This window comes from Gemmatimonadota bacterium, from assembly GCA_041390125.1.
GTDB lineage: Bacteria > Gemmatimonadota > Gemmatimonadetes > Longimicrobiales > Gaopeijiaceae > JAGQIF01.
The window spans coordinates 1-57,671 of record JAWKQN010000023.1; the positions used below are offsets into that span (position 1 = coordinate 1).

Below are 57,671 nucleotides of genomic sequence, written 5' to 3' on the forward strand. Positions count from 1 at the left end.
GGACACGGTGGGAGAGGCCATCGATCGCGTGCGCCCGTGGGGGGTGGACGTGTCGAGCGGGGTCGAGACGAAAGGACGGAAGGACCCGGGACGGATCCGGGCCTTCCTGGAGGCCGTACGCGAAGCCGAACGGGAGCTGCAGCCATGAACGAGATCGCGGCGCCGGGTCTGGACGCGCTGCTGGACGGAACGCTACCCGACGCCCGCGGCCGCTTCGGCCGCTTCGGCGGGCGGTTCGTGCCCGAGACCTTGATGGTGGCGCTCGGTCGCCTCGAGGCCGGTGCCACGGAGGCGCTCGCCGACCCGGCGTTCCAGGACGCCCTGCGCGCCGAGCTCACCGATTGGGTGGGGCGGCCGACCCCGCTGACCCATGCGGCCCGTCTGTCGGCGGCCTGGGGCGCCTCGGTCTGGCTCAAGCGCGAGGACCTGACGCACACCGGCGCCCACAAGATCAACAACGCCATCGGGCAGGCCCTGTTGGCCCGCCGGCTGGGGGCGCGTCGCATCGTGGCCGAGACCGGTGCGGGCCAGCACGGCGTGGCCACCGCCGCGGCCTGTGCCCGCCTGGGCCTGCCCTGCCGGGTCTACATGGGCGAGGTGGATGCGGCCCGCCAGGCCCCCAACGTGCTGCGCATGCACACCCTCGGGGCCGAGGTGGTGCGCGTCCGGACCGGGGACCGGACCCTGCGGGCCGCCATCGACGAGGCGATCCGCGAGTGGGTCTCCGATCCGGAGAACACCTACTACCTCATCGGGTCGGTCGTGGGCCCCCACCCCTATCCCTGGCTGGTGCGGGAGCTCCAGACCGTGATCGGTCGGGAGGCGCGGGCCCAGCTCCTCGAGCGCACGGGCGCCCTCCCGGACGCCGTGGCGGCCTGCGTGGGCGGCGGCTCCAACGCCATCGGGCTCTTCCACGGCTTCCTGGCCGACCGATCGGTCGAGATCCTGGGGCTCGAAGCCGGCGGGCACGGCACCACCCTCGGGACCAACGCGGCCACGGTGGCCTATGGCCGCCCCGGCGTGCTCCATGGCGCCCATACCCTGCTCATCCAGGATCCCCACGGGCAGATCGTGGACACCGAGTCCATCTCGGCCGGGCTCGACTATCCGGGCGTGGGGCCCGAGCACGCCTTCCTGCACGACATCGGTCGGGTGCGCTACGCGCCCGTCTCGGACGCCGAGGCGCTGGAGGCCGTGAAGGCCTGCTGTGCGCTGGAGGGCATCCTGCCCGCGCTCGAGTCCGCGCACGCCCTGGCGGGAGCGCGCCGGTGGGCGGGCGACCACCCGGGGAAGACCATCCTGGTCGGGCTGTCCGGCCGAGGGGACAAGGACCTCGAGACCCTGGCCCGGCTCCTGGGCGAGGAGGGCGCGTGAGCGCGGATCTCCGGTTGGACGGAGGGGCGCGGCTGGAGGCGGCCATCGCGGTCGCCCGCCAGCACGGGCGTCCCGCCCTGGTGGGGTACGTGACGGGCGGCTTCCCCGACCCCGACGCCTTCGTGGACTTGCTGCCCGGCGTGGCCGCCGAGGTCGACATCCTCGAGGTGGGCGTGCCTTTCTCCGATCCGATGGCGGATGGGGTCACCATCCAGCGGGCCTCCGAGCGCGCCCTGGCGGCGGGGACCACCCTGGCGGGCCTGCTGGACGGGCTCGAGCGCGTGGGCCTGGAGCGGCCGGTGGTCTTGATGAGCTACCTGAATCCCGTGCTCCAGATGGGGTTCGACGCCTTCGCGGCGCGGGCGGCGGCGGTAGGGGTGGCGGGGTTGATCGTGCCGGACGTGCCCTGGGAGGAGTCGGAGGAGCTGCGCGCCGCGCTGGACCCGGCCGGAGTCGCCCTCGTCCAGCTGGTCACGCCCCTCACTCCGCCGGAGCGGCTGGCCCGGCTGTGTGCGGCCAGCCAGGGCTTCGTCTACGCCGTCACCATGACCGGCACCACCGGGCGGGCCGTGGCCGACCAGCGGGCGGAGGTCGGAGCCTACCTGGACCGGGTGCGGGCCACCTCGCCCCGGCCGGTGCTGGCGGGATTCGGGATCCGGACCCCGGAGGACGTGCGGGCCTTGGGCGAGCACGCCGATGGTGTGATCGTCGGGAGCGCGGTGGTGGAGGCCATCGAGCGCGGAGACGACGCACCGGCGTTGCTCCGGTCACTTCGGGGAGGACGGGCATGATCGCGGTGCTGGACAAGGGGTGCTCGCTGAAGCAGAAAGCGGATATCCTGCGATTCGTCGAGAACGCCGGCTTCCGCGTGCAGATCAGCGAGCTGGACACGGAGAGCCTGATCGGCGTGATCGGCCCCGGTGCCACCGCCATCGCGGGGGATCTGGCCGCGCTGCCGGGCGTGCGCGAGATCCGACCCGTGGCCCCGCCCTATCCCCTGGTGTCCCGCGCCGCCCACGGCGGGCCCGGTCGCGTGCGCGTGGGCGACGTGACGTTCGGCGAGAAGGCGGTGGTGGTCATCGCCGGACCCTGCGCCGTCGAGTCGCGCGAGCAGATCCTGGAAGCGGCCCGAAGCCTCAAGCGCTCGGGCGCGATGCTCCTGCGTGGCGGTGCCTTCAAGCCACGCAGCTCGCCGTACAGCTTCCAGGGGTTGGGACAGGAGGGGCTCGACCTGCTGGCGGAGGCGCGGGCGGAGACCGGTCTGGGCATCGTCACGGAGGTGGTGGCGCCGGAGGACCTCGCGCAGGTGGCCGATACGGCCGACATGCTGCAGATCGGCGCGCGCAACATGCAGAACTTCCGCCTGTTGTCGGCGGTAGGCGAGCTGCGCACGCCGGTGCTGCTCAAGCGCGGCATGATGGCCACCACGGACGAGCTGCTGCTCGCGGCCGAGTATGTCGTGGCCGCCGGCAACTCCCGCGTGGTGCTGTGCGAGCGCGGCATCCGCACGTATGAGACGGCCACCCGCAACACGCTCGACCTGGCCGCCGTACCCGTGCTCAAGGAGCGCACCCACCTGCCCGTGATCGTCGACCCCAGCCATGCGGCCGGACGCCGCGAATGGGTGGGCGCGCTGTCGCGCGCGGCTGTGGCGGCCGGCGCGGACGGGCTGATCATCGAGGTGCATCCACGCCCGGAGGAGGCGCTCTCCGACGGGCGGCAATCGCTCACGTTGGACGCGTTCGCCGACCTGATGGGCGAGCTGGAGCAGATCTCACGCGCGGTCGGGCGGGAATTGGCGCGTTGAGAGGAGCCGCGTCGCTGGGCGTTGCGCTCGCCGCGGGCGCGCTCGCCTGCGCCGCGGGCAGCGCTACGATGCGGGGCAGGGGAGAGGGGGAGTCCGTGCGCGTGCTCGTCTACAACATCCACGCGGGCAAGGACGCCGGGGGCGCGGAGAACCTCGCGCGCATCGGCGCCCTCCTCCGCGAGCGCGCACCCGACCTGGTGTTGCTCCAGGAGGTGGACCGCGGCACGGTGCGCTCCGGCCACGTCGACCAGCTCGCCGTGCTCGCGCGCGAGAGCGGTCTCCACGCCGTCTTCGGACGCACGCTGGACTACGACGGTGGCGCCTACGGCATCGCGGTGCTGTCGCGCTGGCCCGTGCTCGCGGACACCGTGCGGACGCTGCCGGTCGACCCGCCGCAGGCGCGTGCCGGTGGATCCTACGAGCCGCGGGGCATCCTCGAAGTACGGGTGGAGGCGCCCGGAGGTGCGCTCACGGTGCTCAACACGCACCTGGACGCGTCGGTGGACGACGCCTACCGCTGGCAGGAGGTGCAGGCCGTCCTCGCCGTCGCACAGGCCGCGGCCGAGGAGACCGGCGGGCGTGTGCTGCTCGGAGGCGACTTCAACGCGGAGCCGGGCAGCCGGGTGGTGGCGGCACCGGGAGCAGCGGGATTCGTGGACGCCTTCGGCGACTGCGGCCGCGGCAGCCCGCTCACCTACCCTGCGCGCCAGCCCACGAAGCGCATCGACTATCTGTGGTTGGGAAGCGCCTTCCGGTGCATCGGCGCCGAGGTGCTGGGTTCCGAGGCCTCCGACCATCGGCCCGTGCTCTTCGACCTCGTGCCGGTGGCGCGCTGATGGCTCGACCGGTGGACGTGGGCCAGGTGGCGCTGGCCCCCGACGACCTCGACGCCGACTGGGACGTGATCGTGGTCGGGTCGGGGCCGGCGGGCTCCACCGCGGCCTGCTGGCTGGCCCGGGCGGGTGCCCGCGTCCTGGTGCTGGAGCGCGCCGCCTTCCCGCGCGACAAGGCCTGTGGCGACCTGCTGATCCCGGACGCGCTGGCGGCCCTGGACCGCCTGGGCGTGCGGTCCCGGGTCACCCGGGTCGGGCACGCCGTTCCACGGCTTCGGGTCTCGAGCGCGCGGGGGGTCACGTTCGACGTGCCGTCCGACCTGGTGGGGCTGCCCCGACTGCAGCTGGACGCGCTGTTGGCCGCCGAGGCCGTGGCGTCCGGAGCGCGGGTGGCGCGGGGGCGGGTGGAGCGCGTGCGCGCACACGAACGCGGGGTGGAGGTCCACGTCGCGCCCGCTCCCGGGGCCGACCCCGTGCGGCTGGGCGCGCGCTTCGTCCTGCTGGCCACCGGGGCCGATACCATGCTCGCCGAACAGGTGGGCATGATCGAGCGGCCGGCGCCGTCCGCGGTGGCGCTGCGCAAGTACGTCACGGCGGACGTGGACCTGCCGGATCCCATCATCTCGTTCGACCGCGCCGTGTTGCCCGGCTACGCCTGGATCTTCCCGCTCGGGGCGCGGCGCTTCAACGTGGGCGTGGGCCTCTTCTTCGACGAGCGGCGCAAGCACGACGTGGCGGGCCGGGCGTCGGAGCTGCGGGCGGTGCTGGGCCGGTTCCTGGCGGAGAACCCGGAGGGCCGCCGGCTGGCGGCGGCCACGCGGGAGGAGAGCCCGGTGCGGGGCGCCCGGCTGCGCACGGGACTGACGGGCACGCAGCCGCTCGACCGTAGCGGAAGGATCCTCGCCGTGGGGGAGACGGTCGGCACCACCTACCCCTTCACGGGGGAGGGGATCGGCAAGGCGATGGAGTCGGCCGAGCTGGCGGCGGAGGTCGTACAGGCGGCCCTGGCGGACGGTGCAGCCCGGACGGCGACCTACCCCGGCACGCTGAACGCGACGTTGCGGGCCCGCTACGACGGGTACCGGACCGCGGAGCGGTGGTTGGGGCGCGCCTGGGTGGGGGACCTGGTCTCGTGGCGCGTGCGCCGCAGCGGGCGCCTGCGCCGGGCGGCCGAGGACGTCCTCGCGGAGCGCACCGACCCCGGGACCATCTTCTCCCCATGGACGCTGGTGCGTTCGCTCTTCGGATGACGCCCGCGACCCACCCCCGTCCACGAGGGTGCGGTGCCGTTCCGTAATGCTACGGAGGCCCGCCCCGTAGAGAGGACGTCGGCGCGAGCGGCGGGCTCGGGAAGGGGCCGATGGGAGAGTCTCCCACATCCGAATCAGGCAAACTCTTCCCTTTCTCTCGGCCGCCGCTGCGTCGATATTGTGACGCTGTAGTCCCGTTCCAGGGCACTCGTCCGTTTCACTCCCAGACCTTGGGGTGCGGGCGATCGGGGACCGAAGCCAGACGGTTCGGTCCCGGGCCAACCGGGTGCCCCCGGGAGTGCGTTTTCCACCCTCTATCTTCTCTTCGGAGGCGTCATGGACACACGCCTTGTCCGTGTGCTCGTGCGTCTGTGCGTGCTGGTCGCGGGTCTCGCGTTCGCGGGTACTTCGGCGATCGAAGCGCAGCAGGCCATGGGCAACATTCGAGGCCAGGTCACCGACGCGGTGACCATGCGCCCGCTGTCGGGTGCGCAGGTCCTCGTGGTCGGCACCGGCCGCGGGGGTCTGGCCAACAGCAGCGGTCAGTATCTGATCCTCAACGTTCCCACGGGCTCGCACGTGGTGCGGGTCGAGCTCATCGGCTACGGCCTCGTCGAGCAGCAGGTGACGGTGGCCGCGGGCCAGACGGTGGCGCTCGACTTCACCATGGGCCAGCAGGCGCTCGAGCTCGACGAGATCGTCGTGACGGGCACGGCCGGTCAGACACAGCGACGCGCCATCGGCAACTCCGTGCAGAAGGTGGAGGCCGCGGCAGTCACCGAGTCCGTGCCGGTCGCCAACGTGCAGGAGCTGCTCCAGGCCCGCACGCCCGGTCTCACGCTCATCGCCGACGGCGGCGCCGCCGGGTCGGGCTCGCAGATCCGCCTGCGCGGGTCGGGCTCCCTGTCGGGGCAGACGCAGCCCGTGGTCTTCGTGGACGGCGTCCGCATCGAGAGCGGGAACCAGAGCGGTCAGTGCAACAACGTGGTGCAGTGCACCAACGCGCTGGACTTCCTCAACCCGAACGACATCGAGTCGATCGAGGTGATCAAGGGGCCCGCCGCGTCGACGCTGTACGGCGCGCAGGCCGCCTCCGGCGTGATCCAGATCATCACCAAGAAGGGCCGTGCCGGGACGGGCATCCAGTGGAACGCCAGCATGGACGCCGGCACCTCCGACTGGAATCTGGACCGGCCCATCACCTACTGGCAGTGCACGCAGGCCAACGTCAACGACGCGGTCCGGTACCCGGGCTGTCAGGGCCTGGCGGCCGGGACGGTGCTGACGGACGATCCCATGACGCGCAATCCCAACGCGGTGCGCGGCAACGAGGGGTCGAGCGACCCGAACGGCCCCGGCCAGTACGCGTTCAACGTGTCGGCCCGGGGGGGTGGTGAGCTGTTCAACTACTTCATCTCGGCCGAGAAGGGCGACGAGCAGGGCATCTTCCTGAACAACTTCGCCCGCCGGACCGGTGGCCGCGCCAACTTCGGGTTCACGCCGACGGAGAAGCTCAACTTCAACGTCAACGTGGGCTATGTGCGCCAGCACATCCGCTCGCCGCTGTCCAACAACTCGTCCAACTCCGTGCTCCGGAACGCGTACCGTGGGCAGACCCTGGCGGTCAGCCACACGTGGGAGCCGGGCTTCCGTGGCTTCGGGCCCGAGCTGGCCAACCAGTACGACCTGCAGAACCGCGGTGAGCGCTTCACCATGGGTGCCACGGTCAACTACGAGCCGTTCCCGTGGCTGTCCAACCGGCTGGTGCTGGGCATGGACCGGAACGACCGCGAGGTCACCGAGTTCTATCCCATCGACGGGACCGGCCTGGCTCCGTGGGGCGCGACCAATGCGACCGGCGTCATCGACATCTTCCTGCCGGACGTGCACACCTGGACGGTCGACTACTCGGGCACCGTCAATCTCGACCTGAGCGACGATTACAGCTCCGCCTTCAGCGCGGGCATGCAGCTCAACTCGCGCAAGTTCGAGTCCTACACCACCATCGGTGAAGGCCTCGTGGCCAGCCAGATCAACCTGGTGGGCTCGGCGGCCAACACACGGGCACAGCAGGACCTGGAGCAGCAGACCTCCCTGGGCTTCTTCGTCCAGGAGCAGGTGGGCTGGCGGAACCGACTGTTCGCCACTGCGGCCGTGCGCGTCGACGACAACTCGGCGTTCGGGAAGGACTTCTCGCTGGTGGTCTACCCCAAGGCCCAGCTCTCCTACGTCGTCTCCGACGAGGACTTCTTCCAGGTCGACTGGATCGACCAGCTGAAGCTGCGCGGTGCCTGGGGTCAGGCGGGCAGCCCGCCGGAGCCGTTCGTGGCCGACCGCACCTATGACGCGGGCGTGACCACGCTGGCCGATCAGGCCGTGAACCTGCTGCGGCCGTCTTCGTACGGGAACCCGGACCTGAAGGCCGAGACCGGCTCCGAGCTGGAGCTGGGCTTCGAGGCGTCGTTCCTGGACGGGCGCCTGGGCCTGGATTTCACGTACTACAACCAGAAGACGCGCGACGCCCTCATCGAGGTGCCGGATCCGCCGTCGTCGGGCTTCAGCGACACGCACTTCACCAACGTGGGTGAGATCGCCAACAGCGGGATCGAGATGCTGCTGACGGCGACGCCGGTGTACACCCGCAACCTGCAGTGGGACGCGACGGTCGCGTTCTCCACCAACAGCAACGAGCTGGTCACGTTCGGTGACGCGCCGCTCACGCAGATCGAGTTCGGCGAGTTCGCCACGGTGCAGCGTCACATCCCGGGCTACCCGATGGGCGGCATGTGGAGCACCGACGTGGTCCGCGACGCTTCCGGTCAGCCGGTGCTGACGTCCAGCGGCGGCGTGACGGTTGCGACGGAGAAGGAGTACGTGGGACCGTCGCTGCCCACGCGCGAGATCGCGCTGACCAACACGTTCACGCTGTTCGAGAACGTCCGGCTCTTCGCGAACCTGGACTACAAGGGCGGCCACTATCAGTGGTGCGCCATCTGCTCGGTCCGGAGCCGCGTGGACCTGAACACGAAGCTGATCAACGATCCCAACTCGGATCCGGTGGACGTCGCCATCGCGCGCAGCCTCCAGACCAAGACCTGGATCAAGGAAGCGGACTTCATCAAGCTGCGTGAGATCTCGGCGACCTATCAGCTCCCCGGTGGTGTGGTGGAGCGCGCCGGCCTGAACTCCGCGGCGCTGACGCTGTCGGCCCGCAATCTGTGGATGTGGACGAAGTACAAGTTCGACCAGGAAGGGCTGGGCTCGCCCGACCCCGAGGTCAACTTCAGCTCGCTGACGACCTTCAACCGCACCGACTACGCATCGATCCCCATGCTCCGCACGTTCGCGCTCAGCGTGCGCGTGGCGTTCTGACGGATCGAAAAGGAAACCACAACTATGAGTCGTTCTCTCGTAACCAAGGGGGCCCTGGCGACCGCGGTCGCCCTGTCGGCCCTGGTCGGGACGGCCTGCTCGGTCGACGAGCTTCTCAAGGTCAACAACCCGGCCGAGCTCAATGAGGAGCTGTTGCAGGACTCGACGCTCGCGAAGGTGCTGCTGAACGGCGTGATCGGTGACTTCCAGTTCGCCTACTCCGATCCGTTCGTGTGGCGTGGCAGCATGTTCAGCGACGAGCAGATCACCGGCATCAACTGGGAGCAGACCGCGCGCCTGAGTCAGCGCATCGTGCAGTACGACGAGGGTGACGCGGACCTCATGTTCTCGGACCTGAGCCGGGCGCGGGCGCAGGCGGACAGCGTGTCGGGTCGGTTCCGCACGCTGCTCGCCAACCCGTCGACGGACGCGCGACTCGCCACCACGCTCGCCTACGCAGGGTACAGCTACATCCTGCTGGCGGACGCGATGTGTGAGGCCACGGTGAACGTGGGCTCGGAGATCTACGAGCCCCTCGAGCTGTACCAGTTCGCCGTGGATCGTCTGGAGGAGGCGCTGTCGATCGCTCAGGCGGCCAACAACAGCGACATCGCCAACATGGCTCGCGTGGGACTGACCCGCGCGCATCTGAACCTGGGCAACAACGCGCAGGTGATCACGTATGCGCAGCAGGTTCCGGTGGACTACCGCAAGTGGATCGAGTACTCGGCGAGCGACCCTCGCCTCTACAACGTGCTCGAGGCCCGGGTGACCGGTGCCAACCACGCGCTGGGCGTCGCCCCGCACTTCATCGCGGGTGGCCCGTCCAACTTCGGGCAGCAGAACCTGGAGGCGTTCCTGACCGATCCGCGGGTGCAGCACCTGCCCATCTGGCGGCTCGGGCACAACCGGCTGACGCAGCTCTACACGCCCAAGCAGGGTCTGATGTTCTCCGAGTACAACGGAGAGACCTATGCGAACGGCGGCTCGCCGCCGGACTACGGGCAGGGCACGGACATCACGTTCGCGTCCGGCCTGGAAGCGCAGCACAACATGTACGAGGCCATGGGGCCCGGTCAGGCGACGTTGGATTTCGTCAACGACCGCCGTGCCGTCGGCAACCAGGCTCCGGTCAACCTGACCGGGGACGCGCTCATGATGGAGCTCCGCGACCAGCGTGGTCGTGACTTCTTCATGAACGGGACGCGCCTGGGTGACCTGCGCCGCTGGCTCCGCCAGGGAGACGACATGTTCCCGAGCGGAACCCACCCGAACGAGCAGTGGGGCGCGTACGGCACGGCCACGTGCTACCCGATGCCGCTCGAGGAGTACGAGGGCAACCCGAACATCAACAACCCGCGCTGACGCGGGAGGTCGACCGAGGGTGACATCACCGGGGGTGGGGCCGCTGGCCCCACCCCCGGTTCTCGTTCAGGGACGTCGGGAGAGGGGCAGCACCGTCGGTGCGGTGGGCTCAGAGCGTGCCCAGGAAGCGGAGCACGGCCTCCTGGGTCACCCGATCGAGCGCGGCGAACGCCGTGCGGGCCGCCTCCGCCTCTCCGCCGTGCGCGAGGATCGCATCCCGGACGCGGGTGGCCCGACCGTCGTGGAGGAACCGGCGGCGGTAGCGCAGCCCGATGAGCGGCTCGGTCCGGTGCTCCGTAGCCGTGGCGCCGGCGGTGCACGCGCTCTCCAGATCCGGCCCCATGTCATGGAGGAGCAGGTCGGAGTACAGCGCGAAAGTGCGCCCCGCGAGGGGAGGTGGAGCGCTGGCTGCGGTCCGCTGCTGCGGCGTATGGCAACGGGCACACCCCAGCCCCTCGAACAGCGCCTCCCCCTGCCGCACGGCCTCCTCGTCGGCCGGCGAGGCGGTCCCGGGCGCCGGCGGAGCCAGCCAGCGCACGAAGTCGGTCACCAGCGAGGCCGTGCCCTCATCCACCTCGGGCTCTCCGGTCGGATCGGCCCCCTCGGGGAGGCCGGGCCGGTCGCCGGCCTGGGCTTCGTCCGGGACCATCGCGGTGGTGAGGCCCATCTCGAACCGGAAGGCCTCGTCCACGAACCCCGCCAGGGTGGCCGTGCCCGACTTGCGTCCGAAGCGGGCGGGGCGTCCCTGCCCGTCCTGACCCAACCGCCCGGAGATACCGTCCCCGTCCCGGTCGTCGGGGTCGGCCCGCGCCTCCAGGTCCGCCAGGGGGATCAGGTCCATGAGGCCGACCCCGAACAGGAACGGGGTGTTGATCCGCCCGCGGGTGTTGGCCTCCGCGGGCGTCCCGGCCGGAGCGGCGCCCAGGGCGGCCGCCCGCGGGGTGACCTTGGCCCGCACGTTCTCTCCGCCCTGGGCGGCCAGCACGTCACATGTGCCGTCCGCGGCCTGATGGGCGGCCTTCACCACCAACTGCTCCCCCGTCCCCCCGTCCGCCGGATCCGTGTGGCAGGCGTTGCAGGCGTTCTCGTTGAAGCGGGGCCCGAGGCCGTCCGCTTCGGTGAAGATCCGACCGAAGAGCGCCTGGCCGGCCCGGAAGCGCTCCAGTTGCGAGGCGTCGAGGCCGGGCACCGGTTCCCCGATGGGGGCATGCAGGGGACTGGGCGCCGGTTCCGGGGTACAGGCAGCAAGCAGCAACACGGCGCCGCTGAGCCAGCGAGCGCCCGGGAACGGGGAACCAGGAGCGAGTGTGGGCATGAACGAACGTAGGCGTTCGAGCCGGCTTCCGGCAGTCGTGCGGGGCGGTGCGGGACTGGTGGCCTTCGCGGTGCTGGGTGGGTGCAATGTCTTCGACACCGACGACAACCGGCCGGAGCGCGCGCGCGTCCAGGTGGAGGTCTCGTCCGCGCCGTCGCCACTGCGGTTGATCGTGTCGACGGACTTCGTCGAGCTCGTGGACCAGGATACGGGCACCATCCTGGCGGCGCTGAACGAAGCCGACACGTTCGCGTTGGCCGCGGGAGACTCCTTCGACCAGACGTTCTCGCTGGAGGAGCTCGGGAGCGTGCTGGCGCGGCTCACGGAGACGGAGGACGAAGAGGCCACCGTGCGCATGCGGGTCTACCTCGACGGAGGCCTCGAATACGACCGCACGGGCACACTGCAGGACGCCACGATCGAATACCGCTTCGTCTACTCCAACTTCTTCTGAGCGCGGCTGCGCTCAACGGGGGTCGATCGCCTCGGCGCCGCGCAGCTTGCGGAAGAGGCGATCGGCCCCTGTGACGATCGTGGGGACCACGGCGAACAGCAGTCCGTAGCCGAGCGCGTTGGCGAAGTCCGCCTCGCCGGCTCCCTCCGTCGACAGCGCGAAGGCGTAGCCCGGGATCAGCGCCACGGCGGCACCCAGCGCCGCGGGGCCGAAGCGGCCCACGGACCGCTCGGTTCCTCCACTCCAGCGGGCGGAGAGGGCGGCGGCCACGGTGGGGATCAGCACCGCCGTGGTGACGGCCAGGGCGGTGCCGCCCGTCCCGCACTCGGTGACGATCTCCTCCTTGGCGTCGATGCCCACGCACTGGCCGGCCACGATCGCCCCGGCTGCCACGCCCGCCGCGTTCCCGAGCGCCGTGCCGAGGAAGGCGCGCCGGGTGTGATGCCCCTCCGGATCCTGGGACCAGTCGAAGTGGCTCTCGGACGGGCTCCGGAGCGGCATCGGCGGTCCGAGATCCGTGCCGCCCGCCGGTCGCTCCAGACCGGGCGTCTGCGTGCTGATGAGGATCACGCCGTAGAGCGAGCCCGTCCCGTAGCGGGCGCCGGCCTCCCCGGGCGGGATGACCTCGAGCTGCTCGATGGTGTTGAGCGCCAGCATGCCGTAGAGGAAGTTCGGGTTGGAGATGGGCACACCGTCCAGGTAGACGGCCGGATGCTGACAGCCGCGATCCAGCAGCGAGATGCTCTGGGCCGAGCGGAACTCCAGGCACACGTCCGTGCCGCTCAGGTTGTTGGCCTGGCGCACGCGGATGCCCGGGACGGTCTGGCGCAGCAGATCGCCCAGGTGCCGGCTGGTGCCGATCGCGCGCTGGATCATCTCCTCGTCCACGACGTGCTGGCTCGACCCCCGGGCCAGCCGCTGCCGCCGTTCGGGGGTCATGACCTCGACCACCACGGGCTCGATGGCGATCGCTTCGCGGGAGATCCGGATCTCGAGCTCGAGGGCGGACGTCCCGACGTCGACGACCTGCTGATGGGAGCCGTAGGCCAGGTGCTCCAGGACCAGCAGCCGCTCCCCGGCCGGCAAACCCCTGAGGAGGAAGCGGCCGTCCGCGTCGGTGAGGGCCTCGGCTCGCGTGCCCGCGGCCCGCAGGAGCACGTCGGCCACGCCGTCGCCGCTTTCCATGTCCACGACCCGACCGCGAAGGTCGAGCGCCTGGGCCCGGAGCGCGCTGGGGGCGACCAGCGCCGCGAGGAGGGCCAGAAGGGCCCGGAAGCGAAGGGGTCGGGAGGAAGCCATGGCGATCCGGATGGGGAGCAGGTGAAGCGGGAGCCGTGCGGGTCCCGTTTCTAGTACGCCGGGGCGGGCGTCCGGTGTCCGTGGCGCCCCCGATCCTGAATGTGCGACGGGGTCGGCGCCCCCGCGAGGGCGCCGACCCCGGTCCTCGGACGGCCGGGCTTCAGCGCGCGGAGCCGGGCCGCTGGCGGCCCGGCCGGCCGGGGACGCCATTCCCCGGGCCGGGCCGCCCGTCCCGCAGGCGGGGACGGTCACCCCGGTCGCCCCGACGGCCCTCGGCCCGGTCGGCACGACGCTGCTGCCGCAGCTCCTGCAGCCTGGTCTGCTGCGTCTCGGTCAGGAGTCCCTGCATCTCCACGCGCAAGGCATCCCGCCGTTCGTGCGCGCGATCCCGCGCCTGGTGCAGCGCGTCGCGGGCCTCCGCCGCCGTACGCTCCCCGGCGGCCACGTCCGAACGGATCCGCGCCCGCTCCGCCTGGTCCGCCTGTGCAGCCTGCAGGTGCTCGAGGCGCAGCGTGTTCAAGCGCGCCACCTGCTGGTCGGTCAGCTCGAGGGCTTCGCGTTGTCGCAGGAGCGCCTCGACCCCTGCACCCCGCGGTCCGACGAACGCAGCGCGCGCACCGTCGCCTCCCGGGCCCTGCGCCCGCGGCGCACGTTGCGCCGCCAGGGGCGCGGCCACCAAACCCGCACCGGCCACCACGGCCACCATCACCTTCGCTCTAGCCTTCATGACGACCTCCGTTGTCGATGTCCTGTGGGATAGACACACGGAGCGCCGGTTTCGTTAGGTGCTGCACGCCTGGCCGGAGTGCGCGGCGGCACCTCCGAACGATCAGAGGGGCAGCGAAACCAGCGTGCGGTCGGGCGCGACCGCGGAGAGGACCACGCGCACCGGCTCCACCACGCCCGCCGCGCGGAAGGACTCCGCCCGCACCACGAAGCTGGGCGTGATGACATATCCGCGGGGAGCGACGAGAGCGCCGTCGCGGGTACGCAGATCTTCGGCGAGCGCTGCGCCGATGGGGACCTCGGAGAACGGAAGCTCGCGGATCTCCTGGCGCGCCAGCGCCGCACCGCGTGCGCGGGCGAACGTCGCGAGCAGGTCGCGGTCGTACAGGGTCCGGCCGCGCATGGTGTCGAGGGCCTCCTGCTCATCGATGCCGCGAGCTTGCAGGAGGTCGAAGTCCACGGCGATGCGTAGCATGTGACCACCCGGCGTCGCCGGTGCGATCCCGTCCAGCACCGACCGGTAGAAGTCCTCCACGACGTGCGCCACGGGCTCCAACCGCGGGATGTCGTCGATGATGGCCCGTAGTAGCGCGGGGATCCGAGCCATCTCGTCCAGCTCGGTCTCCGTCAGGCTCTGCCCGTGGTACATCTTGGCAGTGGTCCCCGGCGAGAGCGCGACGCTGCCGATCTGCGACATCATCGCCGCGACTTCGATGAACCAGCTGCGCCCCACGCCCAGGTCGCGACAGAGCTCCCGCACCATCTCCCGCACCCGCACGGCCCGTCCGAACGCCTCGGGGTTGGCGAGGGCCAACATGTCCACGAGCGCCTGGACGCTGCCGCGCAGCGTCGACTCCAGCAGCTCGCGTTCGGCCACCTGCAGCTGGTGGTATTCGACCGCGCCTTCGAAGGCGGTCACGAGCTGTTCGGTCGGGCACGGCTTGGTGAGGAACCGGAAGAGCTGGCCCTCGTTGACCGCCCGGATGGCCGAGTCCAGGTCGGTCTGCCCCGTGAGCAGCATCCGGGTGATCTCGGGGCGCTCGCTGCGCACGCGCGCGAGGAGATCGGCGCCGGTCATGCCGGGCATGCGCATGTCGGACAGGATCGCCGCGACCGAGTCCTCTCCCGCCAGGATCTCGAGTGCCTCTTCCCCGCTCGTGGCGGTCAGCACGCGGAACTTGCGCCGCAGGTTGAGCTCGATGCCTTCCAGCACCTTGGGCTCGTCGTCGACGCACAGGACCAGAGGCTTGAAGCGGACTGCGCTCATCGCCCGACTCCGGGTAGCACGCTCTCGGCCAGTTCCACCGCCGCCCACTCCCACGCCTCGATGCGGTCGGCCACGCCCGCAGCGGCGAGATAGTCCATGTCCAGAGGGTCCGGACGCAGGGCCGTCCCGTCCATCGGACCGAAGCTCGAGCCCACGATGCGCTCGGCGAGGGCGGCCGCGACGTGGACCGCGCCGGCCGGCCCGAATCCCGCTTCGCCCGCCAGCGCGGGACGGTGATGATGCTGCACGCTGCGGGTGACGCGGGCCGGCAGGTTCCAGCGGTCCAGCAGCCAGGCACCGATGTCGGCATGGGTGGCGCCGAAGATCCTGCGCTCCGCCTCGTGCAGAGGGATCTCCGAGACGCGTGCCAGATTGCGTGCCTGGCGGAAGCGACCGGGCAGATACACCGCCATGATGAACTGCCCCAGATCGTGCAGCAGCGCCGCCGACGAGGCGGCGGCCGCGGCGCCCGGATCATCCAGGAGGCGGCGGGCCAGGCGCGAGGCCAGATCACTCCTGCGGTCCAACGTCTCGACCGAGAAGCCGTCCACCTGCAGACCGGGGGCCATGGCGTCGAACAGGCCGTTCGAGATCACGAGCCCGCGCCAGGCTTCGATGCCCAGACAGCCGAGCGCATCCTCGACCGTGACGATGCCGCTGCCCGCCGCGGCGGCGTTGCCGACCTGGAGGATGCGCGCGGTGGCAAACACGTCGTGGCTGACGGCGGCCGCGACCTGCTGCGTGGTGACCTCCGCATCGCGCAGAAGGTCCAGCAGGGCGCGATGCACGTCGGGCGGGATGGGCAGGGCGTCGAGGCCGCCCACGATCTCCTCGATCTCGGGGTCCGGGATCGAGCGGCGGAGGTCGTGCCCGTGCGCGATGGCGCCCTCCAGCGTCTCGGCGTCGCACGGCTTGAGCAGGATCCGGTGTGCGGCCGGAAGGGCGCGCAGGAGTTGCTGCTTCTCCGCGTGCCCCGTCAACAGGATGCGCACCACCTGGGGCTGATGCGTGCGGGCCCACTCCAGGAGCTGGTTCCCGTCCATCTCCGGCATGCGCATGTCCGTGATGAGCACATCGAACGATTCCCGCTCCAGGAGGTCCACCGCCTCGCGCGCCCGGTCGAGGAACACCATGTCCCAGCGCTTCCGGTGCCGGCGGAGGCTGTTCTCGAGGCCCTCGAGGACGGCGGGTTCGTCGTCGACGAACAGGACACGGATCATGAAAGGCTCGTCCCGGGGTCCTGGATGGGCAGGCGGACGAAGAACGTGGTGCCTTCGCCCGGAGTGGTCTCGAAGCGCAGGGAGCCGCCGTGCTTCTCCACCACCACCGCGTAGGAGATGGCCAGCCCCTGTCCCGTGCCCTTGCCGACGGGCTTGGTCGTGAAGAAGGGCTCGAAGAGGCGGTGGTGGATCGCTTCGGGGATCCCGGTGCCGGTGTCCGACACCGACACCACCACGAACTCCCCGTCCCGCCAGGATCGCAGCGTGAGAGCGCCGCGCTCCTCGCGGCCGACGTTGCGCTCCTCGATCGCTTGCGCTGCGTTGAGGACCAGATTCAGGAAGACCTGGTTCATGTCGCCGGCATAGCAGGGCACGAGGGGGATGTCCCCGAAGTCGGTCACCACGTCCGCGACGTACTTGTACTCGTTGCGGGCGACCGTGAGGGTGGTCTGCAGCGCCAGGTTGATGTCCGTGGCCACCTTGTCGTGCCCGGGGTGGGCGAACGCCTTCATGGCGGACACGATGGTGCTCACGCGGTCCACGCCTTCCAGCGTGCGGGCGAACGCCTGCGGCACGCGCTGCTGCAGGAACTCCAGGTCCACCTCGTCCTCGAGCTCGGCGATGCGGGTCCTGGGCCCGGAGGCCAACTCCACCGTGGCCAGCGTGTCCCGATACAGGTCCACCAGCGACAGCAGGTCGGTGAAGCTGCCCTGCAGGAAGCGGGCGTTGTCGCCGATGAACTGCATGGGTGTGTTGATCTCGTGCGCGATGCCGGCGGCGAGCTGGCCCACGGACTCCAGCTTCTGCGCGTGCCGCAGCTCCAGCTCGAGCTGCCGCCGCTCGCGTTGATCGGCCGCCGCCACCACGTGGATGGGCTGCCCGACCTTGGGGGAGGCCGTCGCGATGGAGAGCACCACGGGGATGGGGCCGCCCACGCCCTGCCATTCATCCTCGAATTCGTCCACCCGGGCGTCGTCGCCGGAGCTGACCAGCCACTCCCAGAGCCGGGCCGAGATCGATTCCACAGGGCGCCCCACCAGCTCGTCGGCCGGAACGCCCAGGAGCTCCACGGTCGCATCGTTCACATCGCGGATGGAGCCGTCGAACCGGACCACCAGCAGGGACTCCGGTAGGATGGAATACAGCTCCGTCAGGTAGGCATTGGCGCGCTGCAGCCGCTCGTTGGAGAGGAAGAGGTCCCGGGTGCGGTCCTCGATCATCCGCTCCAGGATGGCGACACGCTTCTCGGCGCGTTCCAACCTGCGGCTCCCGACGACGGTGGTCATCCCTGCGCCGCGGTTCCTGCGATGGACGTGGGGAGGGCGTGCTGCACGTGCACCACCAGGTCGTACTCGCAGGAGGCCGCGCCCTGGTGCATGCAGGAGTGCTTGGTGAACTCGACGTCCGTGCCGAAGTGTCGTCCCGCCCCCACCAACAGCCCCTCCATGAAGCCACACAGCCGCCGCTCGGAGTGGTAGGCCAGCCGCGCCGTGTCGGGGCCGGTGCGGTCCACGAGGAAGGTGGGCGTGACGGCCTGCGGCATGAGCTTGCGGACCTCCACGTGCAGCACCGAGTCGATGCTCTGCAGGAAGGAGATCAGATCCGAGTGGCTGTCGACCAGCATGGGGACCTTGGCCGCGAGCTGCGGGAAGCAGTACTCCCCGAAGGCGCGCAGGACCGCGCCCAGCGGCAGGTCGAGCATGAGGGCGGCGTTGCTGGCCAGCGCCACCAGGTCGGAGTCGGGATACGTGCCCGGTCCCACGAAGGGCTCCTGGGTCTCCAGCTCGGTCCGCTCGAGCAGCGCCTCGTAGACCTCGTCCCCCCACCCCTCGCAGACGAACGCTTCCAGCAGGTTGAAGACCACGCCCTTCATGTCGCTTCCCGCTCCCCGTCGGATGGGCGGACGGGCTCCGGGCGGAGCCCCCCTTCGCCCCTAGTGTCGGTCGGGGCGGAGCGGGGGTTGAGGCGCTGGGGCGCCGTCGGAGGGGGCCTTCCTCAGCCCCCGCCGGGTGGGGCCTGGATTCCCGGGCCGGTCGGCGGCGTCCATCCCCGCGGCGTGAGCACACCGAGCGACATGATGGTCTTCACGGCGTCTTCCACGGTCCAGTCCAGGCGCACGGTGGACTCCGCCGGCACCACCTGGAGGAAGCCCGTCGTCGGATTGGGTGTCGTCGGGATGAACACGGTGCACCAGGGCCGGCCGTCCTCGTCCTGGATGGTGTTGGTCAGGAAGCCCACCGCGCGCATGCCGGGGCGAGGGAACTCCACCATCACCACCGTCTGGAAGTCGGCGCGCGGGGCGCCGAAGGCCTCGACGACCTGCTTGGCGGCCTGGTAGATGATGCGCACGATCGGGATGCGCAGCACCAGCTGCTCGAACATCTGGATGAGCCGGCGCCCGACCACGTTGGTGGCGACCTGCCCAACCAGCAGGAGGATCGCGAACAGCAGCGCGATCGACAGCAGCGCGCGCGCCCACCCCGGCAGGTGCCCGAGCACCGGATCGAGGAAGGGGAGGAGCAGCCCCGTGGCCGCGGTGAACAGGAAGCGCAGGGCGAAGATCGTGATGCCCAGCGGAATCAGGACGACCAGCCCCGTGACCACCCGCTTGCGGATGTGGTGACTCGCCACCCTTCGGTGCTCCTTGACGGACGTGGTGCGGTGGGACAACCCGGTTGCCGCGCCCTGATTCTAGAAAGCCCGGACGGGCGGTCAACGGAGGGGGCGGACGGAACGAGCGGCCGGGGCCCCTCCCGCGGTGCCGCTCGGGGCGCGGCGGGGGCCGCGGCGTGGGATCCTGCCGCTGCCGCCCCTTCCGCCGCCCCTACCGGAAGGTGGTCGTCAGGCTGAGGACGACCTCGCCGTCGTTGTTGGAGCGGGCGCCCCGGTCACGGGCCCCGGAATCGAACGAGTCCACGAACGAGAGCTTCAGGTGCATGGTCTCCGAGACCCGGAACGCCGCGGAGCTGATGGACTTGACCGTGTAGTCCTCGAAGCGGCCGACCCTGGGACCGTAACTGGTGGTGCTGGCGAGGCGCACGCGGTCGTCGTCCAGCTTGCGCGCCAGGTTGAGCTCCATGGCGCCGCGCGCGACGGTCCGCACGTCCTCCTGCTCCGGCTGGGCCAGACGGGGATCGGTGCGTTCGGCGAGGACCGAGAGCCGCAGACCCACCTTGGTGCGATCGTCGTCGGTCACCTGGATACGGGCGCCGATGCCGGTCCGCACGCGGAGATCGATCCGCTTCTCGTAGCTGCCCTCGACCTGGGTGTGCACGAAGGAGGAGACCAGATCGTGGTGGCGGTAGTCGAGCGTCGTCTCCGCAGCCCAGGAACGCCGGCTCACGTCGCGGCCGCCTTCGTCCTGCGCGGCCTCGCCGTACTGGAAGGATGCGTCCGTGGCGAACGTGAAGCGCTCCGCCTCCGCGGAGGTGCCGGTACGCGTCAGGATCAGGGCCTGGGCGGTGTTGCCGAAGAACAGGCTGGCCCCGAGCTCCGCTTCCGACGTCCAGTCGATCGGCGGGGGGACCGGTTCGGCGGGTGGTCGAGTGGCCGCCCCGCCGTTCCCCGTGGGGGAGGCGTTCTGGGCCGACAGACCGTCCGCGCCGCCCGAGGCGGCGAGGAGTGCAGCAGCGAGAAGGGGGACGAGGGCGCGGTGGAGTCGGTCCATTCCTCTCGTGGCAGGGTGGCGTCCGCTCGTGGGTGTGCAAGAGACACGCCGGAGCGGTGAAGGGCAAGTGGGTGGAAACCCCTTGCATTCGTGGGGTTCCGTGCGCGTGCGCTGCGGCGTATGGGGAACGGAGGGACGCGTGTGCGGCACGGAGGGACCTGCGGTCGAATGGAGCGTGACGCCCTCGGGAGCCGCCTGACCAGAGCCGCCATCCACGACTGGACAGGTCATCCCGAGATGACCATTATGGTCTCATGACCGTCTCCGTGTCCCATCTGAAGGCCCACCTGAGCGAGATCCTCCGCGCCGTCCAGGCCGGTGAGGAAGTGGTCGTGACGGATCGAGGCCGGCCCGTGGCGCGTCTGGCTCCGTTGGTCGGGGCGGACGCCTGGGAAGCGCAGGTGGATACCCTGGTGGCGGCCGGTGCGGTGCGGCCCGGCCGCGGGCTCCTGCCCCCATCCTTCGCGACCCGGGAGCGGCCGGCGGACCGGAAGGGAGCGCTCCTCGCGGCGCTCCTCGAGGAACGGGCCGCCGGGCGATGAGGTTCTGGGACAGTTCGGCGCTGGTGCCTCTCCTGGTGGAACAGCGGGAGACGGGGCCCATGCTCGAGCTCCTCGCGCAGGACCGGGCCGGGGCGTTCTGGTGGGGGACGCCCACCGAGTGCGCGTCCGCCCTGGCTCGCCTCCGCCGCGAGGACGTCCTCGATGCGGACGCCGTCGCCACGGCGCGTCAGCGCCTGGACGACATCGCCGCGCACTGGATGGAGGTGCTGCCCGGGGACGAGGTCCGCCGCACCACAGACCTCCTGCTCCGGCGCCATCCGCTGCGCGCCGCCGACGCGCTCCAACTGGCTGCCGCCCTGTTCTTCTTCGCGGGGGTGGGCGGGATCTTCGTCACCCTGGACGCCCGCCTGGCCGAGGCGGCCGAGAAGGAGGGGCTGACCCCCCGGCCGTGAGGTGGGGTGGGGGAACGGGAGCGGTCGGCCGGACCGGGCGTGATCGGGGAGGGCCTCCGCGGTCGTGGCCGGGGGGCCGGAGCGGGCGTGACCGGGGAGGGCCTCCGCGGTCGTGGCCGGGGGGCCGCAGCGGGTTGAACCCCCTCCCCGGTCGGCTTATCCTTTCATGCTCTGCGGCCGCCCCGTGGGGCGGCATCTTTTTCGGCAGGTGCAGGGCCTGTAGCTCAGGTGGTTAGAGCGCACGCCTGATAAGCGTGAGGTCGGAGGTTCAACTCCTCCCAGGCCCATTGCAGGACCTCGAAGCCCCGCGCGGTCGACCCGGCCGGCGGGGTTTCGCATGGAGGAGCGCGTGAACAGGCACCGGGAACCGGCTATATTGGCCGTCTGACTGGAGGTGCCATGGAGCGCGTGGTAAACAAGGCGGCCAGCCACAAAGAGGCGCGGCGTTGGGACATCGAGCAGCAACGCGCAATGACCCCTCAGCAACGCCTGCGGGCCGCGCGTGAGCTCAAGAAGCGCGCCTATCCGGCAGACGCGAAGGACGTGCGCGCGTGGCACCGGTCCGCCTAGACCCCTCCCACTTCTCTCCTGACACGTGCGCGTTCCTCGAGGCCCTGGCAGCCCGGGACGTGCGGTATCTCATCGTCGGCGGGGAGGCAGTGGTCCTGCACGGTCACGTCCGGCTGACCGGGGATGTCGACTTCTTTTTCGCCAGGGATCGGCAGAACCTCGAACGGCTCTTCAGCGCGCTGCAGGAGTTCTGGGACGGCGACGTGCCAGGAATCGAAGCGCCGGAAGAACTCGGTCCTGTCGGGCTCGTCGTGCAGTTCGGGCAGCCGCCGAATCGCATCGACCTCGTCAATGACATCGACGGGGTCAGCTTCGACGAGGCCTGGCCTGACCGCGTCGAGGCGGTGATCGGGACCGAGCAGGGGGATGTACGCCTCGCCTTCATCGGACTGGAGGCGCTGGTGAAGAACAAGAGAGCGAGCGGCCGGCCCAAGGACCTGGACGACCTGAGCTACCTGCGTCCAGAGCCCTGAGGTCTCCGGGCAGCGAAGCGCTGCCTGCCGGCGAAGCGAACCCCCGAGAGCGCCCCGGGCTACCCGTGAGCCGCCGACACCTGATCCAGGTAGAAGAGGTTCCCGTCCGCGTCCGCCATCATCGCCATGAAGCCACCCCACGGCTGCTTCGTGGGTGGCATCGTGAAGCGCACGCCCAGGCCGGACAGACGCGCGTGCTCCGCCTCCAGGTCGGCGACCTCGAATCCGACCCCGGTATGCCTCCCGACAAGCTCGGCGTGATCCGGTCCCGGCAAGGCCACCCCCAGGCGGATCGTCCCGGCGGAGAAGGACGCGTACCCGTGCTCGGGTGAGGAGAACTCCAGGGGAAGCCCCAGGGCTTCGTGGTAGAAGGCGATCGCCTGGCTCAGATCGCTGACGAACACGTTGACGTACGAGATCTGCATGGGTTGCGCTCCTGTGCCCGACGGTGGACTGCTCGCCTCCCGCGAACAGTATCCCGACGCCCTGTCCGGCCGTGCAAGTCGCCGGGAACCGGTCTTCTCCGCTGGCCTTCCGCCCGCCACCCCGCCAAGATCCCTCCATGCGGACCGACGCCTCCATCCTGCACGCGGACCTCGACGCCTTCTACGCGTCGGTCGAGCAGCGGGATGATCCCCGGCTGCGGGGCCGGCCGGTCATCGTCGGGGGCGGCGTCGTCCTGGCGGCGAGCTACGAGGCCAAGGCGCGCGGCGTCCGCACCGCGATGGGGGGAGGCCAGGCGCGCCGGCTGTGTCCCGACGCCATCGTGGTGCCCCCGCGCATGTCGGCCTACTCGGAAGCGAGCAGGGCCGTCTTCGAGGTGTTCGACGACACCACGCCGCGCGTGGAGGCGTTGTCCATCGACGAAGCGTTCCTCGACGTGCGCGGGATGGAGCGCGTCGCGGGCACGCCGCTGCAGATCGCGGAGCGGCTGCGCCAGCAGGTGCGGGATCGGGTGGGCCTCCCCATCACGGTCGGGATCGCGCGCACCAAGTTCCTGGCCAAGGTCGCCAGTGGCGTGGCCAAGCCGGACGGGCTCCTCCTCGTGCGTCCCGACGCTGAGCTGGAGTTCCTCCATCCCCTTCCGGTCGGGCGCCTCTGGGGGGTGGGACCCAAAACGGCCTCGAAGCTGCACCGGGTGGGCCTCACCACCGTGGGCGAGGTGGCCGATCTGGACGAAGGCACCCTCGTTGCCCTGCTGGGTCGCGCTTCCGGCCGGCATCTGCACGCGCTGGCGCACAATCGCGATCCGCGACCTGTGCAGGTGGGACGCCGCCGCGGTTCGATGGGATCGCAGCGCGCGCTGGGCCGTCCCCGCCATTCGCACCAGGAGCTCGACTCCGTCTTGATGGCGCTGGTGGACCGGGTCACGGGTCGGCTCCGTCGTGCCCACCGATTGTGCCGGACCGTCACGCTCCGGATGCGCTTCGGGGACTTCAGCCGCGCGACGCGCTCCCACACGTTGCCCGAAGCGACCGCCCGCACGCACACCCTCCTGTCGGTGGCGCGCGGGCTGCTGTCCGACGCCATGCCCACCATCCGGCGGCAGGGCCTCACGCTGCTCGGCGTCTCCTTCGGCAACCTGGAGAGCGACACCGTGGTGCAGCTTACGCTTCCGCTGGATCGGCGGGACGCCCCGGCGCTCGACGCCGCGGTGGATCGTCTCCGCGACCGGTTCGGGTCCGGCGCGATCCAGCGAGGTGCCTTGCTGGGACGCGAGGACGGGCCTTCGGTGCCGCTACTCCCGGACTGATCCGCGCGCCTTCGGCGCCCGCTCGCTTCGGAAGCGGATGTGACTCCCGTCATGGCTCCTCGCCGCGGCATCACGTAGCGTGCTCGAACCACCAGGATCGGATCGGCCGCCCGGCGCTCGGGTCCGACTGGACGAGCCCGCCGCCGCGGGTAGTCGCCTGCGCCCTCAGGGCTGATGCCCGTGCGGGTCCGCTCCGCGGGCGATCATGAGGTGATGCATCCGATGATGATTGCCTTCCGCCAGGAATCCGAAGAACCCGAGACCACGTAGACGGTCGACCTCGTCGGGCCGCGACGTCGTCCAGGTGACGACCAGCACGTCGCCGCGGTCGGCGACGGAGGCGCTCGTCCCCTGAGCGCCCGACACCATGGCCGTATGCGCTTGGACCATCCGGCGAGCGGAGGCCATGACGTCGGTGGAGCCGGAGAGCGACATCTCGACCCCGTTCGGCAGCGGGCGCTGGCGCACCACGGCGCCCAGCGTCACGCGGTCCATGTCCACCAGGTGCTCGCGCAGCGCATCGATGTCGACCCGCGACCAGTCGGTGGCCGGATCGGCCTCGAGCAGGGACACGATCTCCGCGATGGCGGCGAAGGCCGCCTGCCCCGGCTCCTGCGGGAGCTCCTGGCCGGCGGCCGGTGCCGCTCCGAACAGAGCGAGGGTCGCGAACCGGAGGATCCATCGGCGAGCGGACATGACGGGACTCCTTGGGCTGGGGTGCGGGGTGCGCCCGATGCACCCGCTGGAGCGGAAGGTGGGGGGGGAGGCACCGGCGCGGGTAGGGTCACACCACGAGAGCCGCGGGGCGGCGCGGACCGCACCAGGTCGTCAGGAGAGGCCCGGGCGTCCACCGCGCGCTCGTCATCCCCCGATCAGACGCCGCCGGTGTGCGCGAGCTGGAGCAGGGGGTCAACACCGGACTCCCCGCTCCGACCGGTGGTGTGCGGTTGCCCTAACAGGTCCCGTCGGATCAGCGCAGGCCCAGCGCCCCTTCCGCCGCTTCATACTGGGCCCGGATCGGCTCGGTCATGCGCGCTACATAGCGTGCCTCCTCCTGGGGCCGCGCCCACCGGCGGTAGAGGTGGCCGAGGGCGCGGAGGTGCAGCTGCGTCACGCCGTCCTCGTCCCCGCGGTCTTCCTGCAGCTGCGCGTACCCCGCGAGCAGGATCGACTCAGCCCGCTCGTACCGACCCGCAGCCGCGAGCGTGGTGCCCAGCTCCCGCTCCGCGATCATCGTCATGACATGCGCCGGTCCGTACTCCCGCCGGTGGAAGGGAAGGGTCGCCTCGAAGACGGACGCGGCCTCGTCCAGTCGGCCGTGTCTGCGCAGGAAGGCGCCCAGGTCCAGCGAGCGCGACGCCCAGGCTGGGCTCTCGGCGCCAACCTCGTACTCTCGTTGCGTCGCCTCGCGGAGCAGGACCTCCGCCCGGTCGACATCGCCTGTTTGCTCCAGCACCGCCGACCGCTGGGACAGCGGGAAGCTCCACAGGTCGCCCTCGACCGCGTAGTCGTCCGTCATCAAGCGCACGCCCTCCGCCGAGAGGGTATCGGCGGCCGCGAAGTCCCTCATGTCGATCATGAGCCGGGTGAGGTCCATGAGCGCGAGGCGGAAGTCCACGCTGGACGGTGGAACGAGCGCACGGTAGGCCCCGACGCTTCGCGTGAGCAGGTCCCGGGCACGCTGCAGGTCGGCGGGATCGCCACGGATCTCCCCCCGATAGACGTAGTTCCTGCCGAGCAGGGCCATCTGCCGCACGGTTTCGCGATCCGTGAGGTCGGTGGCGGTGCCAAGCAGCGCCTCCCAACGCTGCTGCGCGCTGTCCGCAGCCTGCGGACGGCCCTGCATGTGCAGCGCGCGCATCAAGCCCTCGTAGGCCCGCAGACGGACGCCCTCGCTCGAGGCGTCGTCGGGCCCCGCGACCAGGGAACGGTAGATGGACTCCCCCTCGGTGAGGCGATTCTGGAGCGTGATGTTCTCGGCGAGCGCGAAGCGCAGCTCGTCGCGGTCGGCCGCCTCCGGAAGCTCGACACCCGGCTCGTCCGTGAGCGCCAGGAGCCGGCGGAGCAACGGCTCCGCCTCGCCCGGCAGCGACAGGTTGTTGATGCTCGAGGCGATGGCCAGGAGGACGGTGGCTTGCGTGCCCACGTCGCCCCCGAGCGTGTCCACGCGCGCCGCGCCGCGCCGGAGCAACTCCAGGGCCGTGACGTCGGGGCCCGCGTCCGATCCGGGGTCGCCGGCCTTGAAGAGCCCCACCAGGAAGTCCGTCACCGTCCGCGCGCGGTCCCGCTCGCGCTCGGCGTCGCGGGCCGCCGCCTCCGCGCGGTCGCGTGCGGCCGCGATCCGGATGTTCTGGATCTGGGAGGTTCCCAGCCATGCGATGCCCACGAGGATGCCGGCCACGAGCGGACGGTGCCGCCGCACGAACTTCAACGATCGATACGCCCATCCACCAGGTCGGGCGAGCACCGGCCGTCCGTCGAGGTATCGCTGCAGGTCCTCTGCCAGCGCACCGACCGAGGGATAGCGGCGCGCCGGTGACTTCTCCAGGCACTTCAGAACGATCCGGTCGAGGTCCCCGCGCAGTCGCCGGCGCAGCGTCCGCGGGCCATCCGGGTCGGAGCCGCCACGAGGATTCTCCGATGGAGCGCGCGGCTCCTCGTCCGTGATGAGACGCGCAGCGTCCGCTGGGCTCAGGGTGTCCACGTCGAACGGGGGGACGCCGCACAGCAGTTCGTAGAGCAACGCCCCGACCTGGTAGACATCCGTCGCAGCGGTGGGCCGGTCTCCGCGAACCTGCTCGGGAGAGGCATAGGCCGGGGTGAAGACCTGGGTGTGGCTCCCGTCGGGCCTGGCCTCGGCCACGCGCAGCAACGCGGCTACCCCGAAGTCCAGCAGCTTCGTGCGTCCCTCCGACGTGACCAGCACGTTCCCCGGCTTGATGTCGCGGTGGACGATCAGATTGGCGTGGGCGTACTCGAGGGCGTCGCACAACTCGAGCACGAGCCGGAGGCGCCGCTCGAGCGATGCGTCCTGGTCCCGGACCCAGCGGGTGATGGGGAGACCGTCGACGCGCTCCATCGCAAACCAGGAGATGCCGTCCGAGGTGACTCCGGCGTCGAGCAAGGCGGCGATGCCGGGGTGCTCCAGCCGGGCGAGGATGCGCTGCTCGGCGTCGAAGCGGCGCTCCGCCTCGAGGCTCGCGAAGGGGCTGCTGATGACCTTGAGCGCGACGCGCTTTCCCAGCCCGGCCCGCTCGGCGGCGTAGACCCGCCCCATGCCCCCGCGACCCAGCTCCTCGAGGATCGTGTAGGGCCCGACCTGCCGGGGAAGGCCGGTGGGGGAAGCAGCGACCTCTCCCTCCCGCTGGATGACCTCCTCCAGGTCCGCCCAGTCGTCGTGGTCGTGGTAGTGCGCGAGCAGCTGCAAGGCCCGCTCCAGGAGTGGAGGATCCTGCGCACAGCGCTCTCGCACGCGTGCCTCGCGCTCAGATGCGGGTAGCCCGGAGAGTTCGGCGAAGATCCGCTCCAGGCGTTGGTAGTCGTCCATCGTCGCCTTCTCCTGGCGCCGCCGCCGCGGGGCACCCCTCCTCAGAGCGCGATTTCCGTACCGATCGGTCATCCACCGGGTCCGACGTTGACCGGTCGGGCCCCGCCCGCGCGCGTCTGGCGGATAGACCCTATGTTGCCACGGAACTTCGGACGAAGGAAGCCGCACATGGGTGCCGACGCCGACATCACCGCGTTGATGGAGCAGTGGCGCGCTGGAGACCCGATGGCCGAAGAAGCCGTCTTCCGGGGCCTCTACGGGGAGCTGCGCGAGATCGCGGACCGGCTCCTTCGTGGGGAGGCCGCCGGACACACGCTGCAACCCACCGCCTTGGTCCACGAAGCCTACCTACGGCTCGGCGTCTCGGACTCGCTGCCGGTGAACGACCGGCGGCACCTCCTGGCCCTGTCGGCCCGCGTCATGCGTCAGGTCCTGATCGATTCGGCCCGGCGCAGACGGCGAGCCAAACGGGGAGGTTCCGCGCGTTGGGTGACGTTGGATCCCAGGTGGGCGGGGGCGTCTTCGGAGCCCCTGGACGTGGAGGCGTTCGAGGAGGCCCTGGCCCGGCTCGAGGCGCTCGACCCCCGGAAGGCGGAGCTCCTGCAACTCCGCCATCTGGCTGGGCTTCCGCTCGTCGAGATCGCGGCGCTCACCGGACTGTCCTCGAGCACCGTGAAACGCGACCTGCGCTGGGCGCGGGCGTGGATCATGACGGAGCTGGAGTCGGCGTGAGGGAGATCCGAGCCTGATCCGCCCCTGATCTCTCCGAGCGCAGACTCCCGTATCCTTCCTCGCGGACGTGGGGTCCGGCGGGCCACGACCGCTGGGCGGCCCTATGTTGGATGGCCCGGACCTGCGAGCAGAGGTGGACGTGCACGAGGACGAGCTGGACCGGCTCAACGCCGCATTCGATCGGGTGATCGAGGCGGCTCCCGGTGAGCGCGAGGCGCTCCTGGTGGAGCTATGTGCCGGGGACCGCCACCTGGAAGCGCGGGTGCGGGCGCTCCTGCGGCACGACGAATCCGGCTCCACGCCCCTGGACACTCCGCTCGATCAGCTCGTCGCGGTCGCGTTGGAGGATGGCGACGTCGGGGCCCGGGTAGGGCCCTACCGACTGGTGCGCGAGCTGGGTCGGGGCGGCATGGGTGCGGTGTACCTGGCCGAACGTCGGGACGGCTCCTTCGAGCAGACCGTGGCGCTCAAGCTCGTGAAGCGGGGGATGGACACGGACGAGGTGCTCCGCCGCTTCCGGGCCGAGCGCCAGATCCTCGCCGGCCTGCATCATCCCAACATCGCTCGACTCTACGATGGCGGCGTCGCGCCCGACGGGCGTCCCTACCTGGTCATGGAGTTCATCGATGGGTCGCCCATCACGCGCTGGGCCGACGCACGACGGCTCCCCGTTCAGCGTCGCCTGGCGCTGTTCCAGGATGTGTGCAGCGCGGTACGCCACGCGCATCGCAACCTGGTCGTCCATCGGGATCTGAAGCCGTCCAACATCCTGGTGATGGAGGACGGCACGGTGAAGCTGCTGGACTTCGGCATCGCGAAGCTGTTGGGCCCGGGCGCGAACGGGGACGCGACTCGCGCGGAGCACCAGATCCTCACGCCGGCGTACGCCGCTCCGGAGCAGCGAGGAGTGGACGGGGCCGTGACCACGTCCACGGACGTCTATGCGTTGGGGGTCGTGCTGCACGAGCTGCTGACCGGCCGTAGACCGGACGCCGAGCAGCGGACGCTCCCGAGTCGGACCTTCACGTCGGGGCCATCGACGGAAGCGGACGGTCCTGGCGATCCGCTGGCGATCAGCCAGCGTCGCGCCAGCACACCGGCGCAGTTGCGGACGGCGCTGCGCGGGGACCTGGACGCCATCCTGCTGAAGGCGACCGCGGAGGATCCCCAGGAGCGCTACGCCTCGGTCGATGGATTCCTGGACGACCTGGAGCGCTTTCGCGAATCGCGGCCGGTGGGGGCGCGCCTACCCACGCGAGCCTACCGGCTGCGCCGGTTCGTGCGACGCAATCGCGGGCCGCTTGCCGCTTCCGCCGCGATCGGGATCGCGCTCGTCAGCGGCCTCGGTCTCGCACTCGGGCAGCGGAATGCCGCACGCCAGGAGCGCGATGCGGCCGAGGCGGTATCGGCCTACCTCGAGGGAGTGTTCGAGTCGGTCAATCCGGTGGGTCGGACGCCCGGCGCGGACACGTTGCGGGTGGCGGACTTCCTCGATCAGGCTACGGAGTCCGCACTCCAGGACCTGGACGATCAGCCCGCGTTGCAGGCACGCATGCTTCGGGTGCTCGGCCGCGCCCACTTCTCCCTCTTCGAGTTCGAGCGGGCAACAGAGCTTTGGCAACGGGCCTCCGAGGTGCGAGCGGCGGCCGCGTTGCCCGCCGATCCCGCTCTGATCCGCGCGCTGGGAGAGGTTGCGGTCGAGCGGGCGGAGTGGACGGCGGCCGACAGCTTGCTGCAACAGGCTCTGAACGAGGCCGGTCGGGCCACGCTGGAGCGCGCGCAGGTGTTGACGCTCACGGCGCGCAGTCATCTGTACCGCGACCAGTTCGACGCGGCGGAGGCGGCGCTGCTGGAGGCGATCCCCCTTCTGCGGACGCTCGGCTCCCAGGAAGACCTGGCCAACGCACTCTACCTGCGGGCCGGTCTCGCGTACGAAAGGGGGGACCCGGCAGCGGCCGTGGCTCCGCAACGGGAGGGGCTCACCCTGTTCCGACGGTCCCGTGGCGATGACGCCCAGACGGCCGTGGGTCTCACGAACCTGGGGATCTTCCAACGCGCGCTGGGCGACCTCTCCGCTGCGGACTCCGCGTTCCAGGCCGCGCTGGCCATCCTGGGAGACGGTCTGCCGGAGCATGCGGGCCCGGTCGTGGTGGCGCTCACCGAGTACGCCAACCTGCTCGCGGCGCAGGGCGACAGTCGTCGCGCCGATTCGCTCTACGAAGTCGCGGCCTTCCGCAGCAGTGGCGACGCCCGACGCCTGTCGGTCATCCTGGCCAACCACGCGCAGCATCGACTCCGGAGTGGCAACGCCGAGGGAGCGCTCGTGCTCGCCCGCCGCTCCGTCGAGGTCGCCGAGACCGTGTACGGAGCGGCTGCCCCCGCGACCGCCGGGCTCCGCATCGGGTACGCCCGTGCCCTGGACGCGGCGGGGGACAGCGCCGCGGCGGACCGGGAGTACGAGGCGACGCTCACCCTGATCGGCCCCGAAGGTCCGCTGGGGGCCCGTGTGGCCGCAGCGCGGGGAGCCGCGCGGGCGCTGTCCCGGCGCGGCCGGCACGCCGAAGCCGTGACAGCTCTGGCCGACCTGCTGGAGGAGATGCCCGGGGAGGGGTCCGCCGGGAGCGCGCAGTTCCGCATGCGGCAGGCAACGCTGCTGGAGATGGCCGCCGCATACGAGCGTTGGGGACGGATGGAAGAGGCGGCCCGATACCGCGCGCTGCAGGAGCAGGAGGCTGCCCGAGCGGAGGGTGGCCCCTGAACGGTCTCCGCGCCGAGGCATCGCGGTCGACCGGGACGGTGGGCATCGCCCGGGACCGCAGCGCTTGCCCGATACGGGCTGGCTTCGCCAATTGGGCCACGAGTCCACTCCGACGCCGGTTCTCCAGACCGCACGTGGCCGACACCAGCCCTGACGCAATCACGCAGCTCCTCCACCGCGCCCATTCGGGCGACGATGGCGCGTTCGACCAGCTCTTCGAGGTCGTCTACGACGAGCTGAAGCGCCTGGCCCAGGCGGTCCGTCGGCCTGGCGCGGCGGAGACGATCAACACCACGGCGTTGGTGCATGAAGCCTACGTCAAGCTGACGCCGTCCCGGCAGCTCTCCTGGGCCGACCGCAGCCACTTCTTCGGCGTCGCGGCCCGGGCGATGCGTCAGGTCCTGATCGCGGCGGCGGAGAAGAAGTCCGCCAAGAAGCGCGGCAGCGGTCAGGCGCCCGTGGCCTTCGACGAACAGCTGCACGGCGCGTCGGTGCAGCCCGAGCAGCTCCTGGACCTGGAGCGGGCCCTGGCCACGCTCGAGGTCGCCAATCCACGGCAGGCCCGCGTCGTGGAGTGCCGCTTCTTCGCCGGGCTCTCGGTGGAGGAGACCGCGGAGGCGTTGGGCATCTCGGAGCCGACCGTCAAGCGCGATTGGCGTTTCGCTCGCGCCTGGCTTACGGAGGCACTCGAGACTTCGTAGGCGTCAGCGGTTGGGCACCAGGCAGTGCAGCTGGATCCCACGGATGGTCCAGTCCGCCGCGACCGTGATCCCGTTGACCAGCCCATAGTCGGGACACACGAGGTCCACCTTCTCCTGCGTGAGCAGACCCGTGACCTGCATGCCCAGCCTGGATCCGGTGCGGCCGCCCCGTCCGTCGATGCTCGTGCAGCGCATGGACAGGCCGACGAGGATGGTGGATCCATCGAGCTTGTCGAGGTGGGCGGTGACGCCCTCGACCCAGGTGTCGCCGGCACACTCCCGGTAGTCGTTGAAGAACTCGAACTTCATCGCACCTGGCGACAGCGCGCGCACGATGTCCTGCAGCGTGATGGGGGCGGGAAGCGGCGCCTTGGCATGGAAGGCGTCGTCCTCCGTGCCCCACGACGCGCTCAGCCGCGTATGGCCCGCCGTCCAATCCACGCGAAGCGTGATGTCGGTGCACGCTCCATAGAACCGTTGCACCAGGTTGCGTTCGATCATGTCCGCCGTGATGCCCTTGACCCTGCCTCCACCCGGACAGGTGGCCGGAACGGTGGGATACCCGCTGTGTCCGCCGGCCCACCCGGTCGACACCTGAGTGAAGGTCATGTGCTCCACGTCGATGGTGTCGGCCACGACGTTCGAGACGCCGGCAGGACCGCGGGCACGGAGGTAGACGACCCGGCGTCCGGGAGGATCGAAGGGGAGACCGACCGTGGTATGGGTGGGACCCCCGACGACGCAGGGCAGCCAGGGCGCTCCCGCGAAGCTCGCATGGGTCGACGCCTGACACTCGGTGAACTGCCCCTCGATGCTGTATTCGAGGAATGCCGATACCAGGTTGTCGACGCTGGGAACGATCTGCCCGATGGCCGACTCGTTGCCGGCCGGGGACATCACGCGCAAGCTCGTGACGAGGGGGTTCGACAGGGCGATCTGGGCCGCGACGATCTCGGAGGCAGCGGCCTCGGTGCGGACCTGGAAGTACACGACCTTGGGGCCATTGGACGGGCTCAGCTCATAGGTGGGGCTCTCGCGGTAGAGGCGCCATTCTGCGCCGGCCAGTTGCGGCTGCTCCCCCGCTCTGTAGTAGACCGGATTCCCCAGGACCTGGTGCTCCAGGCGCACGGTGCGCAGGCTGGTGATGTAGCCCCCGCCATTCAGGCGGAAGTCGACGATGCGCGGTGCCAGCAGCGCGGGGTCGGCGGCACCCGCAGACGTCTTGGGTTTGACCTGCGCAGCGCTCGGCTGGGCACCCGTGGCGGCGAGCACGAGAACGAGCGGGAGCCAGGCGGCCGCCACGCGGGTCGGCGACGCGCCCCCCGTGGGGCGACGGTGACATACGGGCATGGGGCTTCTCCCGAGGCGGGTGTGCGTAAGGTCCGTGATCCGGCATACCGAGGTCGGGACCGCTGGGGATCACGGCCCAACGCACCTCGGAGGGATGTGGTCTCGGGCCTCGTGCGTCCCGGGACGGACGCCACCCTCGCGGGTGGAACGGGAAGTGGCGAGGCACACCCCCTGATCCCCGCCGACGCACGGTCCGGTATGCGGGGTGGATGCACCGAATGGGTCCGGACGTCCCGGCGGTCGTGCGCACCGCCATCCACCCGCTGCCGCTCCGAGGGTACGCCATGCGCCTCATCACCCACTCTGCCCGTGCAACAGCGCTGTTTCTCGGCGTCGCGTCGATCGCGATGCGACCCCCGCCCGGGGCGGCACAACAGGCGGTCGAGCTCGGCCGACGCTACGAGGGGGGCACCGCTCTGGTGTCGCCCGCCACGGGGTTGGGATTCCGTGTCCCGCCGGGATTCACGGGGGAGGTGGATCCCTCCAGCGAGCTGTTCCTGCTCTCGGATGGCGTGCTCACCGCCGCCGTGTGGGCGTACTCCCAGGGCACGCCCGAAACCGTGGCGGATGCGGTGATCGGAGACCTCGAGGAGCTGGGGTTGATGCTGACGCCCGACCAGGTCGAGTCGGAGTCCGGCGGCATCCGGGCGTCCTTCCATGCCCTGTCCGAACGCGGGCTGGAGCGCCTCCACGGCCGGGTGGCGGCGGGCTCCACCGGAGGCTCGTACGCCTTCGCCGTATTGGGCCCGCGCGACCGGGACGCGGCTCTGGTGGCGCTGGTGGATGCGTTCGCGCGCGACGTGGTCTGGATGGCTCCCATCACCCCAGCCTGGATGGACCGCGCGGCCGGGCTCCTGCTGCGTGCAGGATCCGACACGGGCACGTCGGTGGATCAGGGAGACGGCACGGTCGGCTCCTTCGTCCGTGAATCGACGACGGAGCTCTCCCTGTGTGGCGACCGTACCTACACGTGGCGTTCGGAGGGTGTCACCTACTTCTCCAGCGACGCGGCGTCGGCCAGCAGCGAGCACTCGGACGCACACGAAGGGACGTGGACGCTCGTGTCCGATCTGCTCGGCAAGGCCTGGCTGCATCTACAGCCGTGGGACCGCGACGCGCGTGTGTATGCGGTCCAAGTGCGCGGCGACGGTGCACTCCTGGACGGTCGGGACTACACGGTCTCGGAGGCGGGGTGCTGAGGATCGAGCTGCAGGTTGCGCTGGTTCCCCTCGCGACCGCCGCGTTCGGCGCGCCGAGCGTCTACGGCGCGCCCGGCGCGCCGCCGCCTCCCGGGGATCCCCGCCGCACGTAGACGAGCGGATCCAGCTCGAGCAGGCCGTCGTCCGGTGGGCCCGGCACGTAGCGCGCGTGGTAGCGCATCGTATCGGCTTCGGGGAGCACCACCGAGCTGTAGCCCTCGATGCTTCCGCCGATCAGGACGGCGTCGTGCCACAGTCCGCCGTCCCGCCAGACGGCGGTCCCCTCATGCAGCTCGCGGGTGCCACCTGCTGTGAAGAAGCGCCATGCGCCCGTGCGCGGGTCGACGAAGTAGGAGCCCTCGTACCGGCCGAAGAGCTGCTGGTCCGCTCCGCGGAGCTCGTTGCTGACGTCCACGATCCGTCCGGGGAGCCTCCAGCGGTAGACGAGCTGGCTGGTGAAGCCGTCCCCGGTGGCCATCCACGTGCCGATCAGCGCGTCGAAGCCGGACGGCCCGGCGGGGCCGTGCTCCGCCTGCGCAGCCAGGAGGTTGGGAAAGGCGAGGCCAACCAGCAGGAGAGGGAGGAGGGCCAGGGGCCGGAGCGGTCGAGGGCGGTTCATTCGGTGGCCTCGGCGGTCAGGTGGTCCAGGTAGGCGCGAAGGTGACGGACGGACGCGTCGAACGGTGCGATGCTCCGACTCGCGCGGGCCTGCATGACGGCCCCTTCCATCACGGTCAGCACGAAGGTCGCGAGCGTCGCGTGCACGTCTGCCGGCTGCGAGGGCAACGCGGCGGCCAGGCACGCTTCCACCCGGGCGCACCACGCCCGGAAGTTTCGTTGCAACCCCTCGCGCACCTCCGGCCCCAGGTCGGAGACCTCGAGCGCCAGATTGCCGATCGGACACCCGCCCACGAATCCCGTGGCGAGAAGTGCCTCCCGATAGACGTCCAGCAGGGCCCCGATCCGCGCCAGCGGGTCCCTCGTGCGGGAGAACGCCGGCTCCACGATCACCGGGTCCAGGAGCTCGAGGTAGTGGTCCAGGACCGCGAGGAGCAGCGCCTCCTTGGACCGGAAGAAGTGGTACAGGCTGCCGCTGCCCGCCCCGGCCTCCGCCAGGATCCGGGAGATCCCCGTGGCATGGTAGCCGTGGGCCCAGAAGAGCTCCCGGGCCGTGGCGACCAAGCGCTCGCGGGTGTCGCTTTGTTGATCGATCACTAAAGAAGAGTAGCGGGCCCCTCCGCGCCACGTCAATTCGTCGGGCACGGCGGTGGCGGGGAGGGGGGAGGCGGCGGTTGGCGCCGTGGTCGCCGATGCCGCCACGGATGGCTGCCGTCGGCGCTACCCTGCGACGGTCACCACCACCTTGTGGAAGTACCAGCTCAGCGCCTGGCTCTTGGGGTTCGTCTGCATGAACGTGACCGAGTAGGAGCCCGAGTAGCCCGGGTGCGGGTCGATGACCTCCGTGAGCACCTTCGTCGAGGATCCGACCGAGATGTCCTTGTGCGACCCGGGGCTGGGGACGACGCGGAACTGATAGGTGCCCGACTGGACGCAGGTGAGGTAGAGCTCCACAAGGTGCTTCTTGCCCGGCTCGATCAGGCCGAACTCCACCTGCACGGTGGGCTGCGTGATCTGCCAGTACTTGGAGCTGAACAGGGCGAGCCCCGTCTTCGGCTTCCCGGCGCTGGACCAGCTCACCTCGCCGGCCTGCACCATCATCGGTGAGAAGAACTCGAGCGCATCATCGCCCTTCCGTGGAACCGAGGGGCTCAGCGTCAGACCGGTGGAGACGAGCCGCGGAGGCACGCCCAGGAGCTTGCCCCGCGTGGTCGCGGTCAACTCGGGGGTCTCCGAGACCTGGAGCGCGCGGGGCGTCACGCCCAGCGCACGAGCGACCTTCGTGAGGCGCTCCTGTTCGGGCGTGGAGCGTCGGGCGGTGGTGGAACGCGTACGGACGGTGGTGGCCATCGGTCTCTCCGTTCGAGGGGTCCGTGCTTCGACAGGCGCGATCCGGCGCGCGGACCGGCCAGGTGGCGGGAGTCGGTCGGTGCCGGCACAATGAGCGGCCATCCCCTTGGATCCCCGCAGGTCGGGCGCCTTTCGCGCCGGATCCAGGCGGGTAGCCCCCGTCGCCGCTCCACCGCGGAGGACCGATGATGCGTCGTGCCGGCTCTACGTCCCACGCCCGGATCCGCCGCGGCTGCAGTCTGGTCGCGGCCCTGGCCGCCGTGGCGGCCGTACCGCAGCCTACGGCCGCGGTTCACGATCCCTATCCCCGGCGCGAAGGCATCGACGTCGAGGCCTACCGCTTCGAGCTGACGCTCAGCGATACGGTCGATGCATTCACCGGCCGCGCCACCGTGACGGTCCGGTTCACGCAGGACGGGGTGGCGGCCCTGCCGTTGGACCTCACGGGCGTGCAGGCGGATGGGCGCGGGATGACGGTGACGGCGGTCACGGCGGAGGGGCGGCCGCTGACGTTCACGCACGTGGACGACGTGCTGGACATCCGGTTGGCCGAACCGTCCGTGGCCGGCTCGCGGGCGCAGATCGTCATCGACTACCACGGTACACCCACGACGGGGCTGCACATCGGGCCCAACAAGCACGGGGAGCGCACGTGGTTCAGCGACAACTGGCCGAACCGCGCGCGCGCCTGGCTGCCGACCATCGACCACGTCTCGGACAAGGCCGCCAACGAGCTCGTGGTGGTGGCGCCCGCACACTACCAGGTGGTCTCCAACGGCCTGCTGGTGGAGGAGACCGACCGGGCGGACGGCACCCGCCTCACGCATTGGAGGAACACCGTACCGATCGCGCCCTGGCTGTACGTGCTGGGTGTGGCGCGCTTCGCCGTGCAGCACCTGGACACCGTGGATGGGGTGCCCATCCAGACCTGGGTCTACGCCCGCGACCGTGACGCGGGCTTTTATGACTTCGCGGTGCCCACGCGCGCAGCGATGCAGTACTACCAGTCCTACGTGGGGCCGTACGCCTACGAGAAGCTGGCGAACATCACGTCGCCCGTGACCGGGGGAGGCATGGAGGCCGCCTCCGCCATCATGTACCACGAGGACGCCGTGACGGGTGAGCGCACCACCCGCTGGCGCAACGTCATCATCCACGAGATCGCCCACCAGTGGTTCGGCAACGCGGTCACGGAGTCCGACTGGGACGACGTCTGGCTGTCCGAGGGGTTCGCCACCTACTTCACGCTGCTGTTCATCGAACATGCGTACGGTCGCGATGAATTCGTGGATGGACTTCGCAGCGCGGCCGAGCGCGTCTGGGCCTGGTACGACGAGAACCCGGACTACCGCATCGTCCACGACAACCTGGACGACATGGGTCGGGTGACCAGCATCGCCACCTACCAGAAGGGCGCCTGGGTGCTGCACATGCTGAGGAAGCGTCTGGGAGACGAAGCGTTCCATGAGGGCATCCGGCGCTACTACGCCCGCTTCTACAATGCCAACGCGACCACGCTCGACTTCCGGCAGACGATCGAGGAGGCGTCGGGTCAGGACCTGGAGGTGTTCTTCGAGCAGTGGCTCTACCGCGGTGGGAACCCACGGCTGGAAGGCGCGTGGTGGTACGATGCCGCGCGGCGCGCGGTCGTTGTGGAGCTGCGCCAGACGCAGGCGGGAGCGCCGTTCCACCTGCCGTTGGAGGTCGGGATCTACTCCGGGGGCCAGCGCACGCCCGTGCGCCTCGAGACCGTGGAGCTGACCGGCCGGGAGCATCGGTTCGAGCTGCCGGTGGACGCCGAGCCCGCGGACGTGCGGCTCGATCCGGGCGCGTGGGCCTTGTTCCGCGGTGGCATGGAACGGAGCCGGTAGCGGGCGTGCGCGCGGCCGTCCGCACCGGGTACGGTGGACCCGATGTCCTCCACCTGGCCGAGCTTCCGACTCCGGAGCCCGGTCCGGGCGAGGTCCGGGTGCGCGTCCGGGCCACCTCCGTCACCTACGGAGATCTGACCGCCCGTGACTTCCCCGGCGTGGGCCCGGACCGGTTCAACATGCCGGCGCCGCTGTTCTACGCAGCGCGCCTGCAGTTCGGGTGGTCGCGTCCCCGCAATCCGGTCCTGGGAAGCGAGTACGCGGGCGAAGTGGACGCCGTAGGGACCGGGGTGACGGCGTTCGCGCCGGGGGACCGCGTGCTCGGATACCGCGGCCCGCGCATGGGCGCCTACGCCGAGTACCTCGTCGAGAAGGCGGACGGCATGATCGCGCGCCTCGCCGACGGGATCGCGTTCGAAGACGCGGCCGTGCTTCCCTATGGCGGCACGACCGCGCTCGCGCTCCTGGACGCGGTGGACCTGCGCGCGGGGGAGCACGTCCTGATCGTGGGCGCTTCGGGCTCCATCGGCATGGCTGCGGTGCAGATCGCCAGCGACCGCGGTGCCCACGTCGTCGGCGTGGCCGGACCGCGCAATCAAGCGTGGGTGCGTGCGCTCGGCGCCGAGGAGGTGCTGGATCACACCCGGGACGACCCCAGCGCGGGGGGGCCGCGCTACGAGCTGGTCTTCGACGTGCGCGGCCGCCTGGGCTTCGCGCGCGCCCGACGTGTGCTCACCCCGCACGGGCGCTACCTACCCGTGAGCTTCAAGCTGCCGCTCCTGGTGGACGCGCTGCGCACGCGCCGCGCGCAGGGGCCGCGTGTGCGGATCGTGCTGGCGCCGGAGCGGCCGGACGACATGCGCACGGTCGCCCGGATGATCGCGGAGGGGAGCCTGCGCGCGCACCGCGACCGCACCTGGGAGCTGGCGGAGGCCGCCGAGGCGCACCGGTATGCGGAGAGCGGCGCGAAGTCGGGGCAGGTGGCGCTGAGGGTGTAAGCGGGAGGGAAGCTAGGCCACCCAGTGCTCCACGGGCTCGGACAGGAACTCCGTGAGCGGGATCCCATCGCCACCGACGAGCAGCGTCCGCTCCGGAGTGAACCGCTTGCGGAATTCGTCCATGCCCGGCGCGGACGCAGCGTCCGGCGAGCTCTTGACCTCGATGGCCGTGCGTCGTCCGCGATGCTCCACGATGAAGTCGACTTCGTGTCCTCGGTCGCGCCAGTAGTACACGGTGCTGTCGCCGGACATCGCTGCATTGGCGAGGTGCGCACCCACCGCCGATTCGACGAGGCGTCCCCATGCGGCGGCGTCCGCCCGGACTTCGGAGAAGCCCAGCCCGCTCTGGGCGGACATCAGCGCCGTGTTGAAGACCTGGAGCTTGGGGCTCGACGCACGTCGGCGCACCTGCTCGCCCGCGAACTTCTGGAGACCGGTGAGCATCCCCGCTCGCGATAGGAGGTCGAGGTAGTGGGCCAGTGTCGTCGTGTTCCCGGCGTCCTGGAGTTGACCCAGCATCTTCGTGTAGGAGAGGATCTGCCCGGAGTAGCGGCAGCCGAGCTCGAACAGGCGACGAAGCAGTGCGGGTTTGTCGACGCGCGTCAACAACAATACGTCGCGTGCGAGGGTGGTCTCGATGAGGGATTCCCGGACATAGCGGGCCCAGCGGTCCGGTTCGGTGATCAGCGGTGCCGCTCCTGGATAGCCGCCGTAGAACACGAAGTGCTCCACGCTCCAGCCGAAGGCACCCCCCATCTCGGATAGGCTCCAGTGGGGCAGGTGGAGAATCTCGAAGCGGCCGGCGAGGCTTTCGGTGAGCCCCTGCTCGATGAGCCATGGGGCGGACCCCAGCAGGACCACCTTCAAGTCACGCTCGGCTGCGGTGTCCTCATCCCATAGGCGTTTCACCGATTCGGCCCATCCGGATGCCTTCTGGACCTCGTCGATGACCAGGATCCCGGGCCCGCGGCCGGACTCGAGGCGGGCGGCGTCCCACTGCTGGGCGATCCAGCCCGCGCCCCGCAAGGTGGGTTCGTCCGCGGAAACCGAGCGGACCGGGATCTCCATGCCTGCCATGACCTGGCGCACCAACGTGGTCTTTCCGACCTGGCGTGGTCCCGCCACGACCTGGATGAACCGCCGGGGTTCGGCAAGACGGCGGGAGAGCTCGTCGGCGTCCCTCCGGACGAACGGCATCGTTTTACTCAATATTGTGAGTAATTTTACTCAATACATTGAGTATATCGATCGGGGTGAGGTTGGCAAGACCTCGTCTGGCGTTCCCCGGCGAGGGCGCCGAGGGGGGCCATCCTCGTGTCGTCCGGCGGTTCCCCGAGGGCGGTCAGCGAGTGGGACCGCGCGTGAAGAGGAGGATGGCCCCGGTCGGATACACGATCGTCTCGTTGGGCAGGATGACGGTCACCGACTCGATCATGTCGAGCGGCAGGATCGAGATCACGTCCCCCGCCAACGGGTACCCATCCATGTAGACCCGTAGGCAGTATCGGTTGCGGAGGAAGAAGCAGGGGCCGCTGTTGCCTTCACGGATGGAGACGAAGAGGGAAGGAGTGGACCGGATCAGGTCGACGAGGTTGTTTCCCCGCTCGAGTTGCTTGACGATCTCATCTCGCAGGATGGGCCGACGTGCGAGCGAGCGGGGGCTGCGTCCGATCCGGAACTGGATCTGGTCGAGTGCCCGCTCTCGCCGCTCCGCGGTGACGGTGATCCCCTCCATCTCGATCGGGTCCAGAAGCAATTCGATGTCCACTCCGTAGGTCGCATCTTCCCTACGCGCCATCAAGGGAGGGCTGAGGAAAGGGAAATAGCCGAGGTGCTGCACGAGGATCATCAGCTCTCCCGGACGATCGGCCCGCAGTGCGTACTCGCCGGCCTCCGCCGTCAAGGCGGTGGACACGACGCTGGAATCCTCCGCGTGCAGGAGCTGTATCAGCGCGGCCGAGACCGGAAGGCCCGTCGCCGCATCCACGACGTTCCCGACGATGGTCTGGCCGTCCACGGGGTGCGCGAGCAACAGCGGGACGGCGGCAAGCGCGATCGCCACCTTGCCGAGCCAGACGGTGCTGTCCGATCGGTTCATCGTTTCACATGCAGCGACCATATCCGTATGCTCGGTTGACCCGTTTCCGACACGCGGTTCTCGAACGCGGCACCCGAGCCAGCGAAGCCGCTCAAGAGGTCGGGAAGCCGAGTTCGCGCGTGCACGGTACCCAGATCCAGATCCCAGACCTCGATCCGGGTCTCATAGACCGAAGAAAGTCCGTCGGGTGCGCTCCAGATCACCTTGCCGGACGGACTCCTGGTCTCTTTCATGGCTGACCTCCAATCCGGACGTAGGCTCCAAAGCAGGATGACAAGAAGTCCCTCACGAACCTGGAGATCCTCGACCCGGTTCGGGGGCGGGTTCTCGGGGCTCCACGCCCCGGGGAGGGCCGGAAGATCGTTCAGTACCTCTCCCCTGAGTCCGCCCAGCCGCGTTCCGTCCTGTCCCCAGACCTCGAGGTCCAGGCGGTAACGCGGCATCGAGAAAACGACTCCGGACTCATCGACTGCCACGTGCCTTTGCAGATCGAAGTCCGTCGAGTCCTTGCCCCGACCTCTACACCGAACGAGCGGACTGTGATGCCCCTATCCAGGATATGAAGGGGAGTTGCTGACCTTCGGAGGTCCCGACTGCAGCGGCGACCCCGATCTGGCCCTCCGGGCGGGGCAGAGCGTCGAGAACGTGCCGTGAACGGGGAATCTGAGAAGCACGCCGTCGTCGGTGAACACCGACTGGCGCTGATGGCCCAGTCCAGGACGTGCACGCGGCCCGCCGCCTCAACGAACACCGGCCCGGGAATGGGGCGCGGAACTCGCCGGGGCTGACCTTCTTGACCGGCTGTCCGCGGGATGCCGGCCTCATCCATGAGGTACCGGTCAGTCCGATCCGGTCGACCGGTCGCGTCACGATCACCATCCGGTTTCCTCCAGGAACGGGTTCGGTGCCATGGAGAGGTCCGAGTCCTCGACCGTGAACCGGGGGCGGACGACCAGGCAATCCGAGCAGGGGTGTTCACGGCTCACGACTGCGTCGAAGCCATCCGGTGCCCGTGTGAACGCAGGCTGATGGACACCGCCTGGCGGTTCTGTGCAGGAGGCTGCGCGGCTCCGGCGAGGAGTAGTCTCCCGAACACGCGGTGCCGCGTCTCCCCGCGTCCCGGGGCCCGTTGTGCACGTGTTACGGGGGTGATCGCCTGCGGCATGTGGCCACCTCGTGGAGCAAGGACGCGATCCGCCTCGGGTGAATTCAACGCGGAATGTTACGGCCGGCCCGGATGGCCAGGCGTCTCGTTTCGGCTCACCGACTCCAGGCGGGCGGGGCGCCCCGCGTGCGCACACGCCCCGCCTTCGACCACACCTAGGCGGATGCGTATAGCTCCCTGCGGGCAATCCGCCCGTGGGAGCCGAGCCCCGCCCCGCCTCCCCGCCGCGTACGGTGTGCGCCCCCCTCATCCAGTCCGTCCGTCGGCGTCCATCTCGCCTGAGCACGCCCAGGCCCCCGACGAGGGGACCGTGGGGTGTGCTCCTCTTCGCGTGCGCCCTCACCGCCGTCGCCTGCGGGGACGGGCCCACCGGCGCGCCGGCCACGGCGGCCATCGATCTGGTTGAGCCCTGGGTCCGGGCGTCGCCCGCCGTGCTGGCGATCGACGAAGGAGCCCTGGAGGCAGCGGGCCGCCAGGCCGAGCGCATCGAGCGGCTCCGGGCGCTCGTGGTGATCCGCCACGGGCGCCTCGCGTACGAGCGGTACTTCCACGGCTGGGACGCGGAGACGCTGGCCGACGTGCGTTCCGTCACCAAGAGCGTGGTGTCCACGCTCGTGGGGTTGGCGGTGCGGGACGGGCACATCGAGAGCATCGATCAGCCCATCACGGACTACCTGCGGGCACCGCGCTTTCCCGTCCGTCCGGAGCACGAGGCCATCACCATCCGGCACCTGCTCACGATGACCGGTGGCTTCGAGTGGAGCGAGGCCACCGTGGATCTCTACAACGAGTGGGTGCTGTCGCCGGACCAGGTGGCCAACATCCTGGACCGGGCCCTCGTCACCACGCCGGGGTCCACGTTCCTCTACAACACCGGGGCCGTGCACCTTCTCGGCGTGCTGCTGGAAGAGGCCACCGGGATGGATCTCGAGACCTACGCGCAGCAGACGCTGTTCCGCCCCATCGGCATCTCCCGCGCAGTCTGGGAGCCGGGCACGGGAGGCTTCGTGAACGGGGGCGCGGGACTGGATCTCGCGCCGCGGGACATGGCCCGCTTCGGCCAGCTCGCGCTGCAGAACGGCTGGTCCGGGGAGCACGCCGTGGTCCCCGAGGCGTGGCTGGCCGAGGCGACCGCGCCCTGGTTCTCGTGGACCAGCCCTGCGGGTCCGATCGAGCACGTGACCTACGGATACCTCTGGTGGGTGGACCGCGATCATGACGCGTTCTTCGCCTGGGGGCACGGCGGCCAGTTCGTCTACGTCGTGCCCCGACTCGACCTCGTCGTGGTGACGGCCACGGAGTACCGCGGCGCGGCCCAGGACATCGGGATCGCGGCCCTCCATGCCCTCGTCCTGGACCTCATCGTCCACGGGATCGTGGGCGCGATGCGCTGACCTGCGCCGCCGGGAGTGGCGCCCATCGCCGTGAAGTGATATATACCCTTCACTGAAGTGTATATCACAGGAGGACCGGCATGGGACGCTCGCTGGGCGAGCTCGAGCAGCTGATCCTGTTCGCGGTCGTCGACCTCGGGGACGACGCGTACGGTGCGGCCATCGGGCGCTCGATCGAGGAGCGCACCGGACGTCGCATCTCCGCCGGCGCCATCTACACGGCGCTGGACCGTTTGATCACGCGCGGCTTCGTGCGGGCACGCGTCGGGGAGCCCACTCCACGGCGAGGTGGCCGTCGGAAGAAGCTGTACCGCCTCGAGCCCGAGGGCGCGCTGGAGCTCCGGCGTTCGACGCGCACGCTGCAGGACATGGCGGAGGGTCTCCTACCCAAGCTGGACTCCCTGGTCGGCGACTCGGCATGAACCAGCCCGGGCTGCCGGCTCCCGAGCGCTGGCTCCTGCGGTGGGCGCTGCGCGGGGAAGGCAGCGAGTTCCTGCTGGGCGATCTCCTGGAGCGCTATCAGGACGATCTGGACCGGGACCTCCCAGCGGGCTCGGCGCGCCGGCGCCTCCGACGGGAAGCCCTGGGAGCGGTGTGGGCATGGTGGCGTCCGCGAGCCGTGCGCGCGCGCCTGGACGGACGGGAACAGGGGCTGGGGGACGGGTTCTCGCAGCCGCGACGGACCGCATCGGGGAGGTGGAGCGTGGGGGGATGGCGGCAGGATCTGTCGATGGCGTGGCGTGGTGTGCTCCGCCGCCCGCGCTTCGCGTGGGGAGTGGCGCTCACGCTCGGCGTGGGGATCGGCGCGACCACCACCATCTACAGCGTGGTGGACGGGGTGCTCCTCCGCCCGCTCCCCTACGCGGAGCCCGGACGGATCGTGGCCGTGGGTGCAACGTTCCCCGGCCGCGAGTGGGAAGAGGGGCGTGCCGACCTCCAACATCTGGCGGGCATCTCCCTCGCCAACCTGGAGGACTTCCGGCAGCGTACGCGCACCATCGAGCCGCTCGCCGCGATCGAGCGCACGAGCCTGCTGCTTCCTGACCTGGGCGAGGGGCCCGAGATCGTCCCGGCGGCCGAGGTCGAGAGCGCCTTCTTCTCGGTGCTCGGGGTGCGGCCGGCGCTCGGCCGTACGTTTGCGTCCGACGAGCAGGGGATGGCCGCCGCCGGCGTGGTCATGCTCTCCTGGGCGGCGTGGCAGTCGCGCTTCGGCGCCGATCCGTCGGTCGTGGGCCGTCCGCTGGAGCGCTTCGGCGGCACCCTCACCGTCGTGGGCGTGCTGCCGGCGGACTTCCAACCGCCGGAGACGTTCTTCGGGACCACGCCCGAGTTCTGGTTGCCGCTCCGTTCCGACCATCCCCGGTACGCCGAGCGTGGCCGACGCAGCCTGGCGGTCGTCGGTCGCTTGCGTCCGGGCGCGACGCTCGACGCGGCGCGCGAGGAGGGGCGCACGGTGGCTGCGGCCCTCGCCCGCACGTACCCGGAGGGCAACGTCTACCCGGACGGCACCCATCTGGGCATCGGCGTCAACGCACTGCTCGACGAGACCGTCGGCACGTCGGCGCGTACGCTGCGTATGTTCCTGATCGCGGCCGCGTTGCTGCTGGCGCTCTCCGCCCTGAATGCGGCCACCCTTCTGCTGGCGCGCGCACTGGAGCGGGTCCGGGAGCTGGATATCCGCAGTGCCCTGGGGTCCGGGCGCTGGCGGTTGATGCGCCTGCTGTTGGGGGAGGCCGGGCTTCTGGCCTTCCTCGGGGGCGCCGTCGGCGTCGGCTGCGCCTACGCGGGTGTCGCCGTATTCTCCCGCTACGCTCCGGACTCCATTCCCCGGCTGCAGGATGTCGCTGTCGATGGCCGCATCCTGGCGGTGGCACTCCTGCTCGCCGTCGGCGCCGGGCTCGCGGCCGGGCTGCTGCCCGCGTTGCGGCTGTCCAGTCCCGAACGGGATCGCCTGGGCAACCTGCGCGCACGGGGACGGCACCACGGCGCTGCGCGCATGCGCTCCGTGCTCGTGGGTGGACAGATGGCCGTGGCCATGGTGCTGGTCTCGAGTGCCGCGCTGCTCTTCACGTCCTTCCTGCGACTGCGCGCGAACGATCCGGGGTTCGAGGCCGAGCACCTCGTGACCCTGGACGTCCCCCTCAAGCGCCCGGGCGCACCCGACGGCCCCCCTTGGCAGGACTGGGACCGGCTGCTGGCCGAGCTGGCGTCCGTGCCCGGCGTGGTCGCGGTGGCCGGCACCAGCGACGCCCCGTTCCGCTCCCCGTCGTGGGCGCCGCGGCTGCTGCTGCCGGGCGACGCCGAGGATGTCCGTCGCGAAGGCATCGCCGGCTACGCGGTGACGCCCGGATACTTCAGCACGCTGCACACCGACGTGATCCAGGGGCGCGACTTCCGCGACAGTGACGGCCCGGACGGCGAACCGGTGGCGGTGGTCAACGCCGCCTTCGTCCGGAGCGAGTTGGATGGACGCGAGCCCCTGGGCCTGCCCGTGCGACTTCTCGACGGCGACAGCGACCGGACGGTGCGGATCGTGGGTGTGGTGGAGGACGTGATCCAGACGAGCACCGACGAGGGACCGCGGGCGGCGCTGTACGTCCCCCATCGCCAGGTCGCCTGGACCTCCATGGAGGCGCTGATCCGCACCGAGGTGCCGCCTGCGGTCGTCGCGTCGGGGCTGCGCGACGCGGCGCGGCGGTTCAACCCCGTCCTCCCGTCCGGCGCCGTGCGCCCGATGGACGAGCGCATGGCGGCGACGCGCGTTGCGCCCCGGTTCCACGCGCTCCTGATCGGCGGATTCGGATCCGTGGCGGCGTTGCTCGCCGCGCTCGGCCTCTACGGCGCGCTCGCTCAGGCCGTCGGAGAGCGGCGCGCGGAGCTCGGCGTGCGCATGGCCTTGGGGGCGGAACCGCGCGCGGTCCTGCGCCTCGTGCTTCGTCGGGGTTTCGTGGTGGCTGTCTGGGGACTCGCGACCGGCCTGCTGTTCAGCCTGGCGACGGGACGGGTGCTGGCGTCCTTCCTGTACGCCGTCCGTCCCGGCGATCCGTGGCTGCTCGCCGGCACGGGCCTCGTGCTGTTGGCGGCCGCGCTGCTGGCGAGTTGGCTGCCGGCCCGCCGGGCCACGACGCTGGATCTGGTGCGGGTGCTGCGGGCGGACTGAGGATCACGGGAGGAGGACCGGCATGGGACGCGCGCTGGGGGAGCTGGAGCATCCGATCCTGTTCGAGGAGCGCCCCCTCCCGCAGCCGGATGCCCTGACCGGGGACGTGGCGTGAGCACGCCACGGCTGCCCGCCCCCGAGCGCTGGGTCCTCCGTTGGACGTTGCGCGGCGAAGAGGGCGAATTCCTCCAGGGCGACGTGCTGGAGCGCTACGCCGACGACAAGGAGAGCGGTCGGTCCGCGCTGTCTGCGCGGTGGCGCCTGCAGCGGGAGGTCGCGGCGGCGGTGTGGGCGTGGTGGAATCCTCGCGCGGTCGGCAGGCGCCGACGCGCCGAAGAGCAGGGGGGGCCGGAGAGGGGATCTTCGCGGCCGGGTGTCATCCGAATGGGGAGGTGGGGTACCGTGGAATCCTGGATGAGGGACTTCAAGCACGCGGCGCGCAGCCTGGCCCGCGCACCGATGTTCGCAGCGGTGACGGTGGGCACCCTGGCGCTCGCGATCGGCGCGAACTCCGCGATCTTCAGCGTGGTCGAGGCCGTGTTGCTCGATCCGCTCCCGTTCCCCGAGGCCGAGCGGCTGGTGTCCATCGGGGGAACCGCTCCGGGAACGAATATGCCCGACGATCTGGGCGTCCCGGACGAGCTGTACCTGGAGTACGCGAGCGCGGTACCGGCCCTGGAGGATCTCGGCCTGTATGGCACGGGGTCGTCGACGACGCGTGTGGACGGCCGCATCGAGCAGCTCTTCCTCACCCAGGCCACGCCTTCGTTCTTCACGACCCTGGGTGCCCAGCCTCTCCAGGGCCGCCTGCCCACGGCCGACGACGACGCGAACGTCGTCGTGCTGAGCCACTGGTTGTGGCAGGAGTGGTTCGGGTCCGATCCGGAGGTGATCGGCCGCAGCTACGAGTTCGCACAGCAGACGCGTACCGTCATCGGCGTCCTGCCGCCGGACTTCCGCTTCCCGGACGAGCGCACCGCGTTCTGGGTGCCCCTCGTGATCCGCGCTGCCGAGGTGAGCCCCAGGCTTCGGACCAGACCTGGTGGCGCGGTTGGCCCCGGGGTGGAGCAGGAGGCACTCCTGGCGCAGCTCGCTCCGCTGCCGCAGCGCGTGCAGGAGGACTGGGCGGTCCCCGATATGAGCGGGCGTGGCGCAGTACCGGGCGGTCGTGACGCCGCTCGCGCGATCACCTGGTCGACGCGTGTCGACGCCCCTGTGGATCCTGCTGGGGACGGTCGCACTGGTCTTCCTGATCGCCTGCACCAGCATGGCCGCCCTGTTCGCAATGCGCGGAGAGCCGGAGGCGAGGACTTCGCGGTGCGCCATGCGCTGGGCGCCCGACGCGCCGGTCACGTCCCGGACCGGATGGCCGAGGCGGTCCTGCTGGCCACGGCCGGCGGCATCGGCGGAGCACTCCTCGCCTGGGCCGCCGTTCCCTCTGTGGTCCGGGCCGCGCCGGACGGTCGCCGGTGGATTCCAGGCGCACCGATCCCCGGGCTGGCGGAGGCGGGAGTTGATCTCGCGACCCTGGCCTTCACCGCGGCGATCTCCGTCCTCGCGGCGGTGGCCTTCGATGCTCCCCTCCGTGCGCTTCTCGGGCGTCGGCTTGCTGGGCGACCTGCGACGGGCGGGACGGGGTGGGGCGGGCTTCGCTCCGGATCACCGGAACGTGCTCGTGGTGCTGCAGACCGCGTCCGCACGCTGGTGTTGCTCTGTCGGCTCGGCATTGCTCGTGCGCAGCTTCCAGCGACTGAGCAACGTGGACGTGGGCTTCGATACGGAGGACATCTTCACGTTCCAGGTGGCGGTGACGCGTGAAGACCTGCGCAACCGTGCTGCGATGTCGCAGTTCCAGTACACGTTCATGGATCGCCTCGCAGCTTTGCCGGGCGTGGTCCGTGGGATTCATCGACCCTGCCCCTGGACGAGGGCGCGGCGTCCGCGGCCGTCACAGCCTCCACAGATCGAGGCCAGCGGAGCAGAGCCGCCGCGCGTGCGCAATGCCGGCGCCGGAGGCGCCTATTTCCAGACGATGGGCATCGAGCTCCTGCAAGGCCGCTTCTTCGATCGTCTGGAAGAGCAGCAGGGCGCGCCCAACGTGATCATCAGCCAGGCAGCCGCCGAGCTGCTGTTCCCGGGCCGCGATGCCCTGGATCAACAGCTCCGTCCCGCGGACGCTCCGGACACCTGGTTCACGGTCGTCGGCGTGGTCGAAGACACGCGGGTGGACGACTTCCGCCAACCTCCGCAGCCGATGGTCTACCTGCCGGGGGTGTCTCCGTCGCCGGCCTACGTGATGAAGACGGCGCGCGCGAACCAGATCGGACCCGAGGTGCGGGCCATCATCGCCGAGATGATCCCGGACTCACCCATGTACCGGGTCTTCACCATGGAGACACTGGCCGCCAACACGATGGCCAGCCTGTCGTTCACCATGATGCTGCTGGTCCTGGCGGCGGCGCTGGCCACCGTGCTGGGGGCGGTGGGCATCTACGGTGTGCTCTCCTACGTGGTCGCCCAACGCAAGCGCGAGATGGCGGTGCGTCTGGCGCTGGGCGCCGAGCCTACGGGCCTCCGACGCATGGTGGTCTACCAGGGCGGCCGCGTGGCCCTGATCGGTGTGGCCGTGGGCCTGGTCGTGGCGTTCGGTGCCACGCGGTTCCTGGGCGCGCTGCTCTTCGGTGTGGAGGCGCTGGACCTCTCCACCTTCGCGCTCATGGCCAGCGTGATGCTGGGCGTCGCGCTGCTGGCGAGCTATGTACCGGCGCGGCGCGCCTCGTCCGTGGATCCGATGGAGTCGCTGGGCGTGGAGTGAGACCGGGGCGCCCGTGCTGCGCCTCCGTGTCCTTCCGGCTGGATCGCGAAGAGGGGGTGTCCCGTGACCGGGACACCCCCTCGTGCCGTGCACCCGAAGCCGGTTCGCGGATCCGGACGGGGTGGACCTCCTACCGCTTCAGGTCGAAGCGATCCAGCTCCATCACCTTGGCCCAGGCAGCCGCGAAGGCGCGCACGAAATGCTCCTGCGCATCACGGCAGCCGTACGCCTCCGCCAGCGCCCGCAGCTCGGAGTTGGAGCCGAACACCAGGTCGACGCGCGTGCCCGTCCGCCCAGGCTCGCCCGTAGCGCGGTCGCGGCCTTCGAAGAGTTTCTCCTCGTCTGAGGTAGGCGTCCACTTCGTGCCCATGTCCAGCAGGTTCACGAAGAAGTCGTTCGTGAGCGCACCGAGCTGGCCGGTGGAGTACCGTGGGAGCCGCCCACGTTGGCGTTCAAGACGCGCAGGCCTCCCACCAGCACCGTCATCTCCGGCGCGCTGAGCGTCAGCAGCTGCGCCTTGTCCACGAGCAGCTCCTCCGGGGAGAACGTGTAGTCGGCCTTGACGTAGTTGCGGAAGCCATCCGCGATGGGCTCAACGGCGAACGAGTCGACGTCCGTCTGCTCCTCGAGGCATCCGTCCGTCGGGGTGAACCGTACCTGGACGTCGACGCCGCCGGCCTTGGCGGCCTGCTCCACCGCAGCGGAGCCCGCCAGCACGATGAGGTCGGCGAGGGAGATGCGCGTTCACCGCTCTGCGCGGCATTGAAGGACCTGCGGAGGCGTCCAGTTTCTCCGCTTGCCTTGGCCAGCTGTGTGGCTGATTCCTCCCAGTCCTTCTGGGGGCGCCAGGCGGATGCGGGCGCCGTTGGCGCCGCCCGCTTGTCCGATCCGCGGAACGTCGACGCCGAAGCCCACGCGGTCGCGACCAACCGAGATGGAGAGGCAGAGTCGAGCACCGCTTTCAACCGCGATGTCAGACTCGTCCACCAGGGGATGGTCGACATCCGGCACGGATCCTGCCAGAGCAGTTCCTCCTGCGGCACCAGCGGGCCCAGGTAGCGGGGTAGGCCGCCAGTGCGTGAGCTTGTACCAGGCGCGAGCGAACGCGTCCGCGGACTCTGCCAGGTTGTTGTGGAAGCGTTCCGGCGATGGGGCGGTAGATGGGATCTCTTCCCGGAGCGAGAGATCCGTGGTGGCCATCATGGGGGCGTGACGCTTCGCGGGTCGTGGGCGTCCGGCACCGTCGTAGCGGCGGCCGGATCCGTCGGCGTCCACTGCCGGGCGCCCGCCGGGCTCTTCGTGAGCTCCCACTCGTAGCCGAACAGCGTGTCGAAGTACGTGTTGTCCCACTGCGTGGGCGTCGGCGTCCAGGCCCCTTCGAGGCCGCTGGTGGTGGTGTCGCCGCCCAGGCCGGTGCCGTGACGGTTCAGCCAGCCCAGCCCCTGCTCCGCCAGGGTGGCGCCCTCGGGCTCGGGGCCCATCAGTGCGGGGTCACCGGCGCCGTGGCATTTCCCGAAGGTGTGACCGCCTGCGATCAGCGCGACGGTCTCCTCGTCGTTCATGGCCATGCGCGCGAACGTCTCGCGGATGTCGATCGCGGCGGCGAGCGGATCGGGCTTCCCGTTGGGGCCTTCGGGATTGACGTAGATCAGCCCCATCTGTACCGCGGCCAACGGGTTCTCGAGCGCCCGTTCGCCGGAGTAGCGCTTGTCGCCGAGCCACTCGGTCTCTGCGCCCCAGTAGATGTCCGCCTCGGGCTCCCAGATGTCCTCGCGTCCGCCGGCGAAGCCGAAGGTTTCGAAGCCCATCGATTCGAGCGCGACGTTGCCGGCCAGGATCATCAGGTCGGCCCAGGAGATGCTGCGCCCGTACTTCTGCTTGATGGGCCACAGCAGGCGCCGCGCCTTGTCCAGGTTGCCGTTGTCCGGCCAGCTGTTCAGCGGCGCGAACCGTTGCGTGCCGGAGGACGCGCCGCCCCGGCCGTCGCCGATGCGGTAGGTGCCGGCGCTGTGCCACGCCATGCGGATGAACAGAGGCCCGTAGTGACCGTAGTCCGCGGGCCACCAGGGCTGCGAGTCCGTCATCAGCGCGTGGAGATCCTTGCGGATCGCGTCGAGGTCCAGCGTCGAGAACGCCTCGGCGTAGTCGAAGTCCGGACCCATGGGATCACGACGTGGCGAGTTCTGGTGCAGAACGCCCAGGTTCAGCTGGTTGGGCCACCAATCGCGGTTGGAGGTGCCCCCCGTCCGCATGTGCACGGGGGTGCCATGCGCGACCGGGCACTTTCCGACGTTTTCAGCGGTGCTTCCTTCCATGACCTGCTCCGTCTCCGGCTGTCTCCAATGAACGTGCGAGCGGGCGCCGGAAGGAACCCGCGAAGGCGCGGGTGGTTTCACGGATCCGAGCGGATCGGGCCTTAGTTGGGGCGAAAAGGCCGTCGTCGCGGAGGAAACGGCATTGCGGCGTCGAAGCGGCCGGGCGCGGGGGTGGCGTCGGTCCCGCGAGGGGCGAGGATCGTCCGATGCTCGATACGCGCTGTGGGCTCAGCAGCCCGCTCCCCGCAACCGGTAGCGGACGACGTGATCCACCTCCAGCTCGTCCTGTTGCACCCCCCAGACTTCGTCACAGGTGATGTGCGTGATCGTCAGCCCGGTGGGAACGTCCACGGAGCCCAGCAGGAACCCGTCCTCCCGGAAGACCCACCACCGGCCCCCAGACCCCTCCACGGACCACGAACGCACCCAGAGTCGTCCTTGCTCGTCCGCGACGAACGCGTCGAACGCGGGCGCGAACTCCGGACGGGGCGAGAGGGCCTGCCAGTCCTCGGTCTGCTTCCGCATCTCCGCGTTGTCGGCGTCCTCCACCGCGCGCGCGAAGAGGGCGCGCGCCATCGTCTCCGTCACGGGCACCTGAAGCTGCGGCGCGCGCACGACGCGACGGAGGGCGCCGCTCTCGATGTCGCGGAGCCTCAGCTCGAAGCGATCGCTCTCCGAGGTCCACGCGGAGCGTCCGGCCACTGCGAAATGGTTGGCCCGGGCGAACATGGTGGGTCGTCTCCAGATGGAGACCCGGTTGGCGGCGATCTCCAGGTGGACGACGGTCTCGAGACCCGGCAGCACGTCGAGCGTGTCGACGGGCGTGCCCTCCACGTCGAACAGCGTGAGGACGGTGGTGTCGCGGACGAGGCTCGCGCCGGGGGAAGGCGGTGTGGCGCCTTCCGACACCAGCCGCGACTGCCCCACGAAGCGCCCGTCCGGCAGGAACGCTCCGTCCGAGACGCGGGCGCGCATCTCGGCCAGTGTCGTGATGCGTCCGAGCGTCCCGTCCGGCGCGAAGCGGGTGATGCGGCGCGGCTGCGGATCGAACACCGCGAGCGTGTCCCCGGGCAGTAGCCCCAGGCGGACCGGGGACTGGAACTCTCCCGGTCCCTCGCCTTTGGCCCCGAGGGTGGCTCGCCACGACCCGTCCGCCGCGAAGAGCCGGATCTCCGCGGCTTGGCGGTCCAGCACCGCGACGCCGCCGTCCGGGAGGGGCCGGACGTCGCTCACCGAGGCGAACTGCTCCGCCGTGGCGCCCGCGAGGGATCCAAGGCGGAGCTCCGGCACCGTATCGACCGTGGCGAAGACCGGCAGTGCATCCGCTGCCGTGGTGTGAACCACGATCTCGACGCCCGCGCTGTCCGTGCGTTCGGCGGATGACGTCGCGGAGGCCGGCTCGCCCGCACCGCACGCGAGCGCACCCAGCAGCGGGAGGACCGATGTGGAGCGGTGGGGGAAGGTCACGTGGGGCCGCCTGCGTGGAGCGGAGGCTCCGACCGGAGCGGACCGCTCAATGTACGAAGAGTTTCGTATACGGTACGAGCTGCGGCGCTCCGTGTCGAGGATCGCGCGGCCGTGTGGAGGCCAGGCGGGCACGCGGTGACTGGCGGGCGCCCGGCCCCGGCGCCAGGTTCACGCGATGATGCCTCGTTCGCCAACCCGTCCTGCCCCGTGGGCCCGCACCCTCGTCGGTTGGATCACGCTCGTCTCCGGGGCCACCGTCCCGCTCCACGCCCAGCAGACCTGGCCCGACCCGGTCGAGGGCGACTTCGTGATCCGCGACTTCGTCTTCGATGACGGCGCCCGGATGGATCTCTCGCAGCACTACCGGACGCTGGGCACACCGCGCCGCAACGCGCAGGGCCGCGTGGAGAACGCCGTGCTGGTCATGCACGGCACCACCGGTACCGGCGGTGGCTTCCTGTCGGCGCGCTTCGCCGGGGAGCTGTTCGCACCGGGCAAGCTGCTCGATGCGCGCGAGTACTACATCGTCCTGCCGGACGGCATCGGGCACGGACGATCGAGCAAGCCGTCGGACGGCATGCACGCCCGCTTCCCCAAGTACACCTACGACGACATGGTCCGCGCGCAGCATGCGCTGCTCACCGAGCACCTGGGCGTGGACCACCTGCGTCTGGTGATGGGCACGTCGATGGGTGGCATGCACACCTGGGTGTGGGGCTACACCTACCCGGACTTCATGGACGCCCTGATGCCGCTCGCGAGCCTCCCGGTCGAGATCGCCGGGCGCAACCGGATCCAGCGCGCCATGATCCTGCGCTCCATCATGGACGATCCGGCCTGGAAGGGAGGGGACTACACCGAGCAGCCGCCCGGGCTCACCCCGGCCATCCACGCCCTGATGTTCATGGTGTCGAGCCCGCTGCAGTGGCAGAAGGACGCGCCCACCCGCGAGGAGGCGGAGGCCATGATGGCCCAGATGGTCGAGCGCTACCGGCGCAGCCTGGACGCCAACGACATGATCTACGCCTTCGATGCCTCCCGCTTCTACGATCCATCTCCCCACCTGGAGCGGATCGAGGCGCCGCTGCTGGCCATCAACTCCGCCGACGACCAGGTCAATCCACCGGAGCTCGGCATCCTCGAGCGCGAGATCCGGCGGGTGCCGAACGGCCGCGCCATCGTGCTGCCGATCACCGATGAGACGCGCGGGCACGGGACGCATTCGATCCCGTCCATCTGGGGTGGCTACCTGGCCGAGCTGCTGGAGCGGGCTCCTCACCGCTGACGCCAGCGGTCGCGCGCCGTCCTGGTCCGCCCGGGGAGCGGAACGCTCCATTCCGATCGGCTGCGCTGTCGCGGATCTGCCACCTGCCGAGGCGTCCGCTCAACTTCCGCGCTCCTGCGCCGATGCTCCCGTGAAGGGGTGTGCACCTTACGCGGGTGGAGCGACGCATGGACATCCAGAGCGCAGTGGCCGGGCCGTGGACCCGGATGGGGATCGAGCCTTCGGGATCGGCACCGGCCCGGAGCGGAGGGCGGTGCTGCGAGCACCGCTGTGCCGATCCGGCGGTGGGAGCGGGGCCCGCCGAGCCCAGCGGGGCGGCCGCGGCGCTGAGCTATCGCCGCTCGGAGCGCTTCTCGCTGATCATCCAGACGCAGGAGGGCGACCTGGTGCGGCTGAGCTTCAAGACCCGCGAAGCGGTCGACCTGGCCGCGGGGCAGGTGGAGGCGGGGGGCCAGAGCGCGGGCAGCGTGACGCTCACCGCCCGCAGCAACTCCAGGCTCTCCATGACCGTGGAGGGGAACCTGTCGGCAGACGAGCTCGCCGCCATCCAGGACACGTTCGATCAGGCCGCGGCGCTCGCCGAGGAGTTCTTCGCCGGCAACGTGCAGGGCGCGTTCGACGGCGCCTCGGCGCTGCAGATCGATGCAGAGCAGCTGGCCCGGGTGAGCATGAAGGCGGGCCTGAAGGAGAAGGTCACATACGCGGCCATCTCGTTCGGGTCCCAGCCGGCTGCTTCGCTGCCGCCGGCGCAGGCCGCGCCTGCGGCTCCGCCTTCGGATCCCGAGCCGGCTCCCGTCTCATCGGCGCCGCCCCCGGCCGCTGCGCCTGCGCCTGCACCTGAAGTCGAGGAGCCGGCGGACCCGGTCGCGACGCCCGCAGCGACGACGGGTCCCGCCGAGGGCGGGGCGACTGCGGCGGGTGAGGAATCCGGGGAGGGAACCGAGCCCCGGCCCTCGTCCGAACCGCTCCGCATCATCGGCGGATTCCTGGGCCGCCTCGCCGAGAGCTTCGGTGGCGGCTTCGGAGATGCCGAAGGGGGCGTGCTGGGCTTCTCGCTCAAGGTCCGGATCTTCGAGTCCACGCTCGTCACGCTCTCCGAGGTGCGTGCCCCCGAGCAGGACGCGCTCCCCGCGCTGGTGCCCGAGACCCTGGAGGCCGTGGCGGAGCAGTCCCGGCCGCCGTTGGACCGGGTGGCGTAGCCGACGCGCATCTCTCCCACCTGTCCGATCGGCTTCCGCTCAGACGATCTGCTTCCAGGCCAGCTCGGCCAGTCTCGCCGCCATGGCCGGCACGTCGAACGGATTGACCTGGCCCAGGCTGTGGCGCTGCCCACCCAGGATCACGTAGACCGAGACGCTTCCGCTCTGGTGCAGGATCTCCATTCCGACGGACTGCACGAGAGGCGCGTTCACGAGACCGGCCTTCGCCTTCTCGAAGAGCTCCTTGCCGGGAACGGTGTCGTAGATCTGCTGCATCTGCAGCTTGAGGTCCGACGTCTCCTTGATGTACTTCACATGGTCCGCGGCCTGCAGCAGCTGGGCGGCCTGCGCGTCCGTAAGCACGCGCACCGACACCGTGACCGTCTTGACGGTGATGCCCAGCACTTTGTGACGGTAGGTGATCGTCATGATCTTGCGTGCCGCCACGCGCCGCAGGGTGTCTTCGATGGCTTTGCGGGTGGCGGCGTTGTCCTGGATCTGCCGGGCCGCCGCCTTGAGGGCGTCCAGCTCACGGAAGTACGTGTCGCGCTGGGCGTACACCGCATTGCGCAGCGACGAGTAGTAGACGGTTCCGCTGTGCGAGGACAGCCGGCTGGAGATCTGGCGGTTGATCTCCGCCTTGGCGTAGTCGACCATGCCAGGGATCTGGGTCCGCAGACCGCGCAGGCTGAGCTCGATCTCGTAGTCGCCCGTGGCCTTCTGCAGGTCGTTCCAGGCCTTCTCGGCGCTCGCGATCTCGTCCGAGATGCGGGCCTGCACGTCGGCCGTCATCAGGTCCACCAGCGCCGTGGGTGGCTTGATGTCCAGCGAGGTCGCCCGGTTGGTGATGCCCCCCGAGACCTCGAAGGTCTGGGTGCCGGCCACCAAGCCCCCCGTCAACCCGATCGAATCCGGCGACATGCTGAAGCGTCCCGTGTAGGCGGCCGTACCGAACGGGAACTGCCACCCATACTGACCCTCCAGGCTGATCCCGAACGCGCCGGTCGACTGCACGAATCCCTCCACGTCCAGGCTGCTGGCGGGCTTGACCGGCAGGAACGTGGGCCACCAGGAGAAGTCGGCCGTCTCACCGCGAACGTAGGCGTGGGCGCCGAGGCCGTTCTGCAGGCTGGCCGAGCCGAACACACCGCCGCTGGCCCGGCCCAGCGGGATCTCCAGGCCCACGAAGTCCTTGAAGAAGAGGTCGAGCTGGGCTTCACCGTTGTAGCCGGCCTGATAGCTGCGGCTCACGTCGGTCGCGAACGGATCGGCGAGTGCGAGATGCACTTCACTGGTCTCGTTGTCGACCATCTGCCCGGACACCGCGATCACCTTGTAGAGGGTGAAGCTGCCCGTGCGCGTGTTCTGCCCATCGAACGTGCCGAGACCGTTGACGGGCAGGTCCGGCACGAACGGGATACGGCCGTGGAAGGAACGACCGATGCCGGCATCTCCGATCAGGTCCTGGGCGCCGTACACGTAGTACATCGGGTCGGTGTAGTCGACGATCATCAGGATCTCGCCTCCGATGGGCGCGCGCACCACCAGCGGCTTGGTGGCGTTGGCGCCGGTCTCGCCCGTGGCGATCCGCATCTCGAAGGCGGCCTTGATCCGGTAGACGAAGTAGTCGGTGTCGTCCTGGAGGCGGATGGGGAGCTCGCGCTCCCGGTTGAGGAAGGCGCCCGAGAAGAGCCCGATGTCCGCTTCCAGGGGCTCGGCGAACTGGATCCGGTCGCTCGGCGGCGGGACCTTGGCCGTTCCCGAGACGGCGACCACCCGACCGGATTCGTCGTAGCGCAGGCTCATGCTGGCGTCGACGAACTCGACCGTGTGGCCTTGCGTGGTCAGCGAGAGTCCACCGTTGACCGAGAGACCGTCAGCCGTCTCGGTGACGGCACCCGTCGCCTTCACCCCTTCCTTGCCGAAGCTGTTCTGGCTCGAGCCTGCGC

Annotated in this window: 48 protein-coding genes, 1 tRNA gene and 1 pseudogene (1 of these 50 running past the window's edge); 28 read left to right on the forward strand and 22 right to left on the reverse strand. The window is 70.4% G+C overall.

Annotated elements, in window-relative coordinates; translation table 11 throughout:
* The 8 genes from R3E98_19610 to R3E98_19645 form a co-directional block, all read left to right on the forward strand.
* Positions 1–148: phosphoribosylanthranilate isomerase (locus tag R3E98_19610; protein ID MEZ4425612.1), on the forward strand; the 148-nt coding region annotated here is incomplete at its 5' end.
* A complete protein-coding gene (gene trpB / locus R3E98_19615; GenBank protein ID MEZ4425613.1) occupies positions 145–1,374 on the forward strand; it encodes a tryptophan synthase subunit beta in 1,230 nt (409 codons plus the stop codon). The genes R3E98_19610 and trpB, both read left to right, overlap by 4 nt.
* A complete protein-coding gene (gene trpA / locus R3E98_19620; GenBank protein ID MEZ4425614.1) occupies positions 1,371–2,165 on the forward strand; it encodes a tryptophan synthase subunit alpha in 795 nt (264 codons plus the stop codon). The genes trpB and trpA overlap by 4 nt, the downstream gene beginning before the upstream one ends.
* Complete coding sequence (gene aroF, locus R3E98_19625; protein MEZ4425615.1) at positions 2,162–3,181, forward strand: 3-deoxy-7-phosphoheptulonate synthase; 1,020 nt, start codon at positions 2,162–2,164, stop codon at positions 3,179–3,181. Before trpA ends, aroF begins: the two co-directional genes overlap by 4 nt.
* Positions 3,178–4,017: an endonuclease/exonuclease/phosphatase family protein gene (locus tag R3E98_19630; protein MEZ4425616.1), complete on the forward strand. Its 840-nt coding sequence runs from the start codon at positions 3,178–3,180 to the stop codon at positions 4,015–4,017. The genes aroF and R3E98_19630 overlap by 4 nt, the downstream gene beginning before the upstream one ends.
* Positions 4,017–5,264, forward strand: coding sequence for an NAD(P)/FAD-dependent oxidoreductase (locus R3E98_19635; GenBank protein ID MEZ4425617.1), 1,248 nt, complete (start codon positions 4,017–4,019; stop codon positions 5,262–5,264). Before R3E98_19630 ends, R3E98_19635 begins: the two co-directional genes overlap by 1 nt.
* 336 nt (positions 5,265–5,600) lie before the next feature.
* Complete coding sequence (locus R3E98_19640; protein MEZ4425618.1) at positions 5,601–8,636, forward strand: SusC/RagA family TonB-linked outer membrane protein; 3,036 nt, start codon at positions 5,601–5,603, stop codon at positions 8,634–8,636.
* Between the two features lie 24 nt (positions 8,637–8,660).
* Positions 8,661–10,001, forward strand: a complete 1,341-nt coding sequence (locus R3E98_19645) for a hypothetical protein (protein MEZ4425619.1) — start codon at positions 8,661–8,663, stop codon at positions 9,999–10,001.
* A gap of 109 nt (positions 10,002–10,110) precedes the next feature.
* On the opposite strand, the gene R3E98_19650 is transcribed toward R3E98_19645, so the two are convergent.
* Positions 10,111–11,190, reverse strand: a complete 1,080-nt coding sequence (locus tag R3E98_19650; protein ID MEZ4425620.1) for a di-heme oxidoredictase family protein — start codon at positions 11,188–11,190, stop codon at positions 10,111–10,113.
* Positions 11,191–11,314: 124 nt separating this feature from the next.
* Between R3E98_19650 and R3E98_19655 the strand changes: the two genes are divergently transcribed.
* A complete protein-coding gene (locus R3E98_19655; protein ID MEZ4425621.1) occupies positions 11,315–11,770 on the forward strand; it encodes a hypothetical protein in 456 nt (151 codons plus the stop codon).
* Positions 11,771–11,782: 12 nt separating this feature from the next.
* Here R3E98_19655 and R3E98_19660 read toward each other — a convergent pair whose 3' ends face one another.
* From R3E98_19660 to R3E98_19695, 8 genes are all read right to left on the reverse strand, one after another.
* Positions 11,783–13,069: a TonB-dependent receptor plug domain-containing protein gene (locus tag R3E98_19660; protein MEZ4425622.1), complete on the reverse strand. Its 1,287-nt coding sequence runs from the start codon at positions 13,067–13,069 to the stop codon at positions 11,783–11,785.
* Positions 13,070–13,229: 160 nt separating this feature from the next.
* The gene (locus tag R3E98_19665) at positions 13,230–13,796 is read right to left on the reverse strand and encodes a hypothetical protein (protein MEZ4425623.1); all 567 of its coding nucleotides are present in this window, start codon (positions 13,794–13,796) and stop codon (positions 13,230–13,232) included.
* 102 nt (positions 13,797–13,898) lie between these two features.
* The gene (locus R3E98_19670) at positions 13,899–15,062 is read right to left on the reverse strand and encodes a response regulator (protein MEZ4425624.1); all 1,164 of its coding nucleotides are present in this window, start codon (positions 15,060–15,062) and stop codon (positions 13,899–13,901) included.
* Positions 15,059–16,282, reverse strand: a complete 1,224-nt coding sequence (locus R3E98_19675; GenBank protein ID MEZ4425625.1) for an HDOD domain-containing protein — start codon at positions 16,280–16,282, stop codon at positions 15,059–15,061. The genes R3E98_19670 and R3E98_19675 overlap by 4 nt, the downstream gene beginning before the upstream one ends.
* Complete coding sequence (locus R3E98_19680) at positions 16,279–17,568, reverse strand: ATP-binding protein (protein MEZ4425626.1); 1,290 nt, start codon at positions 17,566–17,568, stop codon at positions 16,279–16,281. Before R3E98_19680 ends, R3E98_19675 begins: the two co-directional genes overlap by 4 nt.
* A complete protein-coding gene (locus R3E98_19685; protein MEZ4425627.1) occupies positions 17,565–18,155 on the reverse strand; it encodes a heme NO-binding domain-containing protein in 591 nt (196 codons plus the stop codon). Before R3E98_19685 ends, R3E98_19680 begins: the two co-directional genes overlap by 4 nt.
* 122 nt (positions 18,156–18,277) lie before the next feature.
* Positions 18,278–18,913 (reverse strand): DUF502 domain-containing protein, encoded by a 636-nt coding sequence (locus tag R3E98_19690; GenBank protein ID MEZ4425628.1) that lies wholly within the window; start codon positions 18,911–18,913, stop codon positions 18,278–18,280.
* 193 nt (positions 18,914–19,106) lie between these two features.
* Positions 19,107–19,949: a DUF481 domain-containing protein gene (locus R3E98_19695; protein ID MEZ4425629.1), complete on the reverse strand. Its 843-nt coding sequence runs from the start codon at positions 19,947–19,949 to the stop codon at positions 19,107–19,109.
* A gap of 254 nt (positions 19,950–20,203) precedes the next feature.
* Here R3E98_19695 and R3E98_19700 point away from each other — a divergent pair, with 254 nt between their 5' ends.
* From R3E98_19700 to R3E98_19720, 5 genes are all read left to right on the forward strand, one after another.
* Positions 20,204–20,491, forward strand: a complete 288-nt coding sequence (locus R3E98_19700) for a type II toxin-antitoxin system prevent-host-death family antitoxin (GenBank protein ID MEZ4425630.1) — start codon at positions 20,204–20,206, stop codon at positions 20,489–20,491.
* The gene (locus R3E98_19705) at positions 20,488–20,904 is read left to right on the forward strand and encodes a type II toxin-antitoxin system VapC family toxin (protein ID MEZ4425631.1); all 417 of its coding nucleotides are present in this window, start codon (positions 20,488–20,490) and stop codon (positions 20,902–20,904) included. Before R3E98_19700 ends, R3E98_19705 begins: the two co-directional genes overlap by 4 nt.
* A 213-nt stretch (positions 20,905–21,117) precedes the next feature.
* Positions 21,118–21,191: transfer RNA gene (locus R3E98_19710), tRNA-Ile, on the forward strand.
* A gap of 112 nt (positions 21,192–21,303) precedes the next feature.
* Entirely contained in the window at positions 21,304–21,474 is a 171-nt protein-coding gene (locus R3E98_19715) for a hypothetical protein (protein MEZ4425632.1), read from the forward strand.
* Positions 21,456–21,947: a nucleotidyltransferase gene (locus R3E98_19720; protein ID MEZ4425633.1), complete on the forward strand. Its 492-nt coding sequence runs from the start codon at positions 21,456–21,458 to the stop codon at positions 21,945–21,947. Before R3E98_19715 ends, R3E98_19720 begins: the two co-directional genes overlap by 19 nt.
* A 59-nt stretch (positions 21,948–22,006) precedes the next feature.
* Here the strand turns inward: R3E98_19720 and R3E98_19725 are convergent, their stop codons facing one another.
* Positions 22,007–22,372 carry a VOC family protein gene (locus R3E98_19725; protein MEZ4425634.1) on the reverse strand — a complete coding sequence of 122 codons (366 nt, stop codon included), beginning with the start codon at positions 22,370–22,372 and terminating at the stop codon, positions 22,007–22,009.
* A gap of 137 nt (positions 22,373–22,509) precedes the next feature.
* Here R3E98_19725 and dinB point away from each other — a divergent pair, with 137 nt between their 5' ends.
* Complete coding sequence (gene dinB / locus R3E98_19730) at positions 22,510–23,700, forward strand: DNA polymerase IV (protein MEZ4425635.1); 1,191 nt, start codon at positions 22,510–22,512, stop codon at positions 23,698–23,700.
* A 165-nt stretch (positions 23,701–23,865) separates the two neighbouring features.
* Here the strand turns inward: dinB and R3E98_19735 are convergent, their stop codons facing one another.
* Positions 23,866–24,396: a hypothetical protein gene (locus R3E98_19735; protein MEZ4425636.1), complete on the reverse strand. Its 531-nt coding sequence runs from the start codon at positions 24,394–24,396 to the stop codon at positions 23,866–23,868.
* Between the two features lie 274 nt (positions 24,397–24,670).
* A complete protein-coding gene (locus R3E98_19740; GenBank protein MEZ4425637.1) occupies positions 24,671–27,247 on the reverse strand; it encodes a serine/threonine-protein kinase in 2,577 nt (858 codons plus the stop codon).
* A 168-nt stretch (positions 27,248–27,415) separates the two neighbouring features.
* Between R3E98_19740 and R3E98_19745 the strand changes: the two genes are divergently transcribed.
* The 3 genes from R3E98_19745 to R3E98_19755 all read left to right on the forward strand — a co-directional run bounded on the left by R3E98_19745 (position 27,416) and on the right by R3E98_19755 (position 31,438).
* On the forward strand, positions 27,416–27,979 hold the full coding sequence (locus tag R3E98_19745; GenBank protein MEZ4425638.1) for an ECF-type sigma factor: 564 nt from the start codon (positions 27,416–27,418) through the stop codon (positions 27,977–27,979).
* A 133-nt stretch (positions 27,980–28,112) separates the two neighbouring features.
* On the forward strand, positions 28,113–30,737 hold the full coding sequence (locus R3E98_19750; GenBank protein ID MEZ4425639.1) for a protein kinase: 2,625 nt from the start codon (positions 28,113–28,115) through the stop codon (positions 30,735–30,737).
* A gap of 134 nt (positions 30,738–30,871) precedes the next feature.
* Positions 30,872–31,438 (forward strand): ECF-type sigma factor, encoded by a 567-nt coding sequence (locus tag R3E98_19755; GenBank protein ID MEZ4425640.1) that lies wholly within the window; start codon positions 30,872–30,874, stop codon positions 31,436–31,438.
* A 3-nt stretch (positions 31,439–31,441) separates the two neighbouring features.
* On the opposite strand, the gene R3E98_19760 is transcribed toward R3E98_19755, so the two are convergent.
* Positions 31,442–32,788, reverse strand: a complete 1,347-nt coding sequence (locus R3E98_19760; protein ID MEZ4425641.1) for a hypothetical protein — start codon at positions 32,786–32,788, stop codon at positions 31,442–31,444.
* 218 nt (positions 32,789–33,006) lie between these two features.
* Between R3E98_19760 and R3E98_19765 the strand changes: the two genes are divergently transcribed.
* A complete protein-coding gene (locus R3E98_19765; GenBank protein MEZ4425642.1) occupies positions 33,007–33,987 on the forward strand; it encodes a hypothetical protein in 981 nt (326 codons plus the stop codon).
* A 61-nt stretch (positions 33,988–34,048) separates the two neighbouring features.
* On the opposite strand, the gene R3E98_19770 is transcribed toward R3E98_19765, so the two are convergent.
* The 3 genes from R3E98_19770 to R3E98_19780 all read right to left on the reverse strand — a co-directional run bounded on the left by R3E98_19770 (position 34,049) and on the right by R3E98_19780 (position 35,955).
* Complete coding sequence (locus R3E98_19770) at positions 34,049–34,606, reverse strand: hypothetical protein (GenBank protein ID MEZ4425643.1); 558 nt, start codon at positions 34,604–34,606, stop codon at positions 34,049–34,051.
* Positions 34,603–35,250 (reverse strand): TetR/AcrR family transcriptional regulator, encoded by a 648-nt coding sequence (locus tag R3E98_19775; protein ID MEZ4425644.1) that lies wholly within the window; start codon positions 35,248–35,250, stop codon positions 34,603–34,605. The genes R3E98_19770 and R3E98_19775 overlap by 4 nt, the downstream gene beginning before the upstream one ends.
* A gap of 75 nt (positions 35,251–35,325) precedes the next feature.
* Positions 35,326–35,955, reverse strand: a complete 630-nt coding sequence (locus R3E98_19780; protein MEZ4425645.1) for a hypothetical protein — start codon at positions 35,953–35,955, stop codon at positions 35,326–35,328.
* A 185-nt stretch (positions 35,956–36,140) separates the two neighbouring features.
* Here R3E98_19780 and R3E98_19785 point away from each other — a divergent pair, with 185 nt between their 5' ends.
* Complete coding sequence (locus tag R3E98_19785) at positions 36,141–37,826, forward strand: M1 family aminopeptidase (GenBank protein ID MEZ4425646.1); 1,686 nt, start codon at positions 36,141–36,143, stop codon at positions 37,824–37,826.
* Between the two features lie 5 nt (positions 37,827–37,831).
* Positions 37,832–38,824: an NAD(P)-dependent alcohol dehydrogenase gene (locus tag R3E98_19790; GenBank protein MEZ4425647.1), complete on the forward strand. Its 993-nt coding sequence runs from the start codon at positions 37,832–37,834 to the stop codon at positions 38,822–38,824.
* A gap of 12 nt (positions 38,825–38,836) precedes the next feature.
* On the opposite strand, the gene R3E98_19795 is transcribed toward R3E98_19790, so the two are convergent.
* The 3 genes from R3E98_19795 to R3E98_19805 all read right to left on the reverse strand — a co-directional run bounded on the left by R3E98_19795 (position 38,837) and on the right by R3E98_19805 (position 41,155).
* Positions 38,837–40,021, reverse strand: a complete 1,185-nt coding sequence (locus R3E98_19795; GenBank protein ID MEZ4425648.1) for an ATP-binding protein — start codon at positions 40,019–40,021, stop codon at positions 38,837–38,839.
* A gap of 145 nt (positions 40,022–40,166) precedes the next feature.
* Positions 40,167–40,922, reverse strand: coding sequence for a carboxypeptidase regulatory-like domain-containing protein (locus tag R3E98_19800; protein MEZ4425649.1), 756 nt, complete (start codon positions 40,920–40,922; stop codon positions 40,167–40,169).
* Positions 40,919–41,155, reverse strand: a complete 237-nt coding sequence (locus tag R3E98_19805) for a hypothetical protein (protein ID MEZ4425650.1) — start codon at positions 41,153–41,155, stop codon at positions 40,919–40,921. The genes R3E98_19800 and R3E98_19805 overlap by 4 nt, the downstream gene beginning before the upstream one ends.
* Before the next feature lie 1,249 nt (positions 41,156–42,404).
* On the opposite strand from R3E98_19805, the gene R3E98_19810 reads away from it, so the two are divergent.
* From R3E98_19810 to R3E98_19830, 5 genes are all read left to right on the forward strand, one after another.
* The gene (locus tag R3E98_19810) at positions 42,405–43,481 is read left to right on the forward strand and encodes a serine hydrolase (protein ID MEZ4425651.1); all 1,077 of its coding nucleotides are present in this window, start codon (positions 42,405–42,407) and stop codon (positions 43,479–43,481) included.
* 80 nt (positions 43,482–43,561) lie between these two features.
* Entirely contained in the window at positions 43,562–43,903 is a 342-nt protein-coding gene (locus tag R3E98_19815; GenBank protein MEZ4425652.1) for a PadR family transcriptional regulator, read from the forward strand.
* Positions 43,900–46,641 (forward strand): ADOP family duplicated permease, encoded by a 2,742-nt coding sequence (locus R3E98_19820; protein MEZ4425653.1) that lies wholly within the window; start codon positions 43,900–43,902, stop codon positions 46,639–46,641. Before R3E98_19815 ends, R3E98_19820 begins: the two co-directional genes overlap by 4 nt.
* A gap of 414 nt (positions 46,642–47,055) precedes the next feature.
* Positions 47,056–48,459, forward strand: a complete 1,404-nt coding sequence (locus R3E98_19825; GenBank protein ID MEZ4425654.1) for an ABC transporter permease — start codon at positions 47,056–47,058, stop codon at positions 48,457–48,459.
* A complete protein-coding gene (locus R3E98_19830; protein MEZ4425655.1) occupies positions 48,374–49,456 on the forward strand; it encodes an FtsX-like permease family protein in 1,083 nt (360 codons plus the stop codon). The genes R3E98_19825 and R3E98_19830 overlap by 86 nt, the downstream gene beginning before the upstream one ends.
* A 130-nt stretch (positions 49,457–49,586) precedes the next feature.
* On the opposite strand, the pseudogene katG reads toward R3E98_19830, so the two are convergent.
* Positions 49,587–51,771, reverse strand: a pseudogene (gene katG, locus R3E98_19835) (catalase/peroxidase HPI).
* Between the two features lie 228 nt (positions 51,772–51,999).
* The gene (locus R3E98_19840) at positions 52,000–53,238 is read right to left on the reverse strand and encodes a hypothetical protein (protein ID MEZ4425656.1); all 1,239 of its coding nucleotides are present in this window, start codon (positions 53,236–53,238) and stop codon (positions 52,000–52,002) included.
* Positions 53,239–53,416: 178 nt separating this feature from the next.
* Here R3E98_19840 and R3E98_19845 point away from each other — a divergent pair, with 178 nt between their 5' ends.
* Positions 53,417–54,523 carry an alpha/beta fold hydrolase gene (locus tag R3E98_19845; GenBank protein MEZ4425657.1) on the forward strand — a complete coding sequence of 369 codons (1,107 nt, stop codon included), beginning with the start codon at positions 53,417–53,419 and terminating at the stop codon, positions 54,521–54,523.
* Positions 54,524–54,690: 167 nt separating this feature from the next.
* On the forward strand, positions 54,691–55,722 hold the full coding sequence (locus R3E98_19850) for a hypothetical protein (GenBank protein MEZ4425658.1): 1,032 nt from the start codon (positions 54,691–54,693) through the stop codon (positions 55,720–55,722).
* Between the two features lie 39 nt (positions 55,723–55,761).
* On the opposite strand, the gene R3E98_19855 is transcribed toward R3E98_19850, so the two are convergent.
* Positions 55,762–57,671, reverse strand: the 3' portion of a protein-coding gene (locus R3E98_19855; GenBank protein MEZ4425659.1) for a hypothetical protein. The gene runs 199 nt beyond the window's last position; 1,910 of the gene's 2,109 nt are visible here — the last part of the coding sequence; the start codon falls outside the window, past its right edge — the gene reads right to left on this strand; the stop codon is at positions 55,762–55,764.

Excerpts from the sequence above, each read along its gene's own strand:
- R3E98_19735 (MEZ4425636.1), bottom strand. The coding sequence starts at position 24,396 with ATGTCCGCTCGCCGATGGATCCTCCGGTTCGCGACCCTCGCTCTGTTC.
- R3E98_19845 (MEZ4425657.1), top strand. The coding sequence starts at position 53,417 with ATGCCTCGTTCGCCAACCCGTCCTGCCCCGTGGGCCCGCACCCTCGTC.
- R3E98_19795 (MEZ4425648.1), bottom strand. The coding sequence starts at position 40,021 with ATGCCGTTCGTCCGGAGGGACGCCGACGAGCTCTCCCGCCGTCTTGCC.
- R3E98_19770 (MEZ4425643.1), bottom strand. The coding sequence starts at position 34,606 with ATGAACCGCCCTCGACCGCTCCGGCCCCTGGCCCTCCTCCCTCTCCTG.
- dinB (MEZ4425635.1), top strand. The coding sequence starts at position 22,510 with ATGCGGACCGACGCCTCCATCCTGCACGCGGACCTCGACGCCTTCTAC.
- R3E98_19745 (MEZ4425638.1), top strand. The coding sequence starts at position 27,416 with ATGGGTGCCGACGCCGACATCACCGCGTTGATGGAGCAGTGGCGCGCT.
- R3E98_19665 (MEZ4425623.1), bottom strand. The coding sequence starts at position 13,796 with ATGAAGGCTAGAGCGAAGGTGATGGTGGCCGTGGTGGCCGGTGCGGGT.
- R3E98_19695 (MEZ4425629.1), bottom strand. The coding sequence starts at position 19,949 with ATGGACCGACTCCACCGCGCCCTCGTCCCCCTTCTCGCTGCTGCACTC.
- R3E98_19660 (MEZ4425622.1), bottom strand. The coding sequence starts at position 13,069 with ATGGCTTCCTCCCGACCCCTTCGCTTCCGGGCCCTTCTGGCCCTCCTC.
- R3E98_19705 (MEZ4425631.1), top strand. The coding sequence starts at position 20,488 with ATGAGGTTCTGGGACAGTTCGGCGCTGGTGCCTCTCCTGGTGGAACAG.
- R3E98_19815 (MEZ4425652.1), top strand. The coding sequence starts at position 43,562 with ATGGGACGCTCGCTGGGCGAGCTCGAGCAGCTGATCCTGTTCGCGGTC.
- R3E98_19780 (MEZ4425645.1), bottom strand. The coding sequence starts at position 35,955 with ATGGCCACCACCGTCCGTACGCGTTCCACCACCGCCCGACGCTCCACG.
- R3E98_19680 (MEZ4425626.1), bottom strand. The coding sequence starts at position 17,568 with ATGACCACCGTCGTCGGGAGCCGCAGGTTGGAACGCGCCGAGAAGCGT.
- R3E98_19760 (MEZ4425641.1), bottom strand. The coding sequence starts at position 32,788 with ATGCCCGTATGTCACCGTCGCCCCACGGGGGGCGCGTCGCCGACCCGC.
- R3E98_19850 (MEZ4425658.1), top strand. The coding sequence starts at position 54,691 with ATGGACATCCAGAGCGCAGTGGCCGGGCCGTGGACCCGGATGGGGATC.
- R3E98_19805 (MEZ4425650.1), bottom strand. The coding sequence starts at position 41,155 with ATGAAAGAGACCAGGAGTCCGTCCGGCAAGGTGATCTGGAGCGCACCC.
- R3E98_19820 (MEZ4425653.1), top strand. The coding sequence starts at position 43,900 with ATGAACCAGCCCGGGCTGCCGGCTCCCGAGCGCTGGCTCCTGCGGTGG.
- R3E98_19825 (MEZ4425654.1), top strand. The coding sequence starts at position 47,056 with ATGAGGGACTTCAAGCACGCGGCGCGCAGCCTGGCCCGCGCACCGATG.
- R3E98_19725 (MEZ4425634.1), bottom strand. The coding sequence starts at position 22,372 with ATGCAGATCTCGTACGTCAACGTGTTCGTCAGCGATCTGAGCCAGGCG.
- R3E98_19785 (MEZ4425646.1), top strand. The coding sequence starts at position 36,141 with ATGATGCGTCGTGCCGGCTCTACGTCCCACGCCCGGATCCGCCGCGGC.
- R3E98_19640 (MEZ4425618.1), top strand. The coding sequence starts at position 5,601 with ATGGACACACGCCTTGTCCGTGTGCTCGTGCGTCTGTGCGTGCTGGTC.
- R3E98_19675 (MEZ4425625.1), bottom strand. The coding sequence starts at position 16,282 with ATGATCCGTGTCCTGTTCGTCGACGACGAACCCGCCGTCCTCGAGGGC.
- R3E98_19645 (MEZ4425619.1), top strand. The coding sequence starts at position 8,661 with ATGAGTCGTTCTCTCGTAACCAAGGGGGCCCTGGCGACCGCGGTCGCC.
- R3E98_19740 (MEZ4425637.1), bottom strand. The coding sequence starts at position 27,247 with ATGGACGACTACCAACGCCTGGAGCGGATCTTCGCCGAACTCTCCGGG.
- R3E98_19700 (MEZ4425630.1), top strand. The coding sequence starts at position 20,204 with ATGACCGTCTCCGTGTCCCATCTGAAGGCCCACCTGAGCGAGATCCTC.
- R3E98_19765 (MEZ4425642.1), top strand. The coding sequence starts at position 33,007 with ATGGGTCCGGACGTCCCGGCGGTCGTGCGCACCGCCATCCACCCGCTG.
- R3E98_19800 (MEZ4425649.1), bottom strand. The coding sequence starts at position 40,922 with ATGAACCGATCGGACAGCACCGTCTGGCTCGGCAAGGTGGCGATCGCG.
- R3E98_19685 (MEZ4425627.1), bottom strand. The coding sequence starts at position 18,155 with ATGAAGGGCGTGGTCTTCAACCTGCTGGAAGCGTTCGTCTGCGAGGGG.
- R3E98_19655 (MEZ4425621.1), top strand. The coding sequence starts at position 11,315 with ATGAACGAACGTAGGCGTTCGAGCCGGCTTCCGGCAGTCGTGCGGGGC.
- trpB (MEZ4425613.1), top strand. The coding sequence starts at position 145 with ATGAACGAGATCGCGGCGCCGGGTCTGGACGCGCTGCTGGACGGAACG.
- aroF (MEZ4425615.1), top strand. The coding sequence starts at position 2,162 with ATGATCGCGGTGCTGGACAAGGGGTGCTCGCTGAAGCAGAAAGCGGAT.
- R3E98_19635 (MEZ4425617.1), top strand. The coding sequence starts at position 4,017 with ATGGCTCGACCGGTGGACGTGGGCCAGGTGGCGCTGGCCCCCGACGAC.
- R3E98_19670 (MEZ4425624.1), bottom strand. The coding sequence starts at position 15,062 with ATGAGCGCAGTCCGCTTCAAGCCTCTGGTCCTGTGCGTCGACGACGAG.
- R3E98_19715 (MEZ4425632.1), top strand. The coding sequence starts at position 21,304 with ATGGAGCGCGTGGTAAACAAGGCGGCCAGCCACAAAGAGGCGCGGCGT.